Consider the following 57,671-nt stretch of genomic DNA (forward strand, 5'->3'; position numbering starts at 1 on the left):
TCCTTTTAAAACATTCCAAAACTGGGGAAATTCGTCCAAACTGGTCATTCGTAAAAATCTTCCAATCCAGGTAATTCGAGGGTCTTGTTTGAGTTTGAAATTGTCCTCAAACTCTTGACGCAAATGCGGAGATTTTTCCATGATTTCCAGCAATATATCGTCCGCATTTTCCACCATCGTTCTGAATTTAAGGCAATAAAACATTTTACGGTTTTTGCCTACTCGTTCCTGTACGTAAAAAATAGGCCCGGACGAGCTTAAGGCGATCGAAAGAGCCAAAAGCAGATAAACCGGAGCAAACAGGAGCAGAACCGATGAGGAAAACAGGATATCAAATAGCCGCTTGAAAAATTCTCCGTCGAGACTCTGTAGAGAACGAGTTATGCGTCTGTCTCCGTCGAGGACAGGCCCAAAACCGCGTCTCGCGATCGCTCGAATTACCTTACCGGAGATTAGTTGGCTGTCGGCAGTCATCTTACTCCTTCACTTCACACCACACACAGTCTCGATCATAAAGCCTCAAGACGCTTTGTTCTCTGAATTATGTTTCCAATACTCAATTTTCTGCATTCAGAAGATGGAAGATGGAAGATGGAAGATGGAAGATGGAAGATGGAAGAATGGACAAGGTACTTATGTAGAGCGGTTTTGAGGGCTTCGGAAGTAATTGCGAAATATTTTTCTCCTCTCTCAGTCTCCCACTCTCAACTCCCAGACTTGGTAAAATCGCGGGAAGAAGGAAGAAGGAAGATGGAAGATGGAAGAAGGAAGAATGGACAAGGTACTTATGTAGAGAGGTTTTGAGGGCTTCGGAAGCAATTACGGAATATTTTCCCACTCTCCCTCTCTCCCCTCTCAACTCTCAGACTTGGTAAAATCGCGGGATTGAAATTCCTGATAGCACTGTTCCACAAAAGCTAGATAGCGCTGCTCAAAGACTTCGGGGGCAAACCCGGAGGCGCGCAACCGTCCCATTTCTGGGGAAAATTTGCCTTGCAACTGCTCAAATTCCTTGACAGCTTCGACTAATCCTGCTGCGGTTTGGGAGGGAAAAAATAAACCTGTCCCCGTCTCTGGGTGTTGGCGAATGTCGAGCACTGTCTCCAAAGCGCCGCCTGCTGCATAGGCAATTACTGGTGTCCCGCAAGCTTGAGCTTCTACTAAAGCTATGCCAAAATCTTCACAAGCTGCATAGACAAAGGCTTTTGCCTCGGCCATGTATTTTTCGACTGCGGAGGCGGGCTGGTGGCCGAGCAATTGTACGTTGGGTTTGGCGATTTGCCGGAGCATTTCTAATTCTGGGCCGGTGCCGATGACAATGAGATTGCGCCCGAGTTGATTGAATGCTTGGACGATCGCACTTACGTTTTTGTAACTTACCAACCGGCAAACTGTCACGTAAAAATCTTGTTTTTGCTCCAGCAAGGCAAATCGATCGATATTTACCGGCGGATAAATTACCTCAGCGCGCCGCCGGTAGCACCGCCAAATTCGGCGCGCCGTGTGTTGGGAGTTGGCGATGAAATAATCGACGCGGTTGGCGGAAATTACATCCCACTGCCGCAGTCGGTGCAACAAATATCGCGTCATCAGGCCCAAGATGCCCCGTCCGGCTTTGCTATTACGTAAGTAGTCAAAAGTTAAGTCCCAAGCGTAGCGCATGGGTGTGTGGCAGTAGCATACGTGCAGTTGCTGGGGGCTGGTGAGGATGCCTTTGGCGACGGCGTGGGATGATGAGAGGATGATGTCGTAGGCTCGCAGATCTAGTTGTTCGATCGCGACGGGCAGAAATGGCAAATATTTTTGCACGCCGCTGCGGGCTGCAGGAAAGCCCTGCAAGAATGTTGTACCAATCTGTCTTTGAAAAAGATAGCTTTCGGGATTGGCTGATTCAAAGTCGATGAGGGCATAGACATCAGCATTTACGTATTTGAGGATTTCCTGCACTACGAGTTCCGAACCGCCGGTAGCCAAGGGTGTCAACCATTCATGAACTAGGGCGTATTTGAGTTTTTTCACTTTATGTAGTCGATCGAACGATTTATTAGCGCCAGTTCTGTCAATATTAGTCTTACCGAGAGATTACTGACGCAGTATCGAGCCATTAACCGCGTTTCTACGTAGGCGACTAGATTTGAGATTCTTCGATTTCGCGAGCGAACAAGTTTGAGATTTACTCCACGGATTAATCTGGGAGCTCGAACAGGAGTCCCACCAGCGTCGAGTGTTTGTACCCATTTTTTGGGATAGTTCAAACCAAGGATTTTGGGAATCAACGAGGTTTTTGTCAAATTTGGGGCTTGCCAAATTGCCTAGTGCGGCAACGATTCGCCAGATTGTTGACAAAAAATACTATTAGGGGCAATAGTGTAAAGGATTTGCGATCGGCTAACTCTTCGGAACGGGCGATCGAACTAACGTGGTGTGAGGAAAAAATGTCCAAATTTTTGTGGAAAGGACTTTTAGTCAGTCCTGCTGTATTAGCAGCAAGTTTAGTAGTATCTTCGACAGCCCTAGCAGCAGAGCAACCTGTAGAAATAGCCCCGGTAGCTCAAGCCAATCAATTGGAATTAGCAGGTGCTGCCACCGAGCAAGCACAGCCTGAAACAGCAGCCGTGACAGCCGAACCAACGTCACTAGCCACTAACTTAACTGTTGAAACTATTGACAAAGAAAACCTAGCAGCAACAGTAACCCCAGTTACCGAACAGACAAAAGCACCGGAAAACCCAGTTGCAGCAGACACAAGCGAAACCCAACCCGCAGTTGCAGCAGCAGACTTAAGCGCCCAACAACCTGTCGCAGAGGAAATCCCCGCAGTCGCGCCCCCCAACACAAGCGCCACGCCACCCGCCGCACCGACCAATTTAAGCGCCGAAAAACCTGCCGCACAACCCGAGGAGATTTCCCAATCAACCCCTCCGGACGCCCAACCTCAAGCGCAATCAAATCTTTTAGAACAAATCAACCAATACAGCGCAGAAGACAGCGAAGATGCAGCCGGCCAAGTAACCTCAGTTTCGCAACTGTCCGACGTGCGCCCCACAGATTGGGCGTTCCAAGCTTTGCAATCCCTAGTAGAGCGCTACGGCTGCATAGCTGGCTATCCTGACGGCACCTTCCGCGGCAACCGGGCCATGACTCGCTACGAGTTCGCAGCCGGTTTAAACGCCTGTTTGGATAAAGTTACCGAACTGATTAGAGGTGGTACGGGAAATTTAGCAACCAAAGAAGATTTAGCTTCTATCCAAAGATTGCAAGAAGAATTTGCTGCGGAATTGGCAACTTTGCGCGGTCGCGTCGATGCTTTGGAAGCGCGCACTTCTGAATTAGAAGCAAATCAGTTTTCGACTACTACTAAACTCAACGGCGAAGTGGTATTCGCTGTGACCGGTATCGCCGCCGGAGATGATGCTGAGGGCCGCAAAGCTGATAGAACCACAGCTTTTGGCAGCAGGGTTCGTCTTAATTTTGATACGAGTTTCTCAGGTGAAGACTTGCTGAGAACTCGACTGCAAGTTTTGAATTTAGGTTCGTTTTCTACTAACAATACCAAAACTGCTGAAGGGGAATTGCGGTTTAATGCCGGGCCTTTCGGCGAGGCTAGCAATACTGTTGGTTTAGATGCGCTGCTTTACCAATTCCCTCTAGGCAAAAACACTACTGTAATTCTAGAAGCCAACGCCGGCGCTGCTGATGATTTTACCAACACTGTCAACCCTTACTTTGACGGAGATGGCGGCAGCGGTGCTCTTTCTAACTTCGGTACTCGCAACCCGATTTACTATTTGACTGGCGGTTCTGGCATCGCTCTGCGGCATCAGTTTGGGGAAAAACTCGAACTGAGTTTAGGATATTTGGCCGGCAACGCCGCCAACCCGACGCGGGGTAACGGTTTGTTCAACGGTTCTTACGGCGGTTTGGCTCAGTTGACTTTCAAACCGAGCGACAGCTTTGCTATAGGTTTAACTTACGTTAATTCCTACAATTTCGTGACCGGTACGGGGAGCAATGCTTCTAATTTCCCGGCGCGTCTCGGTTCCTTCGGAATTGACAGCGATAGCAATCTGCCTGTTTCTAGCAATTCCTACGGCGCGCAAGCTTCGTTGAAACTTGGTCGCCGAATTGCTCTTGGCGGTTGGGCGGGTTACACCAACCAGCGCATTTTGTCGAACTTGGCTACTCCTACTGGTTCTGTGCAGCGGGGAGACCAAAAAATCTGGAACTGGGCAGCTACTTTGGCTTTTCCTGACTTGTTGAAAGAAGGAAATGTGGCGGGAATTCTGGTAGGTATGGAGCCTCGGGTGACGAGTTCTACTAATAGGAGTTTACCGGAAGATAAGGATACTTCGCTGCACATTGAAGGTTTCTATCAGTTTAAGTTGAGCGACAATATTTCGGTCACTCCTGGTGTGATTTGGCTGACTGCTCCGGATCACAATAATGATAATTCTGATTTGGTGATTGGAGTAATCAGAACGACGTTTACTTTCTAGGAGTTGTATGTATAAGGTGCGCCCCCGCACCTTTTTTGGCGCTGAAACAAGCTCTAATTAGATTGATAGTGGTGGTGTAAATATTTAGACTTGCATTGCATCAATATTCGCTCTGTTAACCGCAGATTTCCAGCGTACAAACACTGATTGACGCTGATAATTTAATAAGTCATACCAATTTCATAAAGTAGCGCTAGATATTACCCCCCCAACCCCCCCGATGCTTTGGGGGGAGGTAAAACTTCATCTATACCACATCTTTAGAAAAATGGTATCAACCGTTAATTTCAGGCAGATAACGCACGCTATAGCAGATAATTTCCAGATAGAAAGGCAATTTGGGCAATCTTGTGTTTTGTTTCAACAGAAATGACCAGCTTTAGCTAAAGCTGGTCTGCACAAATAGTTAAATCCGTTGTTTTTCCCACAGTGTTTTTCTCACGGCGAGGAAACCCGAGTTGCACGTTTCTTTGCAGCGGGTTCTAAGACAGATATCATCTCTCTTAAGCGGTACTTTTGCAACAAAATTTATTTTTTTGTAATACAACTTTACATTGAATAGAGATTTTTGATGTTTGTAGTGAGGAATTTAGTCCTCGGATTGTTGGAAAACTGAAGTCGGAACGATCGAACTTATTGCCTTTTAGTTGTCACCGCGTACATCATAATCATGCGGGGGCTTGCTGCGGTCTGCCCCAGACAATCCGCTCTTGTTTGTAGACAACCATACCAGGTTTTGCACCTTTCGGCTTGTATACATATTTCGGTTCTGTATAAACCACGGGAACTTGTTCGCTGTGGCGGGCGCGACTGTAGTATGCAGTCATGTCGGCCGCAAATTGCAAATCGGTTTCTTGGGCGACATTACCGGGTGTCAGACGCAGCAAGGCGTGACTTCCGGGAATCTCTAGGGTGTGGAACCACAAGTCGTAGTCGTTGGCGGTACGAAAGGTGAGTTGGTCGTTTTGGCGGTTGTTGCGCCCGATTAATAATTCAAAGCCGCTGGGGGTTTGGTAGCGGTGAAATTCGATCGCAGCATTTTTGTCACTGCCACGGTAATCTGGTACAACTAGATATTTTTGCTGGATCAGTTCTTCGCGGATTTCGGCGAGGGTTTGCAAATCTTGGGTGTTGCGGTAGGTTTCTAGTACCGAAAGCGCGGCTTCGACTTGTTCTAAATAGTCGATTTCTTCTTGTACGGCGGCTAACAAAGGTTCTACTGCAATGCGGGCTCTTTTAAGTTTTTGGTGTTTTTTGTAGATTGCTTGAGCGTTTTGAACGGCGTTTTTTTCCACGTTTAGCGGAATGATTACTGGTTTTTCAGTTTCAAAGTCTGGGAGGGAAATTGATTTCATTCCTGGTTCCCAATGCTGCAAGTTTGCCATTAGCAAGTCGGCTTGGGATTTGTGGATATCTGCGCCGGCTGATTGCTGCAAGCGTTCTTTAAATGTGTTGGCTTTGAGGCGCAGTTTGGCGAGGATGTTGTTGAGTTTTTGGGTAAGTTGATGCCGCAGTTGGGCGAATAGTTGTTGGTTGATTTCGCCGGTGTAGTAGCTGTTGAGTAATTCTTGGACGGAAGAGTTCGGCAGCGGATTTTGTAGCGGATGTAGCGGATGTAACAGATTGGGGGAATTAGATTCCTTTTCAGATTCAGATTCTGGCTGTTTTTCGTCGGGTTTTGGCCAGTCGATGACGCTGTAGCCTTCGGGGGTCAAATTTGGTTGGAATTTGGAGTTTTCTAGGCATTGCAACCAGTACAGCCAGCGCTGAAATAGTTGCTGCCATTGGTGGGGATTGAGGCTGTCGGTGGATTGTTCGGGGTCTAAAGAGGCCGATCGAATCATGGACACTACTAAGTTTTTACTCAACCCTCGGTAATTCTTCAACAGATTGGTCTTTAATTGTCCGGGAACCAGGCTAATTCGTTCTTGCCAGCGGTTTTGAGGTTCGATCGCGCTTGGCACTGCATCGGTCAAAGAAGGGGGCAATTCGTAGGGTTGCCCGGTTTGGACTGGGCGGACGCTGGATTGTTTTAGGCCGACTTGGTGGGCGCAGGTGACAACGAGATTGTCACTGGCGGTGAGGATGATGTTGCTGTATTTGCCCATGATTTCGGCGTAGAGATGCCAAAGTGCTCCTTCGCCGGGACGTTTGGCGAATTGCAAGTCGATGACTCTTTCCCAAGGGGACACGGGGGCGATGGAAACTAAGGCTAAGCCGCACAGTTGGTGGCGCAGTTGTTCGCTGAAGGTGAAGGTGTCAGGAATGCGGGGCGGGGGGTCGCCGACACAGATGCGGGCTGCTGTTGGATGGGAGGAAATGTCTATCCAGGCGCGCCCTTTCATGGTGCGGAGGGCCAGGGACACGGTAAATCGATCGCGCTGGTAGACTTGTTCTAGGCGCGCTGGCAGCCATTGGGCTCGCAGTTCGCTGCAAGCTGCGGTTAAAGTTGTAAAGTCTACGGGTTGCACGGTGGCCTCTTTGCGATCGATCGAATATGTATTTCTATACTGGCAGATATTGGTCGTATTTTACCGATCGAATCAAAGTTTGGAAACGAACTGGAATGGAAAGCATATCTATGCTATAACAACAGCTCGTTTGCGATCGAACAAAGGTATGCTGTTGGGCGATCGATCAACTACATTCTAAAATTTTCTCCTCGATTGTGAAACTTTTATCGCGCCACAAAGTATTTAATTCCTCATTTTTTTTGATATTTGAGGTGTATTTTACTTCATAAAATACAGGCATAGTGGCCCAACAGCGGTTACAAAACCAACAAATTTTATTATTTTCAATGTGCTGCATTAATGGATAACAACAACAAGGACATTCGTGCATTATCGTTTACCTCTATAACAAATTACGGAAAAACAATTTTAGGCTACGATCTATTTTCCAGATCGAGATGAGTCGCACAGCGCAGCACAATTTCAGAATATAGAATCTTCTGGATGTCCAAACTGCACGTTTTGCAGTGAATTTGTAAGCCACGATGTCTCCTTCTCGGCTAAAATCACTACCTGTCAAGTAGCAATCCTAATCGTGCATTCCCTGAAAAATTAATCTATATATCGGATGGGGATAAACAGCAGAATCGTCACTGTCAGCGGATACCCAAAGCTGGCCTCATTCAATATTGGCAAACATCTCTTAGGCGTTTTCATAACGCGCATAATTTGAAAATTGCAGATTTAAAGGCAATTGATGGAACTCATCCATCAGCCCCTCACAAATTTGGACGATAGTTTCTTCAGCAATCTCGGCTGGTTTGGCTTTCAGGTAGAGTTGGGCGAGGGTTTCTACTTGTTTAGATGCGGTTATCTTTGCTTTTTTGATAGCCATATCATTACCCTCATAACCTGAGAATTACTTTGAGTCTAACAGTTTTTATTAACAATTTCTATGAGCGAGCTCATAGTTATCAGAAAAAAAGATAAATTGAACAATCAAAAGTCAAGGCCGCTAGGGGTGATTTAACGGAAATATCTGGTATTTTGCATTATAGTGCTGTCGCGCACTCGCTACTACAAATAATACCATTTTTCTAAAGATGCGGTATAGATGAAGTCTTAGCCCCCCCAAGGCATCGGGGGGGTTGGGGGGGTAATATCTAGCGCTACTTTATGAAATTGGTATAAGTAAGGTTCCTAGCGCGGAATTAAGTCTGCAACCAATCTTTCAAGCGGAATAAAGTCCGCACTACAAACGGTTTTTGTGATGGTAATCGATGCAATTTTAGACGTTATGCAATATAGACTGTACGCAATATTTCTAGCGACTGGGCATTACCTATTGGTGTCAAAGAATACTTGGGGGGCTGACTGGAAAGCCTGCAAAAAGCAGGCTTTTTAGGAGAGGACTATCATATGTATGGCAGCTATCAGCCTGTGGTTATACCGATTGTTTCCGGCGATATAACTAGCTTTCCAGTTATATCCATAGTTGCACATTTCAACACTTGATTAAAAGCTAATCCCCGAATTTTTAGCTCCCACCGAATGCCTTTTGCTTTCATTCTCTTGGCTTTTCGCATATCGACATCGGCTGCTTTTTGATGCAGCAGCAAATATTTCATCGCTGCTGTAGCTTCAACTTTTGTGGCAAATGCAATGTAGGTGATATATCCGCCGTCCCAGTGGTTGGCGTTGCGGATGCTGCTGATAGTCGCGACTCTCGGACTAAACCGGTTCCAGTAAAAGTCACTGTAGCCGATCGACTGTGTTTTTACTTGGAGTTTGTTTGCCATTTGACTTAACTCCTATAATCTTTGGTGCGGGATTGGCAGGATTAATTTGCTGCTGTTACTATTATAGCAAATTTTTGAGATATTGGGAATGGCGAAATGGTAATTAGTCCGAGTATGCAAAGGCTAAAAAACCTGGTTTCTTACAAATTTTGGGTTGGTGGCACAAAATTTGTAAGAAACCCGGTTTCTGGGAAGCATGGTAATTAATGAATAATAACTATAGCCTTTCTCAGAAAGATGAGGTAATGTCGGGCATCGGCCCGCGCAGGGCATCGGGCATCGGCCCGCGCAGGGCATTGGCCCGCGCAGGGCATCGGGCATCGGCCCGCGCAGGGCATCGGCCCGCGCAGGGCATGGGCCCGCGCAGGGCAGTGGGGCATGGGCCAAACAGGTCATTGGCCCGCGCAGGTCATGGGGCATGGGCCAAACAGGGCATGGGCCAAACAGGTCATTGGGCATACCTAACTTTATTGAGAACCGCTATAAGAACCAATAACCAATAACTAACAACCAATAACCAATAACCACTAACCACTAACCACTAACCAATAACTAATAACTAAAATCTCAATTCGTATTCACCAGTAACGCGATTGTCTCCTTGAAAATTAGTTGAACCTCTGAGCAAAATCTTGTCGCTCAATCGATAGCGCAAATTAAATTCGGTCGGCTGATTTGCTGACAAAACTCGAATGATTGATGCCGAAAGATTGCGCGTGATATCGGCCCCAACTTCTAAACCTATGCCGAGGGAACCCGCACCGGAAGCGCCCCCAGAACTGGAACTAGCTGTTTCTCCTTGGTTGCCTCGAATTCTAGTTGGAAATAACCGAAATTCCGTCAATCCTGTGGCGTTGGTAATCACTGATTGCAGGTTGTTTAATAAACCCGCACCTGCTAAATTTGCGATCGCCAGTGTACTGTCTCCCTGTCCCAATGTCTGCACGAAACTGCCGCCTAACAGCGCTACAATCTCTGTTTCCGATCGACTGGGAGAACTCCTCAACTCCAGATTTTCGGCTAACTGAGAAGCCCTTCCCTGCACTAACGCTTGAATTCGGACACTCCGCACGCTGCCGAAACTTGTCGGTTCGTCGGCTATTTCAGAGGCGACAGAAGTTCCCGGAGTGCGGAAGCGCGTTACTTCCTGTACCGAAGTTGCTAATCTTATATCCAGCGTCGGATCGAGTCCTTGTCCCGCTATAAAGGTAGCAGTTTGCGGGTATCCCTTATCAAGCTTAAACTGCGTTGTAAACAAATTCACCGCCCCCGAAGTCAACCGAATCGTACCCTCCGGGCGAATATCGTCTAAAGTTCCATTCACCGTCAAACCCCCAGTCGCCTGGAAACTCAATATCGGCGGACTCGTTACCCGCACTCCCCGGCCCAACTTCAGTTGCAAATCCCTGAACACCACATCAAAGGAAGGGGAAGAAGAAGCCGAAGCCGTGGAAGGAGAATCGGAAGGGGAAGGAGGGGCCGCAGGAGAAGACGGGGAATCGGAAGGGGAAGCTTCTGTCGCAGGGGAAGATGGGGAATCGGAAGGGGAAGAAACTAACTGAGTAGCGCCGCCGCCCGCACTTGGGAGAAACACTTCGCCGTCGTAGAGTTCAATGTTACCGCTCAAGCGCGGCCGAAAAGCCGTGCCCCTGGCTTGGACTTGACCGACTGCGCCACCGCGATACAATCCTCTGAGATTCAAGGCCAGCTTGTCGAGATTGACAGCCAAAGGATTCGCTGCATCGACATCGCCCTCAGCAAAGGGCACGGACAGGGGAATCACGCCCTGCGCCACAACTTCTCCCTGACTCAACTGTCCGCGAATTCCTTCTACCCGAATTCGATCGCCCTCAAAGCGCACCGCCCCAGTCAGCCCTGTAATCGGTTCTGGGAAAGCCCTCGCCCGGACGGTAGCATTTTCAAAATTCGCAATTCCTTGCGCTACAGGCTCTTGCAGCGTCCCTCCCACGCGAATTTGCACCTGTCCCTTGCCACTCACCCAGGCAATCTGTGGAGTCAAGACATTAATAATTGCCAATCCTTCATTTTTCAAATTCGCCCTCAAATCAATTTGATTGCTGTCAGGTTTCACAGCAGCAAACGGCAACGCAAAAGGCAAACTTCCTTGAACCTCAATCGGTTCGACTTGAGTCACCAAAGCGCTGCCGCCAAAATTGAGGCGGGCGTTGCTGTAACTAAAACTGCCGTCGGCTTGTTTAATCGGTTCTCCGTTTAGCGTACCGTCAACCAAACTCAATTCTCCGGTGGCCTGCGGATTTGCCAAACTGCCGGCCAAGTTCGCCCGCAAATTCAAATTTCCGGTGACATCGACAAAGGGCAATTCTACCAGTTCTGCTAACTTTTCCACCGGCACATTTTCGATTCGCAACTGCCCGGATTGAGCTTTTTGCCCGAGTTGTCCCGAAAAGCCGATCGTACTTTTGCCCGATCGAATTTCCAGAGGTAAAATAGTTAAAACCCCGTCCTGAAAACCGCCCTCAATGCTGAACTTTTCAGCGACATATTGGCCCCACTGCCAATTATCGCCCTCAACATTAAATTTAGCTTCCACACCGGTTCGCAAAGAACCCGCGACAGCAATTTCCCCGCCAAAAGTCCCCTGCAATTGAGATAGCGGGGGCAATTTTTGCGATTGGGCCACCTCCTCCTGCCGCTGCTGCAAAAGCACTTCAATTTCTGCCAAACGGCGCAACTGTTCGATTAACGGGGCTTCCGGTTCTCCGACTGCGACAGTTTGCACGTCGGCGGCGCTAGCGTAAACCGGAGGTTTGAGGCCTCTGGCTAAATCGCCTAAATTGAAATACTGCAAAGCGACTAAAATCTGCTGCAAGTTGCCCTGCTTGATGTTAACTTTCCCGGCAAATTCCGGGTTTGCGCCGGTTTTGACATTGCCGGAAATTAAGTATTCACCCGTACCTTGGCGGAAGATGCCGTTTGTCAGAGTGGCGCTGCCTCCTTCATAGCTAAATTCGGCTTGAAAACTATCACCTTTAATGTAGCCGATCGCCGGTTGGGCGATCGCAATTTGTCCGTTTGCTTGCAAAGTCTGCGGATTTAACGGCATCTTCCAGCCCGGTACATTCACCTGTCCCGAAACCGTACCAGTTATCGGCCCCAAACCGGCATCTTTACCCGGCGACAGATTCAAAGCAGCGAGGGGAAAATCGCTTAAATTCACTCGCAAAGTTTCTCCCTCAGTTTCGCCACGGGCTACAGATTCCCCGCGTTTAACTAAGAAAGAAGTCGGCAGAAAAGATGAATTTAAAGCTAATTCAATTTTGTCGCTTGCGCCGGCCAAACGCAAGTTTACACTTTTATCGGAATTCGCACTCACAATCCCCGCCAGTACAGGATCGAATTCAACTTGATTTACTGCCAAATTCCGCACTTCCACATCGCCAACCAAGCTGAGGGCGGAGAGATTTCCGGTGAGGCGGCCCGTGAAATCGACATTGCCGCGGACAGGCTGATTTTTCTCTGAAGAATTTTTGAGACCAATTGGTCTCAAAAATGCCAACTGTTCTGTTGGTAAGGCTGCGAGGTTAAAGTTGGAGAGTTTTACATCCAAATCGAGATTGGAAATTGAGGGCAATCCTTTACCTTCGAGTTCGACATTCACAAAACCGCTGGCTGTCAAACCCGGAGTTGCAGCTTTTTCTATTTCTACCCGTTTGCCATTCCAATTAAATGCTGCCTCAAAAGGTTGTTTCAAAAACGGTAATTCGGAGATGCGGAAACTGCCGCCGGCGCGAACAGTTTCCGCCGAAGCAGCGGCAATCGGGCCGGATAAATTGACATTGCCGTTAAATATTCCTCGCAATAGCGGGAGATTTTGGGCTTGGGAAACTAAACCGCTGGCTTGCAAGCTTTGGCGCTGGGCTTCAAAGGCTTTCTGGAAGCGACTTAAGGCAATTTGGTCGCCTTCGATTGAGGCGCGCCAATTCCCGGAGGCGGCGCTACCTGTGGCGTTGACAACTCCGCCACCGTTGGCGAGTCGAATTTGTCCGTCGCCCTTGGCGGTGATGCCGTTGGCAGTTAAATTATCTACACTGCCTAAAATTCGGACTTTACCGTCGAGGGTGCCGGCAATTTCTGGCGGTAAATTGGCTGTCAGCAAACCTGTTTGTTTGAGGGTTTGTTCTAAGTTGCTGACTGTAACTCCATTGGTTTCTAGCAATGCTTCTAAGTTGCCGTTTTCCAATGTGGCTGCTGTATCGATCGCCCCCAGTCGATCGACCAAAATCCGTCCTTCGGCCTTAGCACTAATTCCCTTTGCTGTCAAGTTATTCAAACTGCCCGCTGCTGCCAGTTGGCCGTTAACTCTGCCGTCAAATCCTTTGGGCAAAGTTGCCGTCAGGGTAAACAGTTGGGTATCGCGGATTGTTTGTTCTAAGCGGCTGAGAATAACTCGATCGGCATCAGCAAAAACTTGCAACCGTCCACCATCTAATTTACCTTTAAAATCAACCGTACCGTCGGCAATATTGAGTTTGCCGCTGCTGTTGACAGCAATATCGGCGGCGGTTGAATTGTTCAGATTTCCCGACGCTTGAATTTGATTGGATATTTGTCCGTCAAGGGATTTTAGATTTTGGATTTTAGATTTTATATTATTGAGATTGGCGACTGTTTGGGGGTTTTCAGCAACGAAGCCGGAAGCGACATCTAACAGCGGCAATCCTAAATCTACCAGACGGGTGATGGAAGTGCGATCGGTTTCTGCGATTCCTTGCCAAATTCCCTCTGCCAATTCTCCTTTAAAATTGACATTGCTGCCGGCAAGATTGAGTTGGCCTCTGCCGCTGGCATTGATGCTGCTAGCGGTCAAATTGTCAAGACTTCCCGATGCGGTAAATTGACTCGATAGCTGTCCGTCAATCGATTTGAGATTTTGGATTTTGGGTCTTAGATTGCTATACTGTTGATTTTCGGGATTGAAGGCGGAAGCGACATCTAACAGCGGCAATCCTAAATCTACCAAGCGGCTGATGGAAGTGCGATCGGTTTCTGCGGTTGCTTGCCAATTTCCCTCTGTCAATTCTCCTTGCAAATTAACATTGCTGTCAGCAAAATTGAGTTTGCCGTCGGTCTTGATATTGATGCCGCTAGCGGTCAAATTGTCAACATTTCCCGCAGCTAAAACTTCACCTGTTAGCTGTCCGCCCAGGGATTTGAGATTTTGGATTTTGGATTTGATATTGTCGAGATTTGCTGAGGATTTTAGGTTTAAAAACGGTAAACCAATATCAATTAATTGATTGACAGCAACTCGTTCTGTATTGCCGTAAGCTTGCCACCTGCCGGATTCCAGTTTGCCACGAACATTAACAATACTGTCAGCAATATCTAGTGTTCCTTTGGCGTTAGCAGCGATCGCATTTAAACTCAAATCGTCCAGAGTTCCCGCAGCCTCGGCTTTGCCGCTGAAGAAACCTGTTAATTGCGGAGGTAAATTAAGTTCTGGCAAGACTTGCTGCAAACTATTAATAGCTATGCGATCGCCCTCGATCAACGCTTCCCACTGCCGATTTTTTAAGGCTGCATCCACCTTTACATTAGTGTCGCCAATTTTGACAACTGTATTTTGCAAATCCACCGCATTACCTGCAGCGACAATTTCACCGCTTGCGGGAAAAGTTCCTTGCAGCGCTTGCCATTTAACTCTAGCTTGGATGTTGTCAAAAGGGCCGAAAAGTTGAGCTTGTGCGGAGACGTTGCCAATTTTAACAGTAGCAGGAATCTGGGCAGCGTAAATTTGGGCGAGATTATCTCCTGGTACATTTTCAGCTTGCAAATCAAATACCAAACCCGATCGCGAATTCCCGCTTCCTAAAGCTATATCGACTTCACCTTTACCGCTAATTTTACCACCGGCAGCCGGCACTACCAATATATCGCCCAAAGCCAAACCTACAGAGGAAAATGGGGGAAGAGAAGATTGAGTTTTGGGAGTTGGGGTTTGAGCCATTCTCCTCGGTTCCAGCTTAAAATTAGTGCTAATATTGTTTAATTGCAGGCGATCGACCACAGCGGGTTTTGTGGAGGCGATCGTACCAGTCAGCAGTGGATTTGCCACGGTTCCAGTCAGTTTGGTATCTGCCTTGATTTCTCCGGCTACTGCGATCGGCAATACCACTTTCTGCCCTAACTCTGCTTCTACCGTACTGACAACATTTGCCACGGCTACCGGCTGCAGGTTTGTTATTAGATTGAAGCTAGCTCGATCTAGGTTAAAATTTGCTCCTGTTGCGACTGTTCCGGCTATTTTAACTGGAATTAGACCGTAATTAGCAGTCAAACTATCCACAATCACATTAGTTCCCTGAAACCGCAATTGACCGCTGCTATTTTGGATTGTTTGTTTCAGGGGCTTGATATTTGCTTGCAATCCGGCAAAACTAGCCGTTCCAGTAAGTGATGATAATTTATTCTCTCGAAGTTGCACGGTTAAGTTGCTATTTGCCAGACCTTTTTGTAAAGAAATTCCCCGCAGTTTCAGCAAGCGGGCGAGGTCGGACAAAGGCAAATTTTGACCTTGCAACTGCAGGTTAGTTTGAGCCATAGGCAACAGAGAATCGCCCTTGACTGCAAAATTATCATTATTAGTAAATTGACCGTTGAGTTCGTAGAGGATGCGGTGATTTTGCTCGCGAAATAAAGCGTTGCCGTTGTTCAGAATTACAGAAATAGGAGCCGATTTTGGCTGTCCGATGGGGGGATTTGGCACCAAAACTGCGCTGACATTTTCAACGCGCACGGCATCAATTTCTGTTTTAAATAAACCTGGTTTTTTGGGCTCGGATGTAGGAATATTAATCCAGGTACCTTGCTTGTCCTGTTCGATATAAACGCTGGGTTTGATTAAGGTAAGATCTAATTTTAGAGTGCGGTTGAACAGCAGCGGCCAAATTGAAAATTTTACTTCTACTGCTTCTGTAGAGGCGTAATCTGGATCGGTAGGAGTTGCGGGTACGCTCGATCGGCCAAACCGCAAACCAGTCGGAGAAAATCGCTCCAATTTTCCGATTTGCACGGGCCTCTTGAGTGTCTGACTGACCTCAGATTCCACCAAAGGAGCTAAGTTTTTCCGCACCCACTCCTGTGCGGCCACCGCCCCAACCAGGCCGAGAATGCCCAATCCCGTACCGCTAAGCAGCAGCACGCGCCACCAGCGGCGGCTGAGACGGGGTGCGAGTTGCTTTTTGTCATCGTCGGAGTTAGTCATGCTTGTCTCTCAGAGCTTGTGAGAATTCACCAATAAGGAAATCAACCAATGTTCGATGCGGTAGAATTTCTTTGATTTTGCCTTTTGCCTTCTGCCTTCTGCCTTCTGCCTTTGGTAGACTCAGAACAGAGGCCGGAAGTGCCGATCGAACCCAACTCTCGGCAGAAGGCACGCCCACACTCTAGGGTAGACTGCAAAAACCTTTACCGAACTTAATCAAAACACGCAACACCACCCAAAACCAAGTCCTCCAACTCCCCCAAATTCTCTAGATTCCCCCCCAGTGCAGGATCGGCCCTCAATCAAAAATCTCAAATCTCCAACCGAGTCGTCTAAATCCCTCAAATCCTCTCGATCGCGCCGCGTGCAGGATCGACCCTCAATCAAAAATCTCAAATCTCAAATCGATCGCCCGATCGCTTCTAAGATTAAAAAACGGTGGTTAAGAAGGTCTTTAAAACTTATGCGAGTGTTCGTCTTACTCTTCAATGCCCGCACCGAGAATGAGGGAATTCATACCATTCAACTCGGCGATCGCAACAAAGTTCTGATGTTTGAGTCAGAAGACGACGCCACCCGCTTTGGCGTGATGTTGGAAGCTCAGGATTTCCCCGAACCGACTGTCGAGGCGATCGACGATCGAGAAATTAAGGAGTTCTGCGACAGTGTTGATTATGATTGGGAACTGGTACCGGCGGGCGCGCTAGCGATTCCGCCAGAAGACAATGTAACACAGACTCAGTGGCAAGCGCAGGGACAACCAGAGCCGGAGCCGGAGGCGGACTCGGACTCTGAGGTTTCCCAAAACGAACTGGATTCTATTCGCCGCCGACTAGAAGGACTTTTGTAAGAGTCAGTAGTCAGTAGTCAGTAGTCATTAGTCAGTAGTCAATATTTAGTAGTCATGACTATTGACTACTAAATATTGAGTCGCGAGTCAACTTGAATTGCATTCATTCGCCTCAAGATTTGAAAGGTATCTGGGTTTGTCTGCATTTATCTGCGGTTTTCCTCTAAATCAATAACCAATGACTAATGACCAATGACCAATGACCAATGACTAATGACCAATGACTAATGACCAATGACCAATGACCAATGACCATTAACAACAGACAAAAAATGAAGAATGTGGAAGAACGGGGGCATCTGCTGACGGAACAGGTGAATGCCAACAGCGAGAATTTAGACCAACTCAGTTCGATCGAATTAGTGGATTTGTTCAACCGGGAAGACGCCCAAACCTTAAGCGCGATCGCCAGCGCCCGCGAAGAGTTGGCCCGGGCGATCGACATTGCAGCCGAATCTCTGCGTCAAGGAGGCCGCCTGTTTTACGTCGGTGCGGGGACTTCCGGGCGTTTGGGGGTACTCGATGCCGCTGAGTGTCCCCCCACCTTCTGCACCCCGCCAGAGCTCGTACAAGGCATAATAGCCGGGGGTGCAGGGGCTTTGGTGCGGAGTTCGGAGGATTTGGAGGATCGGCCCGAAGATGGGGCAGAGTCGATCGCCCACCGTCACATTAACAATCTCGATGTGGTAGTCGGGATTACGGCTGGAGGTACAACACCCTTTGTAGCCGGTGCCCTACAGGCGGCGCGACAGCGGGGGGCGAAGACTGTATTTATGGCCTGCGTACCCGCAGAACAGGTGAATTTTGAGGCGGATGTTGATATTCGGTTGTTGGTGGGGCCGGAAGTGCTGGCGGGCTCGACGCGCCTGAAAGCGGGTACAGTCACAAAAATGGCTTTGAATATTATTTCGACTGGCGTAATGGTAAAGTTGGGGAAGGTTTACGGCAATCGGATGGTTGATGTGGCAGTGACCAATCAGAAATTGCGCGATCGGGCGGTACGGATGTTGCAGGATTTAACTGATTTGAGCCGGGATGAAGCGGGTTTGTTGCTAGAAAAAAGCGGCAAGTCGGTAAAATTAGCTTTGATGATGCACTGGACTAATTTGGAGATGCAGGAGTGCGATCGAATTTTGGGCGAGTTTCAAGGTAATTTGCGATCGGCCCTAGCATCAATCCAACCGTAGATTTTAGATATTTCCTCCAATTCTTTAATCTCAAATCATTACTTGCAGAGGTTCGACAATCGGAATTAGTCCCAAGCAAGAATACCGTCCTTTATCTCGATCGCATCTTGAGAAACATAGTATAACTCAAATAACCAACCGTAGGGTGCGTCAGCGTCAGATTATTTGTGTGTAATTAACATTTTTTACTGACGCACCCTACAATTACAACAATAACCAACCGTAGGGTGCGTCAGCGTCAGATTATTTGTGTGTAATTAACATTTTTTACTGACGCACCCTACAATTACTCAACTACAATTACAACAATAACCAACCGTAGGGTGCGTCAGCGTCAGATTATTTGTGTGTAATTAACATTTTTTACTGACGCACCCTACAATTACTCAACTATCCTACTTCATATTCAAAATCTTCTGAGTAGCACTTTCAGACACCGGCATCACCGATAAGCGATTGCCCTTCCTCACCACCAAAATCTCCTCAGCACTAAAATTTGCTTTCAATTCATCCAAAGATATTAACTTAGCAAATTCCTCCACAAACTCAACTCTCACAGTTTGCCAGCGAGGCGCGTCAAGCCGAGATTTAGCATCATAATATTCGCTGTCAACATCAAATTGAGTCGGGTCAGCAATATTACTTTCCACGACACGCATCAAGCCGACAATACCGGGTACTTTAGTATTAGAATGGTAAAAAAATACTAAATCTCCCACAGTCATTTGTCGCATGAAATTACGAGCTTGATAGTTCCGAACGCCATCCCAAAGCGAAATCTTATCTGACTTCAAATCCGCAATACTATAAACATCCGGTTCCGACTTCATCAACCAATAATTCATACAATATCTTCACTTTGGTTAGCCAAAAGTTCTTGAATATTATCTAAACACTGCTGTATCGCTTTTTGCATAAAAACCTGAACCAACAATAATCCAACAGGATATAATAGCGGAGAAGTTAGGACAAAATAAAACTCCCAATCAATCTGAGTTCCCTTTGGTGTAGAATTAAAATTCCAATCTCCACCACCAGACTCAATAAGTATAGAAATCGGAAACTCAAACCCTTTAACCAATCGGTAAGTTTGTCTTTCTGGCTTATTAAAAGTAATTATTTCTTCATCAATCACCGACCTATCACAATGTTTGATCCGCGACACACCGCCTTGACGCATCTCTCCACCATCAGCCATTTCAACTTTAATAATTGCTGGAATTGGACAAAATCCGCGAAAGGTTTTTGGCACATTCGATAGTGATGCCACAAAATAAAAGACTGCTTCCGGTGATGCAGCAATTGCTACTAAAGCGTTGGTTTTAACTAACATTTAATCATCACATTATTGGCAACATTGATCGAGGGCAGATTTCTGATTATATAATACTTAATGCACGAGTATTCAGAAACCGGCTTTTTGCGAAGATACTTTGTTACAGCCGAAAATTTTGCTAAAAACCCAGTTTCTGTGGTTGCAGCGCGTCAATTTTGTATATTCTACAACGTAATTGCTCAACCCCCTTGACAAGAGAACGAGATAGACATTAGATAGAGGAATGAAAAAACTCCCTGACCTAAAACAACTATCAGACGAGGCAAAAGACGCCTTGATAGTAGAGCTATGGCAGGAAATTCAAAAACTGCGTGCAGCATTATCCACTGACGCATCAAAAACAGACTCATCCCCCACCAAAACCAGCTCAAATTCCAGCACTCCACCATCGAAAGGATTCAAGCCCAACATCAAGTCGAAGCCATCGAAAATAGAATCCGTCAAAAGACAAAAAAGCATTGGCAGAACAGGAGGGGGAAGACATCTACATCCCGAACCCGACCAAATCATTATCGCTCAAATCAAAAGTTGCCCCCAGTGTTCAGAAACAATAACTGCCACAACCCAAAAATTGCAATCCGTCTATGACAAAATTGAACTACCACCAATTCGCCCGCTCGTAACGCGCATTGAACGTTATGGCGGTCGCTGCCCCTGTTGTCAAACCGAGTATCTTGCCCCAGTACCTGCTGGAATGGAACCAGGTTCACCATTTGGCAGTTCAATTCAAAGCTTAGTCACATATCTGCGCTACACTCATGCGATCAGCTACGAACGGCTGTCGGGAATCTTGTCATCCGTTTTTGGACTCAAGATCTCAGAAGGAGCGATCGCCAACCTTTTAAGTACAGTCAAAACCAGTTTAGATGAGCAAGTAAATCAAATACTACAACGTTTGCGACAGGCAAAATTAATTTGCTCGGATGAAACCAGTGCCAGAGTAAACGGACAAAACCAATGGGAGTGGGTGTTTCAGAACCAAGATATTTGCCTGCATGTCATCCGTCCCAGTCGAGGGGCTGGAGTAATTAGTGAAGTTCTCGGGGAACATCGCCCGCAACTGTGGGTATCAGATCTTTTTAGCGCTCAAAAAAATCACCCAGCAGCACAATGGCAGGTGTGTTTAGCCCATCAACTACGGGATTGCCAATATGCGATTGATGCAGGAGACAAGATTTTTGCCCCAGCGATGAAGAGGTTATTATTAAGGGCCTTTGTCATCCATCGACGACGCGACAGGATGGACGAGACAAAGCTGGAGAGATATCGCAGCAATTTACGAGAAAGATTAACCAGAATTTTGAGTTTAGCCCCATATCAGCCGGATGGTGTCCGGTTACGAAAACGCTATGGCGAGTTGATGGATAATTTGTTTTTATTTCTGGAAGATGTGACAATTCCACCCACAAATAATTCGAGCGAACAAGCGATTCGGATGAGCGTGATATTTCGTCGCGTGACTAATTGCTTTCGTTCGGAATGGGGTAGAGATTTATTTGCAGCGGTTCGTTCAGTTGTCAATACTGGTAAAAGGCAGGGCTTAACTGCTTATCAAGCTATTCAAAAAGCCCTCTCTCTTCATGGCTCCCTTTTTTCCCCTAGTTGAGCAATTACATTTTTGGTTACGGTGGCTTAATTGTTCACTATCTCGCTACGCTGTTAGCATCGAAGCGGATGAATCATTCTGAAAAACTCTCAGCAGAACTTGCCCCAGATTTTGTGCCTCTTCTCAATGAAATTGCTTCCTTTCCTGCTGTTACCGAATCGGCAGCAACTCCAGAACCCACAGAAGAACAGCGCCTCACCTCTTCGCTACAACTTAAAGCCGAATTTGCTTCTAATATTCAACTCGATACCGACACATTAAATCTACCCTTCATTCAAGTCGCTAGCCTGAGTCTCCGACAATGCCGCACCGTTATTCGAGCGCTCAATTCCACTCTCCCACGAAGTGAGCATATTCGCCTGAAACTAAACAAAAAAGATGTGCCAGCAGATTCGTTAAAATTTCAAATTAAGAAGCACTTTGAGCATCGACCGCAGCAAGTTGTCTCCCTAATTGAGCAAATTTTGAAAGCTAGTTAAAATGCTCGGAGAATCAACGACTAAATTAGTGTTCTTTTTCAAAACAACTTATGGTAACGATTTGATAGAAAGTTTTTTTGAATGCACCCTCCTTTTCCTGACCAAGCTATTAGTTACTTTCTTCAGCGCCAAGGGGAATCAGACCCTTGCCAATCTGTTCGCTCAACTCGTTGAGACTCAATTCCCGTTCAATTGCGATCGCACGAATTTCATCCATCCTACCGACGTTACCTAGATATAAGCTACATAGCAGCATATCTGCCGGCAGCGAAGATTTTTTGTGCGGTTAATTGCAAGTCGGGAAAGATTGATGAAATAAGCCGATCGTCATTTTGAAACAACTGTTTTTGATACTCGTCATCTTGCAGCGTACAAATTGTAACTGTTGGCTGTTTGGGTTTGCCAATATATTCTCTGCCACCAATGCCCAAATAGTCAACAATCCAATACTCAGGCACTCCAAGCAGGGCGTAATCTTCAACTTTGCGAGCGTAATCGTTTTGCCAGTTGGTGCTAACGACTTCAGCAATCAGTTTAATTGAGGAACCTGATGTAATTACAGGTTCTTGTTGCCACAAAGGTTCATTAATTAGTCGAGTTTGGTCTAATACAAGCACATCGGGGCGAAAGGCTGTTGCTGTTCCTAATAGTTTGATGAGACAGCGAGGGGGGATAAGGTAGGGTAGATCCAGGCGGTCAATTTCTACATTCAGTTTTCGTCCCAGAAAACCGGATACTTGTTCGTGCGGCCCTGTTGGTTCCATTTCGGTTAATTCACCATCAATCAGTTCGTAGCAATCGCTGTCGCCGTAGTTTGTAATAAATTCATCAACAGTTATAAGGTTTGGAGGTGATTGAACCATTGTGTTTTTTCTTGATAGATTTACACGGCACAAAAGCGTAATTTTTAACAAGTTTTTACCGATAAAAACCCCGTCATTACTATCAATAAAACTTCTAGTAACGAGTTGATAGAAAATTTTTTTATCTAACCTCCCTTTCCATATCTGGCGATTAGTTACTTTTTTCACCATTGCCAAGGGGAATTAGACCCCTGCCAATCTGTTCTATCAACTCGTTGAGGCTCAATCCGCGTTCAATGGCGATCGCGCGAATTCCCTCCCATCCCACCGACGTTACCTGGATATTTCTTTGCTTCTTGGGTTCTTCATAGCGGGGTTGTCCCCCAGAGCGGTTGAGGTTGGCTAGTGAGTTGGGATGGGGGTGAATTCCTTTCCTGGGTGACATAGCGTCGATAGCATTTCCTTTTTTTTACTATTTTCGCATTTTCTGGAGGCTTCTCGACGATAACTATGTTAGTGTTGAATAGTTCAAGAAAATTCCTGCCCGCGCTGACTCCCCTACTCCGGTTGCGGTCGAGCGCGGGCGAGCCTTGCATTCAACAAACTCGCCAGGAATGCGTCAAATGCAATCAGAAGCAGACGATTGGGAGCCGCAAGCGTTAATTGTTTTGCCGGGGGGTATTGGAGGGTGTACCTCTTGTGCTGCGAAACAACTGCGAATCGACCCCGAATTTCAATCTCTCATTCCTCCCCTGAGTAAAGACGAAAAAGCTGCCCTGCAAGCGAGCATTCTGGAGGAAGGATGCCGCGACCCGTTAGTAGTCTGGGCCGAGGAAAAGCTTCTCATCGACGGCCACAACAGGTTCGCCATCTGTACCGCGTACGGCATACCCTACGAAATTGTAGAGATGTCTTTTGAGGGCCGGAATGCAGTCAAGGTCTGGACGATCGCCAACCAACTGGGACGGCGCAGCTTGACGCCAGAATCCGTTAGCTACCTGCGCGGCACCTGGTACGAGCTGACCAAGGAATCTCACGGGGGCAAGCGTTCGGCAAACTGTCATTTTGACAGTTTGACAGACAAAATATCGCCAGATAGAGCAAGCTGTCAAAATGGCAGCTTGACAGACAAAACAATGCCAGATGAGGCAAGCTGTCAAAATGGCAGCTTGACAGACAAAACAATGCCAGAAGGAGCAAGCTGTCAAAATGCCAGCTTGACAGACAAAACAGCACGAGAGTTGGGAGAACGGTTCAAAGCTTCCCCCAGAACGATTTACCGGGATGCCAAGTTTACTCGAGCTGTGGATGCTCTTAGTTCTATTGGAGGAGAAGATGTGAAGTGGAAGATTCTTAACCGCTCTGCTGGGCTGACAAAGAAGGAAGTTCTTACTTTGGCCAATGATGCTCGCAGTCGTCCGGCTCAAGTTGCCAAAACTTTACAGGGGCGATGCCGGAAAGTGGAACCTGAAAAGCAACCTGCCATCGCTCACCACCTAACGCTCAAAATTAGTTCGTTAGTAGAAGTGTATGCGCCCGATCGCCAGGACGTTAACGGTCGGTTGGGGCGCATTCAGTCAGTGGGCGAGAAAACGGCTACCGTGTGGATGCGGCACATCCCTACTCTTGCCATGAATTTGCATACCTTCAAACACTCAGCTCTCACCGTCGTGCCGCTCGAAAATCAACCGGGACTTCAAGAAATTTGCGATCGCACTGACCGACTTCACAAATTAGGAAATCTAGATCCGTTTGAAGTCGAAATTCTGAACTTGTTAGAAAGAACAACGGCTCTTACTCCCACCGAATTGCAGTATTTAGAACAGATTGAGGATAGACACAAACTTGATTGAGTACCTTGCAACTATTTTTCCTTTGGGGAACAGCAATAACTTCGGAAATTTTAGTTGATTCACTTGACAGTTCAAACACTGAGTCAATCAATTTTTGTTGAGCTGCTAATTGTTGCAGTGAATAACAAGCTATTGCTCGCACTCGCTCAGGAGACTTGCTAGCATTTTTGGCAGCAAACGGTCCCCAGAAAGCACTCAGTACAATCTTAATCTGTTCCGATATTGGGTATGTTTGACTCAAACAGTAATCCCAAACCATCTCATCGAATGGGTCATTTAGTGCAACTAAAACACCCGATATTTGCGACTGCACTTGCTTCGGATTTTGGTCAGATAACGGCTGATTGTTCAAATTGGCCATCATAGATTTCTCCTGGTAAGCTAACTTATTTACATCCCCTTCTCGATTTTAGTATTTGCCATCAAGGAACAAACTTTCGTTCTTGAGGGGAGCGAATCCACAAAGTACAAAATCCTTTTTGTGCAGGTTTACCCTCTACTGTCAGCGTCACCCCCAATCGATTTATCTCAGTTTCACACAATTTTTTGTCACCTTTTTCGCTCAACAAAGCTTGATTCCAGCTCATAAGTTGGCGAGCATATTTCCCTTCATTGCTTGTTGCCCACTGAATTGTATCCGCGTTCAGGCGAGCAAACTGACCCTCTTTGCTCAGCCCCCATTCGAGCGCTACGGCTTGTTCTAAAGTGAGCTGGCGCGGCCCTTTTGGGTCGAGTTCAGGCGGTGGAATGAACCGGGGCACAGCTAACCCGATAAAAGCGCCAATCGCCATCGCCCCTAACACTACCCCGCTCCCAAAAATCACCGACCAAATATCGTGAGCAACTTTCTCTAAAGCTGCTTGTCGCACTAGGGTGTAAACTGAGTTAGAAATGTGGCGATGTTGCACCTTAACAGCCGCTTTTCCCTGCCGTTCTAAAAACTCCCTGCTTTCTTTTTCCCAATTTTCAGTAAGCTGGCGAACTTGTTCCAGTTCTTGAGAAATAACAGCTTGAGAATCTTTCAAATCACCTTGCCATTGAGATTGCCAATTCTTGAAAAACTGGTCAATCTCTTGCGGTTTTTTTTCTAACAGCAGTTCGAGTTGACCTGTAGCCAGCAATACGATAAAAAGCGGGTCATTTTTATTGAGACCGTATCGGTAAGCTGTCTGAATGACATGAGAGCGAAATTTGGAGTCTTTGCCCTTGAGTACCTGGCTGATTAGTGACTCAGTATCTCTCTCGTACATGGGAGGGGCAGATAAAGGATCTCTGTTCAGAGCTTCTCTTTCCCTCGAATCATCGTCTATGAGTTCCCAAAACTCCTCTTCATTTAGCTTACTCCCATTTGATTTCAACTTTTCTTGTACTGCATCTTCTGGGAATGTATCTGGAGAATCGGGCAAACTTTGCGAATTTTCAGCGGATTGTATGGAATTATTTTTGGTATTATTAAGTCTTCCCTGTTCCCTTGGCGTTTCCAATATCTCGCCAAACTCTTCAGAGTCAACTTCGGAAAGTTCTTCTAAAAGTTGATCGGACATTTAACCTCCTACCTAATCAAAATCCTAATCTTTATGCTGTTCTGCATCGCGCATTCTATAGTGTGAACTCATATTTTGTCCGTCTCCTAACGAGTTCATCACCCATTGATATCGTTTCCGGCTGCATCGTCAGGTGATAAATTAGAGGGCAATTCATGAATGATTGTTACAAGTCGCCACCTATCTCGGCGCAATTTTCAGTTGTTCGATTGACAGTCAACAGCGTCGCCCTGAGCGTAGTCGAAGGGTCAACAGTCAACATCATGTCTGAGTGCAACCGGAATTGATCTGACTGTAAAATTTACAGGAATACCCGCAAATTATCGGTTTAGACACTATCTGTAGTATTAAGATGTGTTTCTGCCCACCCAGCCCGCTGGCCCAGTGGTGAAGAAGTTTTTGAAACCCTGGAAATCTCGTAGCGGGCGATCGATCAATCTTCTTCTTTTCAGAATTTAAACGCAATAAACAACGTTTATTGCTAATATCCAACGCCTGGGATAACACAACTGCGTTGATTGCACTCAGCCAGCGGGCTGGTTTCGGCACACCCTATCAGTAGAGTCTGTGCGTAAGCCTTAATTTAGATTCTTAAAAGCTTACGATACCTTTTTTACAAATTACAGCCTCCTGAGACTTTACAACCTGTTGCTTATTTTGTTACTCATTTTGTTGCTCATTTTCTATCTGCATTTCCTCATTTTTTTTTTGTTCATAGGGCGCGATGACTTCTTTTTTATTGCGATTGGGTGCGTTGTTAAACAAACCTACATCTTCTATCAGACGGAAACAGTCTTCCAGAAAAGTATGCAATCGCTGCTGACTAATCAAGAAGAATTCAGAGTGTTTCATTGCTTGAGAAAATGACAACCGCTTCGTATCAATAAACTTGCGCTCTCTTGCACTCAGAGCCGGCAAATCTACCACAGGAATTCGGTAATTATTAATGAGCTTGTTCATTTCTTTATGGCTTTGTACGTGCGACCAATCTTTGCAAACTCCAAAATTGCGGACAAAAATGTGATTGAGCTGACCTTCAAAGTAGTTGAAAGAGTCAATAAACATTTCAATGCTGTCCGTCGTGCCACCGCAAATAAACCACTTGCATACCTCAACTCCTGACTGCTCTTTAAAATCAGGAGAGGTTAAATTAGCTTCGTCAATCCATTTGTTGATAATGCTGTAAACTCGAGCTGGTAAATTGACAATCACAGGAGTTTCTACTGCTGTTTCAAAAATAATATCGATATCGAAAAACTTCTCTTCATCTTCAACTAAAGCTACGATTTTTGCATTGTGTTCAGGATAGCGCTGCTGCACGTCAGGATTTTGAAAATCACCATCAATTAACGTGTACAGCAGTTCATACTTCTGATTGAATTCAACCAGAATCCGAGTTAGCATCGACTTGCCAACGCCACCTTTCTCGCCGTCAACCAAGTGAATCATGTTAGTCATTTCATTCCTCCTTGCTGGATGTCTATTCAAGACTTAATAATTTTTAACTAAAGCTAGGCCCGACCATTGCTGGATCGAAACCAGCTAAGTTAAATGCGCTGTTTTCAAACTCAACTTCTCCCGAAAATTCCTCTGCTTCTTTTTCTTCGGGCAAACTTGCGGGATTTGAACTCTCAAGGGCAGTTAATTCCGTAGCAATAGATGCACCTGGATTCGATAAGTGAGGGAAAGTAGCTAAAGGAATTAAACCCGAAGAAATACCAGGGGCAATTGCTCCTAACTCGGTACAGTTAAATCCCGCATCTCGGCAAACTTCATCTATCTGCCTGAGCAAAAAATTAATGCTTTCTCGCCTCAAATACTCTAATTCTGTACTAGAATGACTACCGCTATTGCGTAATGCTGCTAACAGCCACCGCGCTTTGATTAGAGGTAAAATCGTTTCCTGGAAACTAAAAAAAGGATGATTTTGCAGGTAAGATAGCAAGATAGCGTCTTCGGAATCTGGCAAAACTTGACAGCGCCAGCAAAATTCCTTGTAACGTTTTCTAGGCATAATTCCTCACCTTCTTTCCAGCACCTCGGTAGGGCCCTCCCAATAAGAGAGCTGCATCTAAGTTTGCTTCTGATTCCTCTAATGAAGGTTCTGTATTGGACGACTCCTCCTCCTCACTCCATTTATTAGAATCATCTAAGCAGCTATCTTTGATACTTGAATCAGCATTTTGTTGAGCGCAAACTTCACTGTTTTGTTCAGTAATAATTTCAGTCTTTTGTGCAGTGGGTTCCTCAATTTTTTGTTCAGCGGGTTCTTCAATTTTTTGTTCAGTAATATCTTCAGTCTTTTGTTCAGTAGATTCCTCAATTTTTTGTTCAGTAGATTGCTCGGATTTAGCGTGAGTAAATTGCTCAATTTTTAATTGAGTAGGTGGCTCGGATTTTGGGTGAGTAGGTTGTTCAGATTTGGGCTTGGTAGATTGTTCAGATTTGGGCTTGATAGATTGTTCAGCACATTCTTTTACACTCTGTATATCAGTTGGAGGGAGTGGAGCATCTCCTGAAGTAGAAGTTGTATCTTCGGCCCTCTGAGAAGTTGCCGCAACAGACCTTTGCCTCAGTACCTCAAACTGAGATTTGAAGTAAGAAAATAGTCCGTAAACATCAGCTATGCGGCAACCTAAACCATCAGGATCGAGTGTTTTTGGCACTGTTATACCTGCGTGCCAAGACAGCGAATAATGAGAAAACTGATTTCGCAGTTCTGGCTTCATATATTCAGAAGTACCCCCGCAAAATACAATTTCATCTAAATCGGGCGGCAGCACTTCATTAATCCAATGAGATAGCATTCGAGCGTAGTCAAAGCGAGACAGCTTGACTGCTTCAATCAATTGGTCAACTTCTCGATCTTTCGCTGTCTCCTCTCGATTCCGAGCTATTCGGTAAAAGTAAGGGCGGTTGTAGCTAACGCCTGCTTGAGCGATTGATAAAGCCAAACGGGAAGCATCGTAGTTAGAGGTTCGCTCTTGAACTAGATCCACCAACCTTACCATTCCTAAGTCTGAAGTTTTGCCCTTACCGACAGCACCGCGTGCCGAAACTATTACCGAAGCATTGCGAAATCCTACCATAACAAAGGCAGTTACCCGCTGCTTGAAGGTTGAACCTAAATTGCTGTTGTGGATCAAAGCAATGCCGCCGCCTTCTTGCAAAGCTTGGGTTTTGTCCAGGGTGACGGATAGCTTGCCGGTGGGTGTTTCAAATGAAGCAGAGTATTGGCTTAATAGCTCAAAAAATTGCTTGGAGTCATTAAATTCGCCTGGGGGCAAGAAAACGGAGATCGCAGCGCTAAATTGATTGCCTAAATCTAACTTCCGCGACACTACCCACAAAGCTGCTAGAGCTTTGTACAAAGCGCTACTGTACTTCAGTCCCGCTAAACCGATGTGAGCATTAAATTGCGATGCTGCCAAGTAGCCAACGGCTCGGCATTCATTGCCAATTGCCACCCAAGCAATATTTTCGGGAGATGCTGATGCGAGGTTAGGTTTGGTGAAACAATTGGCTATGTCTTGGCTCACCGGCCCCACCTGCGATTCCATTACAAAGGAGCTTGCTTTACTGCCTGCTTGCGAGCTTTGGCAGAAAACTCTAGTAGATAAGCCGCCAAAATCTATAGCCAGAATTGCATCTGGTATTGAGGATTTTTTCTTCATAAACGCTGGCTTTTATTACGTTATAAAATGATAGTATTGGCTTCAGTTTAAGTCTGACCTCACCAAATCCGGTGGTTTTGGATAATTAAAATAGCCCCCTCCAAATGGCGGGGACAGAGTGCCTTTCAAGGAAAAAATCTTGGGTGGATTATCAGGGAAAGAGCTTTAGAGTTGTGAGAAACGGTGTAGGTATTGTGAGTGACATACCGAGCAGGTACGCCCAAAGTATCTTCAATAAAGTGTTTGAGTTCGGTGTCGGAGTAGCACTTCTCGAACGTACCCCACTTGGTAATTACGCCATCGCTGTAAGCAATACCCGCATGATTTGCCCGCGGGCGTGATAGCACTAACCACCAGAGTTGGGCGGGTTAAGTGGTAAGCAGAGGTCATACTAAATCAACTTAATATCAAGAGTAATTTTAAATATACCAATAATTTAAATTAAAGGGCTACCGCTAGGGTGTAAAAAAATAGGGAGTAAGCTATGCTCTACGCTTTGATTAATTCAACAGGAATCCACCGACTGGAAGTAGAAGAAAAGTTGGAACTGGCAGATTTGCAAAACCGAGTGGGCATTGCAGGTGAACCTGCGTTCATAGAATATGTCCGGAATCAATTTCCAGAACCCGCGATAGACCTAATCTGTGATGAGGAATTCTTATACAAGGAATTGCCCTTAACCTGCATTACCCGTTGCAGTATTGCACTTGGCGGTCAAGTGATTGCTACTGCCTGTACGGATGATGGTGAAACAATAGGGTTGACCGAAGTTCAGTTTCAATTAGTCGCGACAAATCTGATTATTGCAAGTAGGATCTAATCTATCATGCCTCAACTTTGCGCTTGGGGCAACTTCCTTATTTAAAATAATATAATAATAACGTCTTACTAATAGCTAATAATTGATAAAATTAATAACTAAAATAACTCAAACAAAATGGCTAGCGCAATGGGTGTAAATCACAATTAGAACAATTGCGACACATGCCCAGAAAGAAGACACAATTACCCGCATCTCAAGAACCTGTCATATCGACTGAATCTACGGCTAATACGCCCAATACGTCCTTATTGGATGTTATTTGCGCTCAATTACTCTAGCAACCTCAGAGCAGGGAATAGAAGAACTGACCGCCCTCAAAGCTCCACTAAAAGCACAATACGACACCCCCGAAACTCCTGAAACCGACTCAATTGTGCAGCAAGCGTGGCAACACATAAACCCAGACCAACGTGCTCTGATTTCCAATCGCTATGAGGCTCACCGAGGGCGCACTAAGTCATTGCATTTACTCACTGTAGAACTGGAGGACTTGGATGAAGTAATCGACAACATCGAAGGTGAAGAAATTACACCCAAATTAGAAGTAGCGGTGCAACAACTCTTAGAAAAACGGGGTAGTACCTACGAGCAATGGCTTTCCAAAGTTGATAACTACTGCGCTGCCATTACCAACCGCCACGCCCTGAGCAAACAACGTAAGGCTGAAGCAGAACGCCTGAGTAAACTCGCAGCATCGGATAGCGAATGGGTGGATTGGATGAAACAGCAACTCAAGAGCTGTCTCAAATCTCAGGGTGTCAAGAAATTAAGCCTGCACCGCATCCACTTAACCCTCTTTTGTCACTCTGGGAAAATAAAAATAATAGACAAAATTTTAACTGTAGATAGAGCGAGCATTTGAGCGTTTATTTTCTAACAGAATGGCTGAAATCAATATTTTTGGTAAAAGTCTTATGCTATAAGCATTCTAGATTATTTCTTGCCGAAAGTGACAAAAGAGGGTTAACTATCAGCAACAATGGCGGAGTTTTGCCCCTCAAACTCCCTTGTGAAGTAAATCAACTTCCTCCCCAGTTTCAACGCATTGAAGTATCGCCCGATAATTCAGTCATCCGACAAGCCTTGGAAGCCGGAGATATTGAAGCTCAGAAAGTTGCACAATTCGGAGGACGCGACACTCATTTGAGCGTTTTATAGATTGCCATTAAGCAGGAAATAATCAGTTTTTACCAAGGACTCTTTTGTGCTTCATCTTAACCTCCAAAAAAAAATAATTTTAATAAGATAGCTGTCGCTAGTGTAAAAAAAATAGTAAGTTAGAGGTACACAATGCACTGCTGTTTAGGGTTATATTGTACTCAAATGGGTTTAGATGAAGGCGGCGGAGAGTGCATCAACGAAGAAAGTTGCTACCGTTACACAGAAGCTTGGAATTTGTACGAAATAGTGCTACTCAAAGGATTCCCAGGTGCCGTGTATCTTTGCTGGCATAGCAAGGATAATGCGAACACCGAATGGACTGATGAAAAGTGGGGGTTCAAGCACCTCAACAACTGCGATTGGTTGCTGCACAGCAGCCCATCATTGAATGCCTTTGCAGAATGGCAACACGCCTATTACAAACTAAGCTCTAGAAACAACACCAAGTATGTCCGCAGTGACTTATTTGATGAGTTTGAAGCGTTGAGAAAGCAGGTAGACCCAGACTACGGGAAAAACCAAGAAACCAGCGCTCTCATTCTATTTGAATAACAGACCGCAGAAAAATGACAAGAAACATTCACCAATTCGTCAGAACGGCTTGTTTTGTGAAATGCCGTAACCCTTCCCATCACGAACGAGGCTATACCTTAAAGCATCATAAAAGCGAAGCCCTCATCCAAGTTTATTTTAACTCGTTTGAGTTGTTAGATGAAGCAGACCAAGTTTTAAGAACCCAAGGCATGAATGGGGTTAAAAGCTTGCCCCACCAATCTAAAGGCTGTTTTCTTTCTATTGAACTAAACCAGGAGTCACAACAATGCTAGGAACGCACTTTATCGAATTACCCGTACCCATGCCACCCATGTTACCGGAGATGGTGGGAGTCAGCAACAGCCAATACTTTGCCATGTACTATCAAGGAAGCAAAGCAACATGGAGCAACGGCAGAGCAATAGCTACATTCAGTTACTACGCCGTGTACGCGCCTCTAATCGAACACATAACTCTCGCAATCCACTTAGAATCTTACAACTTAGGCTCTGATGATGAATTGCCCGAACACGCAATTTTATGCGACACTGTTCGCCATAAAATGTATGTCGGCGCGTACAAAGAAATCGATTATTTCCTGTTACAGCAGCATCCCCATGAGCCGTCCCAGTTGACCGCCCAAGAGTTTGAAGAAGCCGTAAAAGCGTTGGAGGATATGAGCTTCGAGCAAATGCAGCGTTTGGGAATGTTCGAGATGTTCGGCAACACCAATCCCCAAGCGCGCCTCGCAACCGCAGAATTGGTGCAGTGGCTAGACCAACAAATCACTGAAGAATTGATACAGCAATATATCCAATTAGCTAATCGGGGTAATTGGACAGCGGTGAGGGCATTAGACACCCTCAAGCGTAGAATCTCGGAAACTAGGAAATACCACCAGCAATTAGAGAGCAACTAAATTATCTATGCCGGAGAAGTCTCGATATTACAGCCCCGGCATGGGTACAAAACACCCATAGTGTAGCAAACGCGGAGTTAGCCCATGAAGCGATTGACTTGGAGGGATAAAGCAATTTATTTAGTAATTTTCTCGATGCTTGGCAGCTTTCTAACAGTAACGAAGACCTTTAATTCTGGCTGTCACCTCGTTCGAGGCGTTTTGACTGCCTCAACAGCTCAGGTGTCGAGTTTATCCTTAGCCTTGTTTGCCCTAAGCCGATCGTTTACCAAGCGTTTGTTGCTCTGTTCGGTATACGCTGCAAAACCCAGTACCCAGAGCATCCGGTGCAATTCGGCAGGTTTCCAGCCCTCATCCTTGGCTAATTCTTGCATTTGCTCTAAAAGGGGAGCAGGCACGGAAAAATCTATGCGTACCATTTTAGGAGCATCAATGTCGGGCATTTTCAATTTCCACAATTCATATACTGCTTATCCTACAAGGATTTAGGGGCTCCTAAGTCCTTAAGGATTCTCCCTCATGCCCAATATTCGACTCTGAGGGTATACACAGGGACTCAGAAGGGTATAATGTGGAAATTCATCCAAAACCAAACCCCGCCCCCTCTGACTCGCAATCTTCTGGGGCGGGGTTTGGCACTCACAATGGAGATTTCCTCTATGTTCGCAGATTACGGGCAGCCACCGCAACCCGCCCAACCAAGCTTTGTAGAAATACCCAATCCCCGCGTTACCACCACAATGGGACGCATTGAAGTGACCGACGTTCGCTCTGAAACCGTCATGGGTCGCCTGCTCGATGACCGAGATAATTTGATCCAGGAAGACGGAAATCCAGTTTACATCTGCGTTCGGAAAGCAGAGATTTTGTGTGCCACCGAACGAGCCAACATGATGAGTTGGTGGCAACTGGAGGAACAAGCGCTGACTCCGTACACAGCACTCAGAAAATATTCCCTGGAATCCTTAATCAACCGATTGGACGGACTCAAATTGGATGAACTCTACGCTTTACGAACCTTGGTTTGTTTGGAGAGCGATCCATTTCAAGCGTATTCGGGTAGTGTCAACAGCGATTTATCCCATTTGCAGCTTTGGTTTCCTACAGTGCGAGTTCTTGAGCGTGTCGAACAAAACCAACTAGCAAGCGCCCTGTGCTGGCGAATAGCGAGCGAATCCAACGCACCGACAGCACCTACACCGGGCGACGGGAGGAACGATTAATTATTGAGTTGATAGAAGATGGCATCTAAAAATTCTCTTTTAGTCACGTTAGTGGGTTGAGTTTTTTTTGATGCGCCACTTGTCCAACCTAGAACTAATCACGCCACCCAGAATATCTGGAACATCTTCCACGCGACTAATCCCCTAGAACGAGTAGGAGGCTCAAATGATGACAACAAACTTTGATATTAGGCTGGCAAGGACACCAAGTTTCAGGCCACAATTCGTTTATTCGCAAAATCTGGATTTTGTGCCTAGTCCAGACGATACTTTACCGTCGATTATCAGGGGTGCCAATAGTTTGCCAGCTCAATCTGATGGCTGTGAACGGGTAAGGGTAATGGTTTTTGGATCGAGCTACGGGGTTACTTACACGATTCGCTGGCTTTACAGGCTACAGTTCGCTCATATCAGCGAGTGGAGTTTCCTTATGCCTGCTCCAAGTGAGGGTGAATTTATGAGCATTGTTACTAAGCGAATCCCCTTGAATCCAACTAACTAATTGGCATCAAACTTGGTAATAACTTAGTAACAACTTCTTCGGCGACGCTGGCGATAGTTTTATCTGTATCAAAAGCGATCGCCAGTTTCTTCTATCAGACACGAGTGAGGCATGACTATGACCAACGGCAACGGGCCTAACGGTGATACGCCCCAACCCGATCCAATACAACAGTTAACGGAATATGTTGAATCTGTAGAGATTTCTCTGGAAATCCAGGAAGATAAAACAGATGCTATTGAAGATCAGGTGGCAAGTCTTACCGAACAGCTAACCGAGTTGAAACAACAAGTGAAACAGATGTATGGAGATGAAGACGACTGGCAACGGATGTCAAAGACTTGACGGACTTATCGCACGCCGTCAGGCTAAAAACCGATTGCAACGGTCAAAGCTAGAGCGAACCAAGCGCTTGCGAGATGAAGCTGCTTTGAGTAGACCTTTTAGAAAGTCCCCTTTGCTTGACTTCGTTGATGATTTGGTACACCGTCCCCCGAACCAAGAGCAGATGCGCCAGCTTAAGGAATTGCTCTTAGAAGAACAGAAGGCGATCGCTCAACTGATTGCCCTAATTGACCAACACCTAGATTGATTTACTTCCCTGATTGAAGCCGAGGTGATTCTTCAAAGATGTTATGAGGCGGTCAATAGACACGCCTCTTCATCTTTTTAAGGGCGCGAACCTGAAAGTTATCAAATATTATAAAGATTATCAGTATTTTCCCCTCAATGGAAACCACCGAGCTCTCTTGAGATTGCCTAGCCGCTCTCAAATTAATGAAGCGGATGGCAGCGGATTCGGCTCAAATCAATTGTCCCGTCCCTATTCCTCAAAAGAAGCGATGAGCTCCCAATCAATACCATCATCAGGGAACAGAGATAACTGCCCAGGTGATACGTTAGACTGACCCCTATTGTGGTACGAAAGATGGCACGCAGTACACAGGGCGACTAAGTTTTCGAGACGATTGTCCTCTGGTATCCGATTGCGGTGGTGCACCGTCAAAGTCAAAGCACACCGTTCGGATTTAGTTAAACCGCTTTGTTTACCGGGTCTGAGGCACTGTTGGCGGCACTTAGCGCAGCGCCACCCCGCATTTTCCTTGATTGATAGCGCAATCTCAGACCAATTATCGGGATACCTCTTTGGTTTAGGCATAATAATTGTAAACGCTCATCTCTCTCTAGTATGGCGAGATATTTTGTTGCCATTACTCAGAATACCGCCTCATCTAGGTCTAAAAGATATCGCATTCGGGGAGGCAAGGGCAGGACAGGGCGGGTTGGGGTTTGGGTTTGGGTTTTTAGTAATGTTAGGGGTGAGGAAGTTCACAGCCTGAGTGCTGCTCACGGCATCTCTTAATCAGGAGGCAAAGGAAATGGATCAGGCAACTTTAAGGCAAATGGCGATGGCTACGTTTTCACAAGTTGGCATTCAATTGGATGAAGCTAACGTCAAGGCGGAGATTGACGATAACTGGTTTCTTGGTGGTCTTGAGCCAACCAATCAACTTTACTTTGTGCATTTGCTAGTTGACGGACAAGGGCGGGAAGAACCGGGGCGACATGGTTGGGTAGAGTTCAATTGGAAAGGAGAGGTGCTCCCGTTGGGAGCTGCTGGAACAGGATGAATATGGTAAGCAAGAAATTGCCAGCAGCAATGATGGGATTGAGTACAGTCGCATGAATCCCCCTATCCGTAAGCCCATGCCCATTCGCTATCGGCCGCTCTTACCCCCTGCCAGCACCACATTATAAGTATGGTAGTTAGTGCATATCGCCATGCCCCAGCGAGTCTCCATCAGCCACCATTTCTGAGAGAAATGTCAGGGGATTGCTCATATCAGCAGCGAAACCAAGGATGGCGCGATCTCGATGTTCGTAGATTAAATCTCCCCGAGCATTAAACAAGAAAGTTGCGCCTCGTTGAGTGAGATAAGCAGCATTTGGAACATAGGTTTTCCAATTACTCAGCACTTCTCCCATATTACGCAGCCGCAAAGTTGCCAATTCAAATGGACGCTGGAAACCTTTGCCACCTGCCCACCGGAAAGTGGAGCCTCTGAGGGGTGGAAGAGGGAAAGCCTGAATAATTTCATCATCACCAATTAATTGAGGTGCTCTTGCGTCGCCTCGATATCCTCTCCATACTTCTGCCAGAGTGCCAGGGCTACCAATCCCGGAACACATGAACAATAGATTGAGGTAAGCATTCATAGCAGCCGATAAACCGGGTAGTTTTAACGATAAACCTGGATACAGGTCAAGTTTGTGGTGCAGTTGGGCACTGGGATCTACAAACAAACAGTCGGCAGGAAATCCTGTATAGCCACAGAATCGCTGACCCGATGAGCGTGAGCCAATTCCCACAGCTCGGATTGCTATCCCTTGTGTTTCCAGCCGTTGAGCGTCCCGCTGCAACCACCAAGCATATTCAAGGCTGTCGAAATCTCCCAATTGTGGCAAGAACAGCACCAATTGCCTCATAGAGGAATCGCAACCGTTCAAGATGGGTAAAACGGCTCCATCACTCACCCGTTGGCGTGAGGTTTGGCTCAAGAGGGTATGGATATTCATCGGCTAATTATCGATTAAGGAATTGGGAAAGTAGAAAATAATCAGTTGTTGGACAGATGGTTTACTCACATCAAATCGGGCGACTACTTTCGGAATTGATGTATCACCTGGTTGAGATGCTTTAACTATTGCGCTTGAGCTGGCAGGGTATGTCTAGCTGTGCTACTTTACCACAGATAAGCTGATGCTGTCGGGCGATCGCCAATCCTCTGTAACGAGAGCAGACTCAATGAAATTGGTGCCGACAAGCGTGAAATATTTTGACAGACTAACTGGAATCAGCGCGGGTTCAGGGCATCTGTAGGTAACTTTTCGCTTGGCTTTCCTACATAAAGAATACCGAGAGCAAATATAGCTCCCGGTATCAACTTTTCCAGTTCCGTTGTTGTTAAGTAAATCCAATCAGGCTCAATGAAAGGAAAATTTGCCTCACTCGATTAAGCACAGCAGATCGTTATTGGTTAGCCTGTTCCAAAGCGGGATTTGTTGAAGCTCCAGCAATTTCGGCTAAGTTAATCTTGACGACTTTATTGCGAGCTTCAGTCACTTTGGGCAGAGTTAGCGTTAGAATGCCATCTTTGCATTCAGCTTGCACAGAGTCGTTTTGAATGTGTGCGGGCAAGGGAAGCACCCGGTGGAATTTGCCATAGCGGAATTCAGAGCGCACGTAGCCAGATTTCTCGTCTGTGTTTTCGTAGCGGCGTTCGCCAGAGATAGAAATTGCTTCGCGGGTGACTTGAACGTCAATGTCTTTGGGGTCAATTCCAGGCAGTTGCGCTTTTAATACGAAGTTGTCCCCAGCATCAGCCAATTCTAGAGCGGGCATCCAAGCGGCTTCTGAGTTATCTCTCGTTGTTACCAGTTGGTCAAAAACTTTATCGAGTTGCTGACGGATGGTTTCAATTTCCGTGAAGGGTTGCCAAGAGCGCATCAACATAATGTGTCACCTCAAAGATTGGTAATGCTTTATGAGTTTGTTTGGGTTGAAGCTCATTGCTTACAGTTATTATGATGCCGTTTTCTAAGTAGGAGCAACAGTCAGGAAAACCCCACTGTGTTAGTCGTATTTGCCAGAATGAACGCGGAAGAATCAGAGTAATTCGCAGTGAAGAAAACCGTACAAAGCTATTCCTAGAAACCGAAAATGCTCTGGCAACCACGTGATGAGCTTGCCGAGCGAACTCTGCACGGTGTAAGCGTCGGGGGAAGGATCGGCCGTGTTAACCGTACCAAAAACGCGGTGCGGGTGATGTAGCAGGGTAAGGACGTACACAGCGGGCGTGAGCTGCTTTCCCATAGCATCGCTGTATGAGTGCGATCGGATAATCCCAGTCTTAAAAACAAAGTTTTGATATAGCTAGCTGCGGGAGTGGGAGTCCCACATTAACGCCTCCACAAGCGGGGTGTTACCCACAGCTAGCTAACAAATCCTCCCAAGCAGTAATTCATTCACAGCCAAGACACCTTCATTGTCTAACGACCCAATGTCACCTGCTTGAGAAAGGCTAGTAAGGTGTTATGGAACAACAGAAAGTAATAGATACCGGAAGCAGCTAAGCCCCCTGAAAGCATTACTGGATCTCGCCGAAACTTGGCTATACCAATGAAAACACCAAGTCCAAGTGACACAACCATAGCGGTTTGACGGTCGAACATGAGAAAAAAGACTCCTTTTTCTGAATATGTTGCAATCCAGCATAGGTGCTCTGCCCAAGCGTCAGAGGCAATGCGATCCAGATTTGAAGTTTTATTAAGCTTTGCGGTAAATGCCGCCTGCCTTATCCGTGCAAAGCAATTCCCCTTTGTGCCATGCCCAGCCGTGCAAATTGCGGCTAGCTGACACTCCTAAACTCAGTGCTTCCCACGACGATTTGTTGTAGGCAACCAATTGCTTGCTCAGCAATGGGTCATTTCCTGCCTCAATTTGGCACGTCCACAGAACCATCCCAATCCAAGAAAAACCAACTTTGTGCCAAACTAAGTTTGTTTTTAATCTCTGCTTTTCTACCTCCTTAAGTTCTGGGTAAGTGCCATCCAACTCGGCTCGATCCAGAAGTTGAGTGTACTGTTTACCTAGTTGCCTCCACTTTTTCATCGGAACCTCATAGTAGGGTTCCAGACATACAGAGAAAGAACTGTCCGCATCTTCTTTTAAAGTTTCCGCAAATAAATCATAGGCTGATTGAAATGGATATTGTCTCAGGCTAGCTTGGTGAAAAAATTTGTACCAAAAATGGGCTAATGGCTTGGGAAAATGCTCCACATAACCCGTCCAGATTTGGAGAAGTGCGTGGCGTCTTTTGACATATTTTTCAGCAACTTGGCAAAGCTCCCACCGAGCTTTGTACTCATTAAGGGAGCAGTACATTAACTCAGCTTTTAGTTGAGAAATCTCTTGCCGTTTTACAGCTTCCTCAACTGGGTAATAGTCCTTAACAAGCCACTTAGATTTCCAGCACTCAGCCAAAAGAATCTGGGTTTGTCTTGCTTTGTGCCATTCCTCTATCTGAGCTGGTGTCTTAGCTTGCTGTAGGAGGCGTGAGCTGGGCAAGCTAGCTATAAGTTGGGCAATTTGCTCATCTATTTCAGGGGTTTTTCGATTCATTGGTAATTCGGGATAAAGTGGAGGACTTCGGACGGTACAGACTAGGGGGGGGATTGCTCCCCGAGCGAGGAGACAGCCATCGCATTCGGGAAGTTTGGGCATGATGGGGCGGGTTGGAGGTTTGGTTGGGTTTGTCTCAAACTGGAATTGGCGGCGATCTCGAATGGCGCTACAGCTCAAGCTCCTATTAATTTTCTCACTCCTTCAAGATAGAAAAGTCTGAGACGTTCGCCCAAAGCAGTCAAATCTGGCTCGCAGTTTAAAGGAGTTCTTAATAGTTCAACTTTCTCTCCATTTACATCTGCTAACAAAACGAGTTCGTTTCCTGTTGCATATCCTGTAAAATTAGGACTAAAATTATTGGGTAAAAATTCGTTGGTAATGCCGTGACTTTGCGAGAACCTTAGTTTAACCCAGTCTATTGTAACCCGAGCAATACCGCGACGTTTTAAGTTTATTGCATCTGCATCGTGAATTGTACCAAAGCCTTCGCCAAGTTCGCCTGCAACAGTTCGACTTACGTTATAAAGCTCCTTAACGAGCTGTTGAGCAAGTTCTTTAAAAGATTGGCGTCGGGCATAATCAGAGGAAGTTGATACTTTATTTTGGATGCGAGCAATATATTGTTCGGCATTGCGAGCGTTCTCAGTTGCAGAAACGCAATCTATCAAGGCTTTTTGTAGCTCGGGTATAGATTGCCAACGGTAGTCGATTTGAGTTCCAAAAGCTCGGTCAAAAATTCCATTCACTTTAGCCAGTAAATCGTCAGGGTGTTTCGCCAAAGCTTTTTGACTTTCCGGTCTTTGATGGGGCTTTCTTCCTTCGCAGTCGAGCAAAGTAACAGGAGGCGACCCAGCGATCGCAAAAAACAAAATTCCGCAGCATTGCGTAATATCTGCTCTGGGGTCGCGCTGCATGCTGCTGTTTACTTGAAGTTCGGGAAGTGCTAAAAATCGGTTTCCCAGTTGCTGCCAAGCGGGGGTCAAAGTAGTATTGTCAGTATCACATTCGTTAAATGATATGCCAAAATCTATAAGAACTGGAGCGCTGATGTCGTTGCAGCGGATGATAATGTTGTCCGGCTTGATATCTCGGTGTACAATCCCAAGATTGTGACAGTATTGTAGGGTTTCTAAAAGTTTCAGAACAAGATTGATAGCATCCGCGATCGCCATAGGTTGAGCGGGGTCTAGGATTTCTGACAGCGTTTTTCCTTCAATAAACTCAGCAACCATGTAAAGCGGAACGTCGGTAGCAAATTGGTCGGAATTCGATTCAATCAAGCGCGGGATGCCGGGGCAATCGAGGGTACTCAACGCAGCAACCTCTCTGTGCATTCTCTTGCGCCTTTCAGGATCTTTCTGATTTTTGAGTATTTTTAATACAAAACTCCGAGACAAAATTGCAGACTCTTTAGGTTTGACAAGAAAAGTATCCCCTTGTCCGCCGCCACCAATCGGTTTGACTATTTCCCATTTTTCATCCCAAGGTTTGTTTTTCTGTTTACTCATAGTCTTTCTCCTTCTTCTTAAACTTTGGTTGCTCTAGAAGCGCTCTCACCCTCTACGTAAATTATTTGTCACTGGCTCCTTATCTTAAGTCAGTTAGCATCAAGCGCAAGAAAGCTAAACATACGGGTAATCAAATAACTTGAGCAGAGCTAACTCTAGGTATCCCAGACCGAGACTCCAGGCCTCTGTTCGGATTTCTTCTGAAGCTCCACCTCCTTTATGACGGTTTTTCGGATTAGGATGAACGATTGCGTTCCGTATTTCAGTGATCGCCTGTGGACCATCAACCCAATTTTGCTGATTCGCTAACTGAGTCAAATTAATTAAGTCAGTGGGTAGTTTTAAATCTATCCCCAAAGATGACAGCAAAAGTCTCACTTGATCGGCGGCTGGGAGTTTTTGAAAGCCATTTTGACGCTCGGCTGCGTTTATCTTCTACGAGCAAGACCCATGCCAGCCGTTCTAATGCTGCCTGCTGTAAAACAATCGCACCATTTACTCCTCCTGCTTGCTTTTTACTCTCCACATACCAATGAATAGACTCTTGTACCAACTCCCGCCAGTTTTTATCCTGCCATCGGTGCATAAAACCGGGAAAGGTTTCCACTAGGTCGGTTGAATCTGGAGAAAACCACGCATAAGTGTTTTGCCAAGAGTCGGCACGGCAAGCTGACCATTCCTCAAAGACCTGCGTCCCTTCGGCATCAAAACCAGCAATCAGCATGGGAGCCAACCACAGTCCTCTAGCAAATGAAAGGTAATAAGAAAAGGCTTCTAACAGGTCACGGGCATCGTCGATTGAGAAGGGGGTTCGATCTAACCGCTCCAGTTTGCAGATATGGGTTAGGCTATAGCCGCCTTGAGATTGAAGCAACTCGTGGATATCCCAATTTTCGGGAAGAGTTGCTAATACTATCCGCCAATCTCCAGTCTGAAAGACAAACTGCCCGTCAAATACCCATTCCCACCAACCTTCCAGCTTTTCTTCTTCTCCTTCTTCATTCATTACCCATGTGTTGAAAATGTCGAAAAACGGGAAGTTAGGCAAGTGAAATACTAAGGAGGTTAATTCGTGACCCTTGCCTTTAACAATTGCTTCGCAGGGATAGCCTGATATTATAGACCTATGGTTTCCCCAACTTGTTGTCTGTGAAATGCGAACTTTCACGGTGATGCCAATCTCTGTCAGTTTCAGAGTAACGTCATCCCAATCAATTCGCGCCGGGCGTGAAATGAGTGAACTCAAACTTAACGCACGGAGACGGGAACCACCCAAAGATTGTAGTTGCTTGACCTTCAATGACCTGTTCGCCTTTAATCAACTCAGCGAAGCCTCGGTACAGTTGTATGGGCTGATTGGGATGCTGACCTAAATAAAGTGTGGGTTTAGGAAGATGATTGCTCGGAACCGAATTAGCAGCATTCATATAAAAATCTTCGGAGTTTTGTCTTAGTATAATACAGTTTATACTACACTGCTGAGTTTCGCACTTAACGCAATTCTGCACTTAGAGGCAAACCCACACGCATCCACCTCTCTCAGATGCCGTAGCCGAGATACTGATTTTCCGAGGACATGAGGTAAAGAAAGGCTAAGAAACGCCCGGTAGAGGCTTGGTTATTGGAATCGAAACGCCAGTACCCCATCTAAAGTTTGCGGCACTGCACTAATCCCAATCGATCAGGTGTTGGCAACCAGAGCGCGGGCATCGGATCGATCGGTGATGACAAAGGAACTGCTACTTTTTACGCTCGCCCACACAATCGCATCTAACTCAACATCACTCAGCACTTTGGGTTTCATCCCATACAAATCTTGCAGCAGGGCCTTGACATCGGGAAATGCAAAATACTCCGTCAGGAGAGCCAATTCGATAATTAAAAGAACGATTGCCAATTAGAGCAACGATTAAGGATGTAACAGGGGATTGTTTCTAATTTCCGATAAACATTCTTCTAAAGACAAACCATGCAAAATTTCCCACCATTGCCCCGTATGTCTCATGTAGGCCACATTAAAACAATCTGGCCCAACATATTCTAGGCGGGCGGAGCGAGACTCAAAAGACGGGGAAATCGCCCTCGGACTCGGACAATTATAAGTTGAGCAGAAGTAAAAATAGTTGCGATACCACTTGCCAAAGATATCCGTTCGATAGTTGAAATCATGGTCTGTGGGTGGAGAGTCGATATATTTGGGCTTAAATTCTGTTTGAATTAACTCATTACATTTTTGTTCGATTAATTGTTTCTCAGTATCAGGCACTGTAGGTTTAGACTGTTTGCCAGAAGAAGAAAGCCAGAGCTTTTTTGCTTTTTTTGCCATTGAATTTGTTTTCCTGATTATCTAGGTAGAATTGAAACGACAAAATCGATCGTTCGACCTACTGTGAAGGTAGTGGCTGCTTGCAACAACCTTTGTTGGGCTACTTATCAAGGCGGCGCGAGCCTCCAAGTAATGCGAGCCGCTTTTGTCAAACGGCGCAATCTATGCCTTGATTGGGTGCGGTGCGGATGATTTGTAGCAAGCACGCTCTCGTATTGATAATACTTAATTTTCCCCGCGAAACTGCCTTACTCAAAACTTTTGGCTCCATCCCATACAAATCCCGTAGCACAACCTTGACGTTAGGAAACACAAAATACGAACGCCCGTTGCCCAATGCGGTGATTAAACACTTTCTAACCCAGATACCACAACTACGAGCGTGTCACACTGCGCCTCTTGTTCTGCCTAGCTATGGATTTGGTGCTGGGCTCCGCGTTGCAATCCACTCTCTTTTTTTGGCTCTAAATCTTCTTCAAAGCGATCGGGGTATAGCGAGGGGTCTAACCCTACATTATGCCCCGCTCGCCTTAAACACAACGCAAAAATAACGGTTTGAGAGTGTTGATCGCTTCGAGCGAACAAAGACTGATTTTGTTGATTTGGTGGGACAAGCAGCTCGAACAATCCTTTAACTCAATTACGGGACGGGTTTGCTTTCGCTCGTGCGTTCGCCTAGGTTGACTGATTGGCAGCGAGCGGAATCTGATTGCTCGCAATTGAGTACATCCACCTCAATCTCGCTCAGCACTTTGGGTTCCATCTCATACAAATCAGTCAGAATAAGCTTGACATTGGGAAACGCAAAATACTCCGTCAGTTTCCCAATCCGGTAGTTAAAGGGTTGATACCGATGTTTGAAGTAAAGCTCCACATTCCCCCGGTGTTCCCACAGTCCCAGCAAGCTGACGGTCACATCCGAGTAATGCGCTCTGACATCCCGCTGCACTTCCGCGATGCGTTCCTCGATCGATCGAATTGTAATGCCAATTTTGTAAAACGTTTGACCGTTTGCTTTTACCTCAAGAAAATAGAGCGAGTTCACCAGAATCCGACGAAGCTGCGCTCGATAAATCAGCAAATCAGCCCGCCGTTCATCCAAACAAGATAACCCCGCAGATAAAGCAATCTCTACAGAGCTTTCCAATGAAGCCAGCTCCGACAGCAGCAAAGGTTCTTGGACTTTGTTGAACAGCGCCAGGGGAAGCGCGCCGACGGGGATTTTGCCGAGGTCGGTAAAGTGATAAGTGCGATCGCCCGACGACTCCACCAATCCTTTGAGTTCCCACCGAAAGTTTACCAAGTCTTTGGAAATGGCGTAATTTTGTGCGCCGTACTCTTTCCACAGCACCTTCAACTGTTCTAATTCCTCACCATACAGCTCGATGGTGAAATTATTGTAGAGAGGCAGCGATGGGAAAGCTTTGGTTTTAATCCGCTGTGACACGGGCTTGCAAGTTTCCTCGGTGTGCGCGAAGTGATGTTCTTTCACCGAACCCTTTTTTGCTGTGAGGGAGCCTCCACAGTAGAGACAAGTTAGCTGAGTTTTTCCGCGCACAACTTCATCAATGCTCGTCAGTTCGCCACTGCGAGCAACACCAAATTTAAGCCACATCGCCCTTCAATTCTCCTCAATGCAGGTTTGAAGATGCACCCGCTAGATGAAGAATTGTAACAATATTGCTTGTTAATAGCCTCTGCCAGGCGGGGAGAACCAACCTCAAGGTGCTGCTGAGGGCGACTCTTTTGAGAGGTTAATTTTGGATAAAGACAAGTCTTTCTTAGTCTAAATTAGTATTTATAATCACACTTTGAAAGAGTAAATGCTCAACTTACTTGGAGAGCAACAGCCGGAAACCTTGAAGTTGCACGCACCGGTGCCACTGGCATTGCATCCTGCGGAGGTGTACCTAGACAGTTTGGGAAGCGATCGCTCGAAGGCAACGATGGCGGCAGGACTTGACATCATGGCGAAGCTGCTCACTAATGGGGAGTGCGGCGCGATGACTTTGAATTGGGCAGCATTGCGCTACAGGCACACGGCAGCGCTGCGCTCGGCTCTGGAGAAACAGTACGCGCCAGCTTCGGTGAATCAAATGCTGTGCGCCCTTCGGCGGGTGCTTAAGGAAGCTTTGCGGTTAGATTTGATCGACCCTCTGGATTACAGCAAGGCGGTAGACGTGAGAAGCGTCAAGCAATCGGGAAAACCAAGGGGGCGAGCGTTATCCCCACATGAAATTGCAGCGCTGGTGCAAAGTTGCTCTGGCGAGAGTACCGTTGATGTTCGAGATGCAGCCTTGATTGCTATCTTGCGGGGGGGAGGCATCCGCCGCGCTGAAGCAGTCAGCCTTAATTTGGACGATTTCAACCGCTCCACTGGAGCATTGGAAATTCGATTCGGGAAGGGGAAGAAAAACAGGATGGTCTATCTCCCAGAGGCAGCGATGGCCTTGGTAGAAAAGTGGCTCAATTTGAGAGGAGAGGAACCGGGCCCGTTGCTTTTTCCCATCCGTAAGGGAGGAGAAATTCAATTTCGGCGGATGACGGAGGATGGTGTCTTAAAGATTTTGCAGCGACGGGCTCAACTCGCTGGAGTGGATTCTTTCTCTCCCCACGATTTCAGGCGGACGTTTTGCTCAGACCTCCTCGATGCTGGAGTCGATATCGTGACAGTGCAGAAATTGGCTGGGCACGCATCGCCGGTAACGACAGCTAAGTACGATCGCCGCGGCGAAGAAACGAAGCGACGGGCTGTGCAGCATTTGGGGTTTTGATGCTGAGGGTGGAGAGTTCATTGCAGATTTTCTTGAGCAATGCTAGGCCGTGCCTTCTATTTTCCTCTCAAGCGCGATAAGGTCTACGTCTGAGAGGCTGGAATACTTACTGCATTACTGCATCGGTCGGGGGGATTTCTTAATGCGGTAGTCCAGCTCACGGAGGGCGGCCGTAGAATATACAGCATCGGTCACTTGGTTCAAGACGGGACTGAACAAAATTAGCCCGTTCCTTCGCTGACCGTCATACAGCGCGATCGCTGCACCGGCATCCGAATAAATGCAGGCGCAGCAGCCCAAGCATTATTGGCTGTCTGTGGCGATGAGGGAAAGGAGGTACAGGCGAGTGGTGTGAAAAAACGCGGTGTGTAGGTTTTTCCGACACTTTAGGGGCTAAGCATATCGTAGTGTTTGACGAGAGGGCGATCGCTACCCTATTCCAGGTTTATAAACTACAAAGGTTCTAAATCGTAGACTCTACTACCATATTTTGAGCGTGTGTGTCTGAGTGTCAACCCAGTAAAACGCTTACTTTAGCAAAGAAAAGAGGTTGTTTGGGTCGATATTTTTCGCTTTTTCTCAATACTCACACCCCAAAAGTTGCAAACTTTCAGTGGCCGACTGGCTACTGAGTATTGTTTTTTTTCGGGCGTTAGATACAAGTTTTCTTAGTTCAAAAAATATTCTACTATGGCTGACACATTGCTTCTGGCTAAAAAATCCAATGTTAACAATACTCTCATTTATGGTGCAATTAAGATATTTTTCTACTATTTAGCTTAATAAATTGGTGCGCTAATTAACACAGCTTTAACTTTTTGCCTTGCCGATGCGGGGGAACATAACCCGCTTTTTGTTTTTTTTTTATATTTTGAGAACCCCTTTACTTAGATATAAAAATTGGGCTAGTTTTTTAAGTGATGTATCCTCTTGTTTAAATTTTAACTATTGTTTTATGAAGCTCGTTGGAAAAAAGTTTCATTTTTTTGCCCCGCTCTACTAAATTAGTGCACCATATTTATAGTGAATATGCTGTAGAGTTTAGGCTAGTGGCAGTAAGCAATCAAGCTACAAACCAGGTTAAGCTCAACCATAGTGAGCGATCACACGCAGTACACCCACTAAACCAACATCCATTGTTCGTCAAGACTAATGCCTACCGAGAGAATCACCCAAGACACACTTGACAGTATTCTTGCCCTCCAGATAGTCGTCGCCTGGGCTGGTGAAGGAGCTTGTGATCCCAAACGCCTTGACTGGTGGCGTACTGACTTAATTGATGAATACGGTGGTGGCGACCTATTCCGGCGACTGCTTCCTAAAACCCACTCATGGGCATCTTTAGAAACAGTAAGGCAGGCAGCGATCGCGTTAGACCGACGCAAGCGCTCTGAAATGGCTAGACCAGATCATGTTTGTACATTATTTTTCTGGGGATTCTCTGTGGATGAGCAATTAGCAGAGCGACTGGCTTTTCATAAGCGCAGTAGAGAACAACCACGAGACACTTTAAAACAAATTCCGGTGGATATATATAAGCCTTTTTCTCAAGCTGAATTTAAAATAGCTATTGAGATTCCCAATCAAAAGGTGGAATTTAAGGTTGTACCCAGCGGACGGGAAGTTTTAGGGGAAATGCTAAAAGCACTCGACGAGCGTGCTAAGAAGTTAGCATCTGCGCTTTTACCCCTACCCCAAGACGACAGCTATCCCATGCCATTCTACCGTTTAGAGGAAAACTAAAATCAATGGCTGGGATAACTAAACATCAAGTTCTTAACAAAGTATCTGCCAACTTCATATCACACGGTAAAGAAGTTGAGCAATTCCATACCCGTTTACTGCGTACATCCTTGGCTTTGGAAGAAAGTCGAATTTATTGGGAACATTCAAGAATAAATATTCCCAAGGAAAAAAGAGCAGTGGTGGCCTTTGAAGAACGCTGGTTTGGTAGCAAAAGCATGGCAAGAGTTCGCAGTTTACTGGTCGAATTGAGCCATCGCTTCGATGCCTATCCGATCGCACTACAGGTTCTTGGTCACTGGTGTCCCTCCGATCCAACGACTCGCCAAAATATCTGCCACTGGTATATGCAGCTAACAGATCCCATGTATCGTACTTTTACAGGTGTCTTCTTAGAACAGCGTCGTCTTCAATCCAATCCAAGTATCGACCGGGATATAGTAGCCCGTTGGGTTACTCAAAAGCTGGAAAGTGATTGGTCAGCAGCAACAACTTTACGAATGGCAACGGGTTTAATTGCTACTGTGGCAGATGCAGGGCTTTGCTCGAAAAACGTCGGTACGCGCAGCCTCCAGTATCCCAAGGTAACTGATGAAGCACTGGCTTACTGGCTCTACTTTTTGCGTCATCTGTCTTTTGAAGGGTCACTTTTAAATAATCCTTATTTCACATCAGTGGGTTTAAGTGAGAACTTTCTGGAACAGCGGTTGCGCCGCTTACCAGGACTTACCTTTAATCGGATGGGCGACCTTTACGAGTTTGGATGGCATTACGCTGACCTCAAATCCTGGGCGATTCAAATCTTAGGCTTGAAGTGGGAGGAAGAAGTATGACAGGGTTGTTATTTGAAAGTTCGTCCTTAGAAAGTGCTATACAGGCACTACGCAATGATTTATTGGATAAAGATAGCCCCAAAATTAGCACGATGCGGAATTACCAATTTGCGATCTTGCAATATACCCCTCGTGATGAGTTTAAACTTCGCGCCCGCATTCGCTGGTTAACTGATGACCTAAAAAGTCAAGGATGGAATGTATTAGCAATTTCTCTTCAACATCTATTTTTAAATCGAATTAAGAAAGAAGAGCAACGAGTTTTAGATAGCATGATTGGCACTGAACATCGTCTTTATCCTAAATCGCCAGAGCGGGCTCTTAACCATTTAAAAGATAAAATTGCTCTCTATGTTGAGGGGTCTGAAGGAGTCGCTAAGGATGTAATTGCAGTGATTGATGAATTTGCCAATAATTATCTGGGAAACAACGATCGTACCTTAATTTTTTTAGGACGAGCTGGAGCTTTATACCCATTTTTTCGCTCGTCAGCCCTTCTTAAACACATTGATGGTAAAACACGCAATTTGCCAGTAGTTCTGCTCTATCCCGGCGACCGCAAAGATTTGAATGCTTTGTCTTTTATGGGAGAACTCCCTGCTGACCGGGACTATCGACCTCGGATCTACTCCTGATTAATACTACTGTCGTAATCACTAGAGAAACAATAATGTTGTTATGCTAATTAAAGATATTTTTGCTGCTGACATTACCCGTGATATTGCTCCTGTTGTTTATTTTCATGAGCAAGATCCCACTAAAGTTTTAGAAGAAGTTTCCGAATATATCATTACTGGCGGGTATCCAGAAAATGACCCGCGTCATCGCCGGGTGCAATCAGGAATTCACGAACAGTTTGTTAAGTTACTCAAAGCACTAGCAGAAGAATTAGAGAAAAACAAGGGTTCGGAGCTTCCAGCATCTTGGATTTCGGGTTTTTATGGTTCTGGTAAATCGAGTTTTGCTAAGCTTTTAGGGCTTGCCTTAGATGGTATGGTCTTACCTGATAAGCGTAAGTTAGCTGATGCGCTTTTGGAACGGGATGACTCACCGAATTCTCAGGAATTTAGGGACTTATGGTACAAGATATGCAGTCAGATTAGCCCCATTGCAGTAGTTTTTGATATCGGTGCAATAGCACGGGATGATGAACATATTCATTCAGCCGTGAAGCGTCAGATACAAGTTCGTTTGGATTATTGCACTATTAGTCATTATGTAGCAGACCATGAACTAAAACTAGAGTTAGATGGTAAGTGGGATGATTTCTTGACTTGTGCTGAAACAACACTTAATAAAACTTGGTCAGCAGCAAAAAATGACCAATTGGCAGAGGAAGCTTTTTCTGAAATTATGTGTGCCATGAATCCTACTCGTTATATTGACCCAATGAGTTGGTTTGATAGTCGTGCAGGTTCTCAGACAGGCAGTGGTACATCAGTTGCAGAAACAACTCAAGATATTATTAATATGCTCGATCGCCGTGCCCCCGGTAAAACCGTTTTTATCGTGGTGGATGAAGTGAGCCAATATATCCACCAGAATAACAACCGAATGCTGAAATTACAATCCTTTGTTTCAGATTTGGGACAGAAATTAAAAGGGCGAGTTTGGTTACTAGCAACTGGACAACAAAAACTTGAGGATAGTGAAGATCAGAGCAGTATTGGTAAATTAAAAGACCGTTTTCCGCCGAAATTACGGGTTCATTTAGCACCCACTAATATTCGCGATGTGGTTCACAAACGGTTATTGAAAAAAGCTGTCTCAAAGGAAGCCGAGCTGCGAGCGCTCTTCCAACACCACCGCAGTGACCTAAAATTATACGGCTATAAATGCGATTCTATCACTGAAGATGATTTTCTTGAAGTCTATCCCATGCTTCCCGGATACGTTGATTTGCTGATGCAAATTACGACTAATCTCCGCACTCGTTCTACTCGTGCTAGAGGAGACGATCATGCAATTCGCGGATTGTTACAACTGTTAGGTGAATTGTTTCGAGAGCAGAAGTTAGGAGAACGACAGCTTGGTGCTTTAGTGACGCTAAATAGTATTTATGAAGTGCAGCAATCTGCCCTAGATGCTGATATGCAAAATACCTTAACTCGGTTATTTAACCATGAAGAAGTTATTAACAATCCTCTGACCATAAAAGTGGCAAAAACTATATCACTTTTGGAGTTAATTCAGGAACAGCAACCAACCACAGCGACATTAGTTAGTCAGTGTCTTTATTCTGAATTAGGTCAGGGTAATCAAGAGCCAAGTATTACACAATCATTAGAAAAATTGCGGAATTTAGGACTGCTTTCTTATTCTGATAAACTCGGCTACAAGATTCAAAGTTCTGCTGGACAAGAATGGCAGCGAGAACGGGATGCTTACAGTGTTATCTCCGATGCTCTAAGTCAAATTGTGGCAGAGAAGCTGAAAACTTTGCTCGGTAGTGTGGAACGTCCTCGCTATAAAAATAAGGCTTTTCCTTGGTTTGCTTTTTATAGTGATGGTCGCCAACGGCAAGATGAACGCCTGCAAGGATTGAACGATCCTGCTGTCTTAATTGTTGATTTTCGCTATTTTTATACTAATCAAGAAGACCGTAATTCTAGCACTTGGATACAAAACAGTGATAGTGCTAATTTGCGCGATCGCATTATTTGGGTGATCGGTAAATTAAGCGATTTGGTTGCCGCCCAAGCGCGAGATTTAGAACGTTCTCGTCATATCGTCAATAAGTACGAATCGCGCCGACACTCTCTTTCGGGAGAAAAACAGCGATTATTGTCTGACGAAATCACCCGGCGGGATAATTTAGAAAAAAAGGTACAAACTACGATCGCCCAAGCTTTTTTAGATGGTGAACTCTATTTTAGAGGGCGGCAGATCGATAAGCAACAATTTGGTACAGCATTTACTACAGTTCTAGAACGGGTGGGAGGAAGTATTTTACCAGAACTTTACAACCGTTATGTTGATATAGCGATTACACCTGGGGAATTAACCCAACTTCTTGAACCGAATTTATCTGGGCCATCTCAAAAGTTTATGGGGTCGGAATTGGGTATTTTAGAACTGGATGCAGGTAAATATATTCCCACCTGTAGCGGAGAAGTTCCCTCGCGTCTTGCTCGATATATTCAAGACCAAAATGGCATTCCTGGCAACGCCCTACTCGCGCATTTTGGGGGGCCACCCTACGGTTATCCGGCAGATGTGGTTAAAGCGTGTTTAGCAGGGTTGTTACGGGCTAATAAGGTGCGAATTCGCCCGGAAAGCGGCCCAGAAATCACCTCGGTGCGCGATCCGGGTGCTAAGGATATGTTTACCAAAGACCGGGATATCAAACGCGCTGATTTATTACCACCGAATCAAACGGAAATTACTCCGCGTGACAGAATTGCCATTTGTAAGTTTTTCAAGGATTCCCTTGGTATTGACCTCGATCGCGAAAATGATGCGATCGCAGATGCAGTCTTCCAGCAGTTTCCCAATCAGGTCAAGCGCTTGCAAGAGTTAGAGAGACGTTACAATCGTTTGCCAAACCGTCCAGATTTGCCCCCAGCTTTGGTAAAGTTACGGGAGGCGCTGGAGAAATCAATGCGATCGCGTCAAGTAGAAGATACAGTTATCACTGTTAAGAAAAATTTGGATGCCCTACGAGATGGCATTCAAGAATTAGGAATTTCCTTGACAGATTTATCCGATTCTGGTATTGAAGCTGTAGCTAAAACAGCTAAAATTCGGGATAACCAAGTGGCGCAACTCCAGCAGATTGACCGCATTGCAGAAGTTAAGCCAGCAATTGATGCTTTGATAGATCACCTAAATTGCGAGCGACCTTGGCGAGATATTAACAGTTTGAAACCGCATTTAGAAACGATTGAAGAGCACTATAAGGCGGTGCGTTTGAGTTTAATTGAACAGCAAGACAAACAAGCGGAAACGATTCGCAGTCGCATAAAACAGCGCCAAGGGTTTATTAAATTAAATGAAAAGCAAGGCGATTATGTACTGCGTCCAATCCACAAAGCCGTTCCTGATACAACTCAAGACTCGCTTTATCCCTCTTTATTAGAGTTACGAGATTCAGCAATTTTACGATTGCAAACTGCTGAACAAGAGGCAAACACTTATTTGGATAATACCTTATCTCAGGTGACAGATGAACAGGTAATTCAGCTACAACTTAACCTGAGTGGACGTGAAGTAAGTACGCCAGAGGAAATAGAAGCTTTAGCAAATCAAATTAAAGAACGCCTCTTAGCGCAGCTTAAACCAAACACTCGCATTCGCATTATCTAAACACCTTAATCTTTTCTGTCTTACTTATGTACCTTACTCCTCAAGCTAAATCTAAATTGTCCAATACCATTCGCATTTTGAGAGAACGATTGCTTATCGACTTTCATAATGCTATCGATAGTGCGTATCGGCTGTCTATCCCTTTAAAGACAGCGGGACTTTCAGAAGAACTACACATGAAACGTCAGCGTTTGGAACAGTGGTTAGATGAACAGTCTCGCAGCGAAACTAAGGCGAAAAAAGATGAGGTACGCCAACGTTATCTAAAAACGGCAGAAAAATTGGCAGCAGCGACATTTTTAAACCGTCTGATTGTGATTAAACAAATGGAAGCGCATGGACTTATTAAACCAGCCGTAATAACGGGGGGTTGGCAAAGTTCTGGGTATCGGGAATTTAGAGATTTTGCGCCGGAATTATTGAAGGATGAAACTGAGGGATATGGGACGTTACTGCAACTTTTATATGATGAATTATCGTTGGAGTTGCCGGGGTTATTTGGTGATGTGGGAGTAACGGCACTATTTCCAATTCCAGCGAGTACGTTACGGGCAGTTATTGAAGCGTTGAATCAACCAGAATTACAGGATGCTTGGTTAGATGATACTACGCTGGGTTGGGTTTACCAATATTGGAATGACCCGGAACGAGAAGCACTGGATGCTAAATTGAATGGTGGGGGAAAGGTGGAACCTCACGAAATTGCTAGCAAAACCCAGATGTTTACAGAGCGTTATATGGTGGAATGGCTGCTACATAATAGTTTGGGGCAAATGTGGCTGGCAATGTGCCAAAAGCACCGTTGGATAGCGGAAGTAGAAGCAGATGGTACGTTACAACGTTTGGAAACTCGGCGCAAGGAATGGCGGGAAAAGCGCGAGAAAGGGGAGGTAAGTTTAGATGCGCTAATGCCAATTGAGTCGGAAAGTGAGGAACTTTGGAAGTATTGGGTACCGCAACCTTTGACGGATGATGCTGTTGAGTATGCGCCAGATAGTGTGCGAGAGATTAAAATTTTAGATCCCGCTTGTGGTTCGGGGCATTTTTTAGTAATTGCTTTTGGGTTGTTGTTTGCGCTGTATCGAGAGGAAGCGCGACACCGAGGGGAAAGTTGGAACGATGTTTCAATTGTAGAATCGATTTTAGAGAATAATCTTTATGGTATCGATATTGACCCAAACGCAGTGCAAATTGCGGCAGCAGCGTTAATTTTGAAAGCGCGTTTGATTTGTCCTAAAGCGAGTCCGCGATTTTTAAATTTAGTTGCATCAAATCTTCAGTTAGGTTCTTTACCGGAAAACGATCCGGCATTAGTGGAATTACGGCGAGAGGTAACAGAAACTACAGGAATTCCTGAAAAATTAACAAATCAAATTGTTCAATCTTTGAAAGGGGCGGATTATTTGGGGAGTTTGCTGAAAGTTGATACAGCGGTTGATGAAGCAATATTAAACTATGAGCAGAGTTTAGTTAAGCCGATTCAAGGTAGTTTATTTTACTCCGTTTATGCTGAAGATGAAGCGAATGACTTAGCTAGTCGCAGCCAGAAAATGAAAGATTCTCTATTAGAAAAGTTAGAGAAATTTTTGTCACGTTGCACCAATGGGGATGATTTGGGTTTGCGGTTGCGAGGAGAACAATTGGCGGCGGGAATTCGGTTTATTCGGATGATTCAGGAAAATTATTATGATTTGGTAATTGGTAATCCGCCTTATCAAGGAACTAGCAAAATGGTAGATGCTGCTTATATCACTAAGCATTATCCGATGGGGAAAGCAGATTTATATGCAGCATTTTTAGAACGGGGTTTGCAATTAGTTAAAGTTGGCGGTATTTCGGCCATGCTGACGATGCGAAATTGGATGTTTATTCAACAGTTTACTAAAATCCGTGAGTATTTAATTGATAATTTCGATTTAAGAATTTTGGGAGATGTGGATCGAGGTGCGTTTGACGAAGTGCCAAATGAAGTATTGGCAGCAGTTATGAGTGTATTTCAAAAAGTCCCACCTAGCGGAAATATTAGTATAGCGATGCAACCAACTCCGTTAGATGATAATTCTTATGATAGACAACGAACAAAGCGCAAACGGGCAGCAGTTTTGGCGCAAGTAGGGCGGTTTGAATTTGAGAGAGATCGCTTCAACGCCATCAAAGAAAAACCCCTCATTTACTGGTGGGATGATGATTTTTTACAACGCTATGCTGGAACAATAAAACTCAGAGAATGTGTAGAAATGTGGCAAGGAGTAGCCACGACTAATAATACCAGATTTCTACGTAATATTTGGGAAGTGCAGAGGCAAGACTTATGGCTTGTTCGCGCAAAAGGTAAAATTCGTATTCAGCCTGAACTAGAATCCGTAAAATGGGTCCCATATGTAAAAGGGGCAAAGGGTAGAGCTTGGTTTGATTCAATTTCTGATGTAATAGAATGGGATAGAGCCGGGTTGAAATTAGGAGTTTGTCAAGATTTTTATCGTATTAAGCACCCTGCACTACAAATTAAAGATGCTCAAATGTTTTTTAGAATAGCTATTGCTTATTCTACTATTGGATCTTATTTTTCAGCAAGATTACATAGATTTAGAAGTATTTTTGATGTTTCAGGATCATCGGTTTTTCCCATAGGGAATGAAGAATTACTTTGTTGTCTTCTAAATAGCAAGATTTCCAGTAAAATTCTTTCCTCTCTTAACCCAACAGTTAATTTTCAAGTCGGAGATATAAAACGCCTTCCTTTATTTCCCATCGAGTCAGCAGAAGAAATATTTAACGAACTAGAAAACGCCTTCACCGAACACGAAAAAGCCCGCGAAACCTCAGTAGAATTTAAACAACCCGCTCCTTCAGCTTGGAACTACGCCCAAGAATGGGCGCAAAAAGCAGTAGATAGAGAACCCGGAACCCCCTTACCCGACTATCAACCCATCTACGAACAACCCGCCGCCACTAATTTTGTATCCTATTCCATTGGAGTAGCATTAGGGCGGTTTGAAAAGACAGAGGGCAGAGGGCAGAGGGCAGAAGGTAAGGAAGGAGGGAAGGTGCAAGAAAATAGGCTTCCGCATGGGATTTTATATCTTTCTGCCTACTCAGAACGCGACAATTTACAACATCCAGCCAGCCAAATTATCCGCGAAACTTGGCAACAACACGGCGCAACCATTGCCAAAAGCAAAACCTTGCGAGAATGGCTGAGACTCAACTTTTTTAAAGAGGTTCACCTGGAAATGTACGCAAACCGCCCCATCTACTTTCCCCTCTCATCCACCAAGAAAAACTTTGTCGCTTTCATCAGCATTCATCGCTGGCAAAATAACACCTTGCAAGACCTCTTAGCAGAATACCTCATCCCCGAATTAAACCACCTCGAAGGCGAACTCAGCGACTTAATTGATGCCCGACATCAAGGCGATAAAAAAAACCAAACCAAAGCCGAAGAACGCTACAGCAAAATTCAACAACTCCACACCGAACTAAAAACATTTATTGACCTCGTAAGACAAACTGCCGAACAAGGCGCACCCCCCGCCAACCCCAAAGACACCGCCCGCGAAGTCGATGCCCGTTTCAAAATGGATTTAGATGATGGTGTAATGATTAATAGCGCTGCCCTTTGGTCACTTCTAGAACCCCAATGGACGCAACCCAAAAAATGGTGGTCAGAACTCTGCAACGCCCAAGGCAAAAAAGATTACGACTGGGCACATTTAGCCGCCCGTTACTTCCCCAGCCGAGTCGATGAAAAATGTCAAAAAGACCCCTCCCTCGCCGTCGCCCACGGTGTTTTTTGGAAATACCATCCCGCCAAAGCCTACGAATGGGAATTGCGCTTAAAAGATGAAATTTCCTCCGACTTCACCATTGATGAACAAAACTCTGATGAATATCGCCAAACCTTTGAGGAAGAAAACCCAGAATTAGTTAATGACTTAATCGAAAAAGAAGAAAAACGCCGAGAACGCAAACGGAAAAAAGAAGAAGATGATAATGATACGCCTCTTTTAGACCAAATTGATAATTCAGGGGAGGAAGAAGAATGAAAGAACTAAATTTTATTACCAGTGTTTTAGAAGAACAAGTAAAAGGGGAATTACGTCAACAAGGAATTGTTGTTTGGCTAGATAAAGACGGTTACTATAATACCTACGTTGATGATTTAATTGCCCGTTATTCTCGCGGGGAATTTTTTGCCCCCGTCGTCGCCTTTCGCGGTAGCTACCTAGAAATGCTACTCGCCCTTGAACCTTATGGAAACGGACTCGACCCCGAACCATTACTCATTCATCTCCCCGGTCACACCGAAGAAACTGTCCGTAAAACCCCAATCCTAGAACTTTATCACGCAGGTTATCGCTTCCGCAAAGCTCTCGATACCCTCATCCGCGAAGCCGCTACCGGGCGCGTCACCCCTGCCGAAATTGACGCTTATCTGAAAAATGGCATTTCTGACCTAAACTCTGCTGAAGTCTGGTTAGAAAGCCACCTAGCCCAACCTCAAGGCGG

Annotated in this window: 49 protein-coding genes (2 of these 49 cut by a window edge); 23 read left to right on the forward strand and 26 right to left on the reverse strand. The window is 45.5% G+C overall.

All coding sequences use genetic code 11. From position 1 onward, the window contains the following. On the reverse strand, positions 1-474 hold the 5' portion of the coding sequence (locus AACV78_RS26985) for an undecaprenyl-phosphate galactose phosphotransferase family protein (RefSeq protein ID WP_194009115.1). Its footprint begins 258 nt before the window's first position; the window shows 474 of its 732 coding nt (coding positions 1-474); the start codon lies at positions 472-474; its stop codon lies off the left edge, out of view. Positions 475-543: 69 nt separating this feature from the next. Between AACV78_RS26985 and AACV78_RS26990 the strand changes: the two genes are divergently transcribed. After that, positions 544-804: a hypothetical protein gene (locus tag AACV78_RS26990; protein ID WP_194009116.1), complete on the forward strand. Its 261-nt coding sequence runs from the start codon at positions 544-546 to the stop codon at positions 802-804. Between the two features lie 51 nt (positions 805-855). Here the strand turns inward: AACV78_RS26990 and AACV78_RS26995 are convergent, their stop codons facing one another. Then, positions 856-2,019 (reverse strand): glycosyltransferase, encoded by a 1,164-nt coding sequence (locus AACV78_RS26995; protein WP_194009117.1) that lies wholly within the window; start codon positions 2,017-2,019, stop codon positions 856-858. A gap of 416 nt (positions 2,020-2,435) precedes the next feature. Between AACV78_RS26995 and AACV78_RS27000 the strand changes: the two genes are divergently transcribed. Next, entirely contained in the window at positions 2,436-4,496 is a 2,061-nt protein-coding gene (locus AACV78_RS27000; protein WP_194009123.1) for an iron uptake porin, read from the forward strand. A gap of 668 nt (positions 4,497-5,164) precedes the next feature. Here AACV78_RS27000 and AACV78_RS27005 read toward each other — a convergent pair. The 4 genes from AACV78_RS27005 to AACV78_RS27020 all read right to left on the reverse strand — a co-directional run bounded on the left by AACV78_RS27005 (position 5,165) and on the right by AACV78_RS27020 (position 15,994). Next, entirely contained in the window at positions 5,165-6,967 is a 1,803-nt protein-coding gene (locus AACV78_RS27005; RefSeq protein ID WP_194013096.1) for an NFACT RNA binding domain-containing protein, read from the reverse strand. A gap of 685 nt (positions 6,968-7,652) precedes the next feature. Continuing rightward, entirely contained in the window at positions 7,653-7,844 is a 192-nt protein-coding gene (locus AACV78_RS27010) for a hypothetical protein (RefSeq protein WP_228042019.1), read from the reverse strand. Between the two features lie 538 nt (positions 7,845-8,382). Beyond that, positions 8,383-8,748 (reverse strand): hypothetical protein, encoded by a 366-nt coding sequence (locus AACV78_RS27015; RefSeq protein ID WP_194012543.1) that lies wholly within the window; start codon positions 8,746-8,748, stop codon positions 8,383-8,385. 559 nt (positions 8,749-9,307) lie between these two features. Continuing rightward, a complete protein-coding gene (locus tag AACV78_RS27020; protein ID WP_194012544.1) occupies positions 9,308-15,994 on the reverse strand; it encodes a translocation/assembly module TamB domain-containing protein in 6,687 nt (2,228 codons plus the stop codon). 463 nt (positions 15,995-16,457) lie between these two features. Between AACV78_RS27020 and AACV78_RS27025 the strand changes: the two genes are divergently transcribed. Further along, the gene (locus tag AACV78_RS27025) at positions 16,458-16,844 is read left to right on the forward strand and encodes a DUF3110 domain-containing protein (protein ID WP_194012547.1); all 387 of its coding nucleotides are present in this window, start codon (positions 16,458-16,460) and stop codon (positions 16,842-16,844) included. A 272-nt stretch (positions 16,845-17,116) separates the two neighbouring features. Continuing rightward, positions 17,117-18,031, forward strand: a complete 915-nt coding sequence (gene murQ / locus AACV78_RS27030) for an N-acetylmuramic acid 6-phosphate etherase (RefSeq protein WP_194012548.1) — start codon at positions 17,117-17,119, stop codon at positions 18,029-18,031. Between the two features lie 395 nt (positions 18,032-18,426). On the opposite strand, the gene AACV78_RS27035 is transcribed toward murQ, so the two are convergent. Next, positions 18,427-18,876 carry an EVE domain-containing protein gene (locus AACV78_RS27035; RefSeq protein ID WP_194012545.1) on the reverse strand — a complete coding sequence of 150 codons (450 nt, stop codon included), beginning with the start codon at positions 18,874-18,876 and terminating at the stop codon, positions 18,427-18,429. Further along, positions 18,873-19,364: an SRPBCC family protein gene (locus tag AACV78_RS27040; protein WP_194012546.1), complete on the reverse strand. Its 492-nt coding sequence runs from the start codon at positions 19,362-19,364 to the stop codon at positions 18,873-18,875. Before AACV78_RS27040 ends, AACV78_RS27035 begins: the two co-directional genes overlap by 4 nt. A 226-nt stretch (positions 19,365-19,590) precedes the next feature. On the opposite strand from AACV78_RS27040, the gene tnpC reads away from it, so the two are divergent. Together tnpC and AACV78_RS27050 are read left to right on the forward strand one after the other, a co-directional pair. Beyond that, positions 19,591-20,973, forward strand: coding sequence for an IS66 family transposase (gene tnpC / locus AACV78_RS27045; RefSeq protein WP_194013151.1), 1,383 nt, complete (start codon positions 19,591-19,593; stop codon positions 20,971-20,973). Then, positions 20,970-21,452, forward strand: a complete 483-nt coding sequence (locus AACV78_RS27050) for a hypothetical protein (protein ID WP_194012323.1) — start codon at positions 20,970-20,972, stop codon at positions 21,450-21,452. The genes tnpC and AACV78_RS27050 overlap by 4 nt, the downstream gene beginning before the upstream one ends. Positions 21,453-21,694: 242 nt before the next feature. Here AACV78_RS27050 and AACV78_RS27055 read toward each other — a convergent pair whose 3' ends face one another. Together AACV78_RS27055 and AACV78_RS27060 are read right to left on the reverse strand one after the other, a co-directional pair. Further along, positions 21,695-22,315, reverse strand: a complete 621-nt coding sequence (locus AACV78_RS27055) for a Uma2 family endonuclease (RefSeq protein WP_194012321.1) — start codon at positions 22,313-22,315, stop codon at positions 21,695-21,697. A 151-nt stretch (positions 22,316-22,466) separates the two neighbouring features. Beyond that, positions 22,467-22,700 carry a hypothetical protein gene (locus tag AACV78_RS27060; protein WP_194012320.1) on the reverse strand — a complete coding sequence of 78 codons (234 nt, stop codon included), beginning with the start codon at positions 22,698-22,700 and terminating at the stop codon, positions 22,467-22,469. A gap of 178 nt (positions 22,701-22,878) precedes the next feature. Between AACV78_RS27060 and AACV78_RS27065 the strand changes: the two genes are divergently transcribed. Then, positions 22,879-24,108 carry a ParB N-terminal domain-containing protein gene (locus tag AACV78_RS27065; protein ID WP_228042020.1) on the forward strand — a complete coding sequence of 410 codons (1,230 nt, stop codon included), beginning with the start codon at positions 22,879-22,881 and terminating at the stop codon, positions 24,106-24,108. A gap of 422 nt (positions 24,109-24,530) precedes the next feature. Here AACV78_RS27065 and AACV78_RS27070 read toward each other — a convergent pair whose 3' ends face one another. From AACV78_RS27070 to AACV78_RS27090, 5 genes are all read right to left on the reverse strand, one after another. Beyond that, the gene (locus AACV78_RS27070) at positions 24,531-25,652 is read right to left on the reverse strand and encodes a DUF6753 family protein (protein WP_228042021.1); all 1,122 of its coding nucleotides are present in this window, start codon (positions 25,650-25,652) and stop codon (positions 24,531-24,533) included. 660 nt (positions 25,653-26,312) lie between these two features. Next, entirely contained in the window at positions 26,313-27,110 is a 798-nt protein-coding gene (locus AACV78_RS27075) for a P-loop NTPase family protein (protein ID WP_194012319.1), read from the reverse strand. Positions 27,111-27,153: 43 nt separating this feature from the next. Continuing rightward, on the reverse strand, positions 27,154-27,666 hold the full coding sequence (locus tag AACV78_RS27080) for a hypothetical protein (RefSeq protein ID WP_194012318.1): 513 nt from the start codon (positions 27,664-27,666) through the stop codon (positions 27,154-27,156). Next, the gene (locus tag AACV78_RS27085; RefSeq protein ID WP_194012317.1) at positions 27,659-29,326 is read right to left on the reverse strand and encodes a ParM/StbA family protein; all 1,668 of its coding nucleotides are present in this window, start codon (positions 29,324-29,326) and stop codon (positions 27,659-27,661) included. The genes AACV78_RS27080 and AACV78_RS27085 overlap by 8 nt, the downstream gene beginning before the upstream one ends. Before the next feature lie 125 nt (positions 29,327-29,451). Beyond that, positions 29,452-29,673 (reverse strand): hypothetical protein, encoded by a 222-nt coding sequence (locus AACV78_RS27090; RefSeq protein ID WP_194012316.1) that lies wholly within the window; start codon positions 29,671-29,673, stop codon positions 29,452-29,454. Between the two features lie 137 nt (positions 29,674-29,810). Here AACV78_RS27090 and AACV78_RS27095 point away from each other — a divergent pair, with 137 nt between their 5' ends. From AACV78_RS27095 to AACV78_RS27115, 5 genes are all read left to right on the forward strand, one after another. After that, positions 29,811-30,146 carry a DUF3846 domain-containing protein gene (locus AACV78_RS27095; RefSeq protein ID WP_194012315.1) on the forward strand — a complete coding sequence of 112 codons (336 nt, stop codon included), beginning with the start codon at positions 29,811-29,813 and terminating at the stop codon, positions 30,144-30,146. Positions 30,147-30,408: 262 nt separating this feature from the next. Continuing rightward, positions 30,409-31,011: a siphovirus Gp157 family protein gene (locus AACV78_RS27100; protein WP_194012314.1), complete on the forward strand. Its 603-nt coding sequence runs from the start codon at positions 30,409-30,411 to the stop codon at positions 31,009-31,011. 38 nt (positions 31,012-31,049) lie between these two features. Then, positions 31,050-31,307, forward strand: coding sequence for a hypothetical protein (locus AACV78_RS27105; RefSeq protein ID WP_194012313.1), 258 nt, complete (start codon positions 31,050-31,052; stop codon positions 31,305-31,307). A gap of 165 nt (positions 31,308-31,472) precedes the next feature. After that, the gene (locus AACV78_RS27110) at positions 31,473-31,862 is read left to right on the forward strand and encodes a hypothetical protein (protein ID WP_194012312.1); all 390 of its coding nucleotides are present in this window, start codon (positions 31,473-31,475) and stop codon (positions 31,860-31,862) included. A gap of 268 nt (positions 31,863-32,130) precedes the next feature. Then, complete coding sequence (locus AACV78_RS27115) at positions 32,131-32,763, forward strand: hypothetical protein (RefSeq protein WP_194012311.1); 633 nt, start codon at positions 32,131-32,133, stop codon at positions 32,761-32,763. A gap of 218 nt (positions 32,764-32,981) precedes the next feature. Here the strand turns inward: AACV78_RS27115 and AACV78_RS27120 are convergent, their stop codons facing one another. Continuing rightward, the gene (locus AACV78_RS27120) at positions 32,982-33,206 is read right to left on the reverse strand and encodes a hypothetical protein (protein WP_041623929.1); all 225 of its coding nucleotides are present in this window, start codon (positions 33,204-33,206) and stop codon (positions 32,982-32,984) included. Positions 33,207-33,332: 126 nt separating this feature from the next. On the opposite strand from AACV78_RS27120, the gene AACV78_RS27125 reads away from it, so the two are divergent. The 4 genes from AACV78_RS27125 to AACV78_RS27140 all read left to right on the forward strand — a co-directional run bounded on the left by AACV78_RS27125 (position 33,333) and on the right by AACV78_RS27140 (position 36,119). Next, on the forward strand, positions 33,333-33,986 hold the full coding sequence (locus AACV78_RS27125; protein ID WP_228042022.1) for a hypothetical protein: 654 nt from the start codon (positions 33,333-33,335) through the stop codon (positions 33,984-33,986). 613 nt (positions 33,987-34,599) lie between these two features. Further along, positions 34,600-34,833: a hypothetical protein gene (locus tag AACV78_RS27130; RefSeq protein WP_228042023.1), complete on the forward strand. Its 234-nt coding sequence runs from the start codon at positions 34,600-34,602 to the stop codon at positions 34,831-34,833. Beyond that, complete coding sequence (locus AACV78_RS27135; RefSeq protein ID WP_228042024.1) at positions 34,799-35,080, forward strand: hypothetical protein; 282 nt, start codon at positions 34,799-34,801, stop codon at positions 35,078-35,080. The genes AACV78_RS27130 and AACV78_RS27135 overlap by 35 nt, the downstream gene beginning before the upstream one ends. 787 nt (positions 35,081-35,867) lie before the next feature. Further along, the gene (locus AACV78_RS27140) at positions 35,868-36,119 is read left to right on the forward strand and encodes a hypothetical protein (RefSeq protein ID WP_194008299.1); all 252 of its coding nucleotides are present in this window, start codon (positions 35,868-35,870) and stop codon (positions 36,117-36,119) included. 136 nt (positions 36,120-36,255) lie between these two features. On the opposite strand, the gene AACV78_RS27145 is transcribed toward AACV78_RS27140, so the two are convergent. From AACV78_RS27145 to AACV78_RS27190, 10 genes are all read right to left on the reverse strand, one after another. Beyond that, a complete protein-coding gene (locus tag AACV78_RS27145) occupies positions 36,256-37,065 on the reverse strand; it encodes a peroxiredoxin-like family protein (RefSeq protein WP_194008298.1) in 810 nt (269 codons plus the stop codon). A gap of 454 nt (positions 37,066-37,519) precedes the next feature. Continuing rightward, the gene (locus tag AACV78_RS27150) at positions 37,520-38,002 is read right to left on the reverse strand and encodes an Hsp20/alpha crystallin family protein (protein WP_194008297.1); all 483 of its coding nucleotides are present in this window, start codon (positions 38,000-38,002) and stop codon (positions 37,520-37,522) included. Positions 38,003-38,155: 153 nt separating this feature from the next. Then, positions 38,156-38,362 (reverse strand): hypothetical protein, encoded by a 207-nt coding sequence (locus tag AACV78_RS27155; protein WP_194008296.1) that lies wholly within the window; start codon positions 38,360-38,362, stop codon positions 38,156-38,158. Between the two features lie 453 nt (positions 38,363-38,815). Beyond that, complete coding sequence (locus tag AACV78_RS27160; RefSeq protein ID WP_194008295.1) at positions 38,816-39,670, reverse strand: hypothetical protein; 855 nt, start codon at positions 39,668-39,670, stop codon at positions 38,816-38,818. Between the two features lie 176 nt (positions 39,671-39,846). Then, positions 39,847-41,181 carry a serine/threonine protein kinase gene (locus AACV78_RS27165; protein WP_194008294.1) on the reverse strand — a complete coding sequence of 445 codons (1,335 nt, stop codon included), beginning with the start codon at positions 41,179-41,181 and terminating at the stop codon, positions 39,847-39,849. Between the two features lie 328 nt (positions 41,182-41,509). Continuing rightward, a complete protein-coding gene (locus AACV78_RS27170) occupies positions 41,510-42,427 on the reverse strand; it encodes a YopA family protein (protein WP_194008293.1) in 918 nt (305 codons plus the stop codon). Beyond that, a complete protein-coding gene (locus tag AACV78_RS27175; protein ID WP_015179779.1) occupies positions 42,393-42,608 on the reverse strand; it encodes a hypothetical protein in 216 nt (71 codons plus the stop codon). Before AACV78_RS27175 ends, AACV78_RS27170 begins: the two co-directional genes overlap by 35 nt. 254 nt (positions 42,609-42,862) lie before the next feature. Further along, complete coding sequence (locus AACV78_RS27180; protein WP_194008292.1) at positions 42,863-43,078, reverse strand: hypothetical protein; 216 nt, start codon at positions 43,076-43,078, stop codon at positions 42,863-42,865. A gap of 12 nt (positions 43,079-43,090) precedes the next feature. After that, complete coding sequence (locus AACV78_RS27185) at positions 43,091-43,507, reverse strand: DUF3024 domain-containing protein (RefSeq protein WP_172189454.1); 417 nt, start codon at positions 43,505-43,507, stop codon at positions 43,091-43,093. Between the two features lie 640 nt (positions 43,508-44,147). Further along, positions 44,148-45,122: a GIY-YIG nuclease family protein gene (locus AACV78_RS27190; protein WP_194008291.1), complete on the reverse strand. Its 975-nt coding sequence runs from the start codon at positions 45,120-45,122 to the stop codon at positions 44,148-44,150. Positions 45,123-45,330: 208 nt separating this feature from the next. On the opposite strand from AACV78_RS27190, the gene AACV78_RS27195 reads away from it, so the two are divergent. From AACV78_RS27195 to pglZ, 7 genes are all read left to right on the forward strand, one after another. Then, a complete protein-coding gene (locus AACV78_RS27195) occupies positions 45,331-46,281 on the forward strand; it encodes a tyrosine-type recombinase/integrase (RefSeq protein ID WP_194008290.1) in 951 nt (316 codons plus the stop codon). Between the two features lie 1,152 nt (positions 46,282-47,433). Continuing rightward, positions 47,434-48,024 carry a BREX-6 system BrxE protein gene (gene brxE, locus AACV78_RS27200; RefSeq protein ID WP_194008289.1) on the forward strand — a complete coding sequence of 197 codons (591 nt, stop codon included), beginning with the start codon at positions 47,434-47,436 and terminating at the stop codon, positions 48,022-48,024. A gap of 5 nt (positions 48,025-48,029) precedes the next feature. Then, positions 48,030-48,857 carry a BrxA family protein gene (locus AACV78_RS27205; RefSeq protein ID WP_194008288.1) on the forward strand — a complete coding sequence of 276 codons (828 nt, stop codon included), beginning with the start codon at positions 48,030-48,032 and terminating at the stop codon, positions 48,855-48,857. Next, positions 48,854-49,492: a BREX protein BrxB domain-containing protein gene (locus AACV78_RS27210; protein WP_194008287.1), complete on the forward strand. Its 639-nt coding sequence runs from the start codon at positions 48,854-48,856 to the stop codon at positions 49,490-49,492. Before AACV78_RS27205 ends, AACV78_RS27210 begins: the two co-directional genes overlap by 4 nt. Before the next feature lie 43 nt (positions 49,493-49,535). After that, entirely contained in the window at positions 49,536-53,162 is a 3,627-nt protein-coding gene (brxC, locus tag AACV78_RS27215) for a BREX system P-loop protein BrxC (RefSeq protein ID WP_194008286.1), read from the forward strand. A gap of 26 nt (positions 53,163-53,188) precedes the next feature. After that, complete coding sequence (gene pglX, locus AACV78_RS27220) at positions 53,189-57,208, forward strand: BREX-6 system adenine-specific DNA-methyltransferase PglX (protein WP_194008285.1); 4,020 nt, start codon at positions 53,189-53,191, stop codon at positions 57,206-57,208. Continuing rightward, positions 57,205-57,671, forward strand: partial view of a BREX-6 system phosphatase PglZ gene (gene pglZ / locus AACV78_RS27225; protein ID WP_194008284.1) — the 5' end (the start) only. 2,398 nt of this gene lie beyond the right edge of the window; 467 of the gene's 2,865 nt are visible here — the first part of the coding sequence; the start codon lies at positions 57,205-57,207; its stop codon lies off the right edge, out of view. Before pglX ends, pglZ begins: the two co-directional genes overlap by 4 nt.

Origin of the sequence: Tychonema sp. LEGE 07196 (assembly GCF_963890365.1) — a bacterium.
In the GTDB taxonomy this organism is placed as follows: domain Bacteria; phylum Cyanobacteriota; class Cyanobacteriia; order Cyanobacteriales; family Microcoleaceae; genus Microcoleus.

Excerpts from the sequence above, each read along its gene's own strand:
- AACV78_RS27010 (WP_228042019.1), bottom strand. The coding sequence starts at position 7,844 with ATGGCTATCAAAAAAGCAAAGATAACCGCATCTAAACAAGTAGAAACC.
- AACV78_RS27020 (WP_194012544.1), bottom strand. The coding sequence starts at position 15,994 with ATGACTAACTCCGACGATGACAAAAAGCAACTCGCACCCCGTCTCAGC.
- AACV78_RS26990 (WP_194009116.1), top strand. The coding sequence starts at position 544 with ATGTTTCCAATACTCAATTTTCTGCATTCAGAAGATGGAAGATGGAAG.
- AACV78_RS27195 (WP_194008290.1), top strand. The coding sequence starts at position 45,331 with ATGCTCAACTTACTTGGAGAGCAACAGCCGGAAACCTTGAAGTTGCAC.
- AACV78_RS27150 (WP_194008297.1), bottom strand. The coding sequence starts at position 38,002 with ATGTTGATGCGCTCTTGGCAACCCTTCACGGAAATTGAAACCATCCGT.
- AACV78_RS27160 (WP_194008295.1), bottom strand. The coding sequence starts at position 39,670 with ATGAATCGAAAAACCCCTGAAATAGATGAGCAAATTGCCCAACTTATA.
- AACV78_RS27055 (WP_194012321.1), bottom strand. The coding sequence starts at position 22,315 with ATGGTTCAATCACCTCCAAACCTTATAACTGTTGATGAATTTATTACA.
- AACV78_RS27130 (WP_228042023.1), top strand. The coding sequence starts at position 34,600 with ATGACTATGACCAACGGCAACGGGCCTAACGGTGATACGCCCCAACCC.
- AACV78_RS27205 (WP_194008288.1), top strand. The coding sequence starts at position 48,030 with ATGGCTGGGATAACTAAACATCAAGTTCTTAACAAAGTATCTGCCAAC.
- AACV78_RS27120 (WP_041623929.1), bottom strand. The coding sequence starts at position 33,206 with ATGCCCGACATTGATGCTCCTAAAATGGTACGCATAGATTTTTCCGTG.
- AACV78_RS27075 (WP_194012319.1), bottom strand. The coding sequence starts at position 27,110 with ATGACTAACATGATTCACTTGGTTGACGGCGAGAAAGGTGGCGTTGGC.
- AACV78_RS27035 (WP_194012545.1), bottom strand. The coding sequence starts at position 18,876 with ATGAATTATTGGTTGATGAAGTCGGAACCGGATGTTTATAGTATTGCG.
- AACV78_RS27025 (WP_194012547.1), top strand. The coding sequence starts at position 16,458 with ATGCGAGTGTTCGTCTTACTCTTCAATGCCCGCACCGAGAATGAGGGA.
- murQ (WP_194012548.1), top strand. The coding sequence starts at position 17,117 with ATGAAGAATGTGGAAGAACGGGGGCATCTGCTGACGGAACAGGTGAAT.
- AACV78_RS27185 (WP_172189454.1), bottom strand. The coding sequence starts at position 43,507 with ATGGCAAAAAAAGCAAAAAAGCTCTGGCTTTCTTCTTCTGGCAAACAG.
- AACV78_RS27165 (WP_194008294.1), bottom strand. The coding sequence starts at position 41,181 with ATGAGTAAACAGAAAAACAAACCTTGGGATGAAAAATGGGAAATAGTC.
- AACV78_RS27085 (WP_194012317.1), bottom strand. The coding sequence starts at position 29,326 with ATGAAGAAAAAATCCTCAATACCAGATGCAATTCTGGCTATAGATTTT.
- AACV78_RS27095 (WP_194012315.1), top strand. The coding sequence starts at position 29,811 with ATGCTCTACGCTTTGATTAATTCAACAGGAATCCACCGACTGGAAGTA.
- AACV78_RS27155 (WP_194008296.1), bottom strand. The coding sequence starts at position 38,362 with ATGGGAAAGCAGCTCACGCCCGCTGTGTACGTCCTTACCCTGCTACAT.
- AACV78_RS27140 (WP_194008299.1), top strand. The coding sequence starts at position 35,868 with ATGGATCAGGCAACTTTAAGGCAAATGGCGATGGCTACGTTTTCACAA.
- AACV78_RS27070 (WP_228042021.1), bottom strand. The coding sequence starts at position 25,652 with ATGTCCGATCAACTTTTAGAAGAACTTTCCGAAGTTGACTCTGAAGAG.
- AACV78_RS27115 (WP_194012311.1), top strand. The coding sequence starts at position 32,131 with ATGCTAGGAACGCACTTTATCGAATTACCCGTACCCATGCCACCCATG.
- brxE (WP_194008289.1), top strand. The coding sequence starts at position 47,434 with ATGCCTACCGAGAGAATCACCCAAGACACACTTGACAGTATTCTTGCC.
- AACV78_RS27065 (WP_228042020.1), top strand. The coding sequence starts at position 22,879 with ATGCAATCAGAAGCAGACGATTGGGAGCCGCAAGCGTTAATTGTTTTG.
- AACV78_RS27040 (WP_194012546.1), bottom strand. The coding sequence starts at position 19,364 with ATGTTAGTTAAAACCAACGCTTTAGTAGCAATTGCTGCATCACCGGAA.
- AACV78_RS27060 (WP_194012320.1), bottom strand. The coding sequence starts at position 22,700 with ATGTCACCCAGGAAAGGAATTCACCCCCATCCCAACTCACTAGCCAAC.
- brxC (WP_194008286.1), top strand. The coding sequence starts at position 49,536 with ATGCTAATTAAAGATATTTTTGCTGCTGACATTACCCGTGATATTGCT.
- AACV78_RS27190 (WP_194008291.1), bottom strand. The coding sequence starts at position 45,122 with ATGTGGCTTAAATTTGGTGTTGCTCGCAGTGGCGAACTGACGAGCATT.
- pglX (WP_194008285.1), top strand. The coding sequence starts at position 53,189 with ATGTACCTTACTCCTCAAGCTAAATCTAAATTGTCCAATACCATTCGC.
- AACV78_RS27145 (WP_194008298.1), bottom strand. The coding sequence starts at position 37,065 with ATGAATATCCATACCCTCTTGAGCCAAACCTCACGCCAACGGGTGAGT.
- AACV78_RS27080 (WP_194012318.1), bottom strand. The coding sequence starts at position 27,666 with ATGCCTAGAAAACGTTACAAGGAATTTTGCTGGCGCTGTCAAGTTTTG.
- AACV78_RS27135 (WP_228042024.1), top strand. The coding sequence starts at position 34,799 with ATGAAGACGACTGGCAACGGATGTCAAAGACTTGACGGACTTATCGCA.
- AACV78_RS27110 (WP_194012312.1), top strand. The coding sequence starts at position 31,473 with ATGGGTTTAGATGAAGGCGGCGGAGAGTGCATCAACGAAGAAAGTTGC.
- AACV78_RS27125 (WP_228042022.1), top strand. The coding sequence starts at position 33,333 with ATGTGGAAATTCATCCAAAACCAAACCCCGCCCCCTCTGACTCGCAAT.
- AACV78_RS27015 (WP_194012543.1), bottom strand. The coding sequence starts at position 8,748 with ATGGCAAACAAACTCCAAGTAAAAACACAGTCGATCGGCTACAGTGAC.
- AACV78_RS27210 (WP_194008287.1), top strand. The coding sequence starts at position 48,854 with ATGACAGGGTTGTTATTTGAAAGTTCGTCCTTAGAAAGTGCTATACAG.
- AACV78_RS27175 (WP_015179779.1), bottom strand. The coding sequence starts at position 42,608 with ATGAATGCTGCTAATTCGGTTCCGAGCAATCATCTTCCTAAACCCACA.
- AACV78_RS27000 (WP_194009123.1), top strand. The coding sequence starts at position 2,436 with ATGTCCAAATTTTTGTGGAAAGGACTTTTAGTCAGTCCTGCTGTATTA.
- tnpC (WP_194013151.1), top strand. The coding sequence starts at position 19,591 with ATGAAAAAACTCCCTGACCTAAAACAACTATCAGACGAGGCAAAAGAC.